The sequence below is a fragment of the Actinomadura flavalba DSM 45200 genome (assembly GCF_000374305.1).
Classification (GTDB): domain Bacteria; phylum Actinomycetota; class Actinomycetes; order Streptosporangiales; family Streptosporangiaceae; genus Spirillospora; species Spirillospora flavalba.
The window spans coordinates 287,919-343,313 of record NZ_KB894097.1; the positions used below are offsets into that span (position 1 = coordinate 287,919).

The 55,395-nt window shown below is 73.7% G+C and carries 56 protein-coding genes (2 of these 56 running past the window's edge); 33 read left to right on the top strand and 23 right to left on the bottom strand.

Translation table 11 applies throughout. The features are described from left to right. Both C229_RS31235 and C229_RS31240 read left to right on the top strand, forming a co-directional pair. A protein-coding gene (locus C229_RS31235) for an ArsR/SmtB family transcription factor (protein WP_018656887.1) crosses the window boundary here: on the top strand, positions 1–159 show its 3' end. Its footprint begins 540 nt before the window's first position; the window shows 159 of its 699 coding nt (coding positions 541–699); its start codon lies beyond the left edge, outside the window; the stop codon is at positions 157–159. Between the two features lie 46 nt (positions 160–205). Continuing rightward, complete coding sequence (locus C229_RS31240; protein WP_033424574.1) at positions 206–853, top strand: TetR/AcrR family transcriptional regulator; 648 nt, start codon at positions 206–208, stop codon at positions 851–853. Here the strand turns inward: C229_RS31240 and C229_RS0120035 are convergent. Continuing rightward, positions 801–1,352 carry a carboxymuconolactone decarboxylase family protein gene (locus C229_RS0120035; RefSeq protein ID WP_018656889.1) on the bottom strand — a complete coding sequence of 184 codons (552 nt, stop codon included), beginning with the start codon at positions 1,350–1,352 and terminating at the stop codon, positions 801–803. The genes C229_RS31240 and C229_RS0120035 overlap by 53 nt on opposite strands. Further along, a complete protein-coding gene (locus C229_RS0120040) occupies positions 1,349–2,242 on the bottom strand; it encodes an SDR family NAD(P)-dependent oxidoreductase (RefSeq protein ID WP_018656890.1) in 894 nt (297 codons plus the stop codon). The genes C229_RS0120035 and C229_RS0120040 overlap by 4 nt, the downstream gene beginning before the upstream one ends. A gap of 144 nt (positions 2,243–2,386) precedes the next feature. On the opposite strand from C229_RS0120040, the gene C229_RS0120045 reads away from it, so the two are divergent. Then, the gene (locus C229_RS0120045; RefSeq protein WP_026313969.1) at positions 2,387–2,929 is read left to right on the top strand and encodes an EF-hand domain-containing protein; all 543 of its coding nucleotides are present in this window, start codon (positions 2,387–2,389) and stop codon (positions 2,927–2,929) included. A 7-nt stretch (positions 2,930–2,936) separates the two neighbouring features. Here the strand turns inward: C229_RS0120045 and C229_RS0120050 are convergent, their stop codons facing one another. The 3 genes from C229_RS0120050 to C229_RS31250 form a co-directional block, all read right to left on the bottom strand. After that, positions 2,937–3,830: a PAC2 family protein gene (locus C229_RS0120050; protein ID WP_018656892.1), complete on the bottom strand. Its 894-nt coding sequence runs from the start codon at positions 3,828–3,830 to the stop codon at positions 2,937–2,939. 226 nt (positions 3,831–4,056) lie between these two features. After that, positions 4,057–4,224 carry a MerR family DNA-binding transcriptional regulator gene (locus C229_RS31245; protein WP_081639969.1) on the bottom strand — a complete coding sequence of 56 codons (168 nt, stop codon included), beginning with the start codon at positions 4,222–4,224 and terminating at the stop codon, positions 4,057–4,059. A 2-nt stretch (positions 4,225–4,226) separates the two neighbouring features. Beyond that, complete coding sequence (locus C229_RS31250) at positions 4,227–4,667, bottom strand: ATP-binding protein (RefSeq protein WP_018656894.1); 441 nt, start codon at positions 4,665–4,667, stop codon at positions 4,227–4,229. Positions 4,668–4,828: 161 nt separating this feature from the next. Here C229_RS31250 and C229_RS0120065 point away from each other — a divergent pair, with 161 nt between their 5' ends. The 5 genes from C229_RS0120065 (at position 4,829) to C229_RS0120075 (ending at position 7,453) form a co-directional block, all read left to right on the top strand. Beyond that, a complete protein-coding gene (locus tag C229_RS0120065) occupies positions 4,829–5,611 on the top strand; it encodes a helix-turn-helix domain-containing protein (RefSeq protein WP_155884944.1) in 783 nt (260 codons plus the stop codon). Further along, positions 5,602–5,787, top strand: a complete 186-nt coding sequence (locus C229_RS33765) for a DUF397 domain-containing protein (RefSeq protein ID WP_081639958.1) — start codon at positions 5,602–5,604, stop codon at positions 5,785–5,787. The genes C229_RS0120065 and C229_RS33765 overlap by 10 nt, the downstream gene beginning before the upstream one ends. Positions 5,788–5,843: 56 nt before the next feature. After that, positions 5,844–6,029, top strand: coding sequence for a DUF397 domain-containing protein (locus C229_RS33770; RefSeq protein ID WP_081639959.1), 186 nt, complete (start codon positions 5,844–5,846; stop codon positions 6,027–6,029). A gap of 154 nt (positions 6,030–6,183) precedes the next feature. Then, positions 6,184–6,825 carry a 3'-5' exonuclease gene (locus C229_RS0120070; protein WP_018656896.1) on the top strand — a complete coding sequence of 214 codons (642 nt, stop codon included), beginning with the start codon at positions 6,184–6,186 and terminating at the stop codon, positions 6,823–6,825. Beyond that, entirely contained in the window at positions 6,812–7,453 is a 642-nt protein-coding gene (locus C229_RS0120075) for an HIT family protein (protein ID WP_018656897.1), read from the top strand. Before C229_RS0120070 ends, C229_RS0120075 begins: the two co-directional genes overlap by 14 nt. 81 nt (positions 7,454–7,534) lie before the next feature. Here C229_RS0120075 and cbbX read toward each other — a convergent pair whose 3' ends face one another. Genes cbbX through C229_RS0120090 form a run of 3 tightly spaced genes read right to left on the bottom strand, consistent with a single transcriptional unit; the run spans position 7,535 to position 10,337 of the window. Next, a complete protein-coding gene (cbbX, locus tag C229_RS0120080; RefSeq protein ID WP_018656898.1) occupies positions 7,535–8,485 on the bottom strand; it encodes a CbbX protein in 951 nt (316 codons plus the stop codon). Further along, positions 8,482–8,904, bottom strand: a complete 423-nt coding sequence (locus tag C229_RS0120085; protein WP_018656899.1) for a ribulose bisphosphate carboxylase small subunit — start codon at positions 8,902–8,904, stop codon at positions 8,482–8,484. The genes cbbX and C229_RS0120085 overlap by 4 nt, the downstream gene beginning before the upstream one ends. Then, the gene (locus C229_RS0120090) at positions 8,904–10,337 is read right to left on the bottom strand and encodes a form I ribulose bisphosphate carboxylase large subunit (RefSeq protein ID WP_026313972.1); all 1,434 of its coding nucleotides are present in this window, start codon (positions 10,335–10,337) and stop codon (positions 8,904–8,906) included. Before C229_RS0120090 ends, C229_RS0120085 begins: the two co-directional genes overlap by 1 nt. A 209-nt stretch (positions 10,338–10,546) precedes the next feature. On the opposite strand from C229_RS0120090, the gene C229_RS0120095 reads away from it, so the two are divergent. Further along, entirely contained in the window at positions 10,547–11,413 is an 867-nt protein-coding gene (locus C229_RS0120095) for a LysR substrate-binding domain-containing protein (protein ID WP_018656901.1), read from the top strand. A gap of 67 nt (positions 11,414–11,480) precedes the next feature. After that, entirely contained in the window at positions 11,481–12,659 is a 1,179-nt protein-coding gene (locus tag C229_RS0120100; protein WP_018656902.1) for a saccharopine dehydrogenase family protein, read from the top strand. On the opposite strand, the gene C229_RS0120105 is transcribed toward C229_RS0120100, so the two are convergent. Both C229_RS0120105 and C229_RS0120110 read right to left on the bottom strand, forming a co-directional pair. Continuing rightward, positions 12,631–13,746, bottom strand: coding sequence for a GAF domain-containing sensor histidine kinase (locus C229_RS0120105; protein WP_018656903.1), 1,116 nt, complete (start codon positions 13,744–13,746; stop codon positions 12,631–12,633). The genes C229_RS0120100 and C229_RS0120105 overlap by 29 nt on opposite strands. Then, the gene (locus C229_RS0120110) at positions 13,743–14,399 is read right to left on the bottom strand and encodes a response regulator (protein WP_026313973.1); all 657 of its coding nucleotides are present in this window, start codon (positions 14,397–14,399) and stop codon (positions 13,743–13,745) included. The genes C229_RS0120105 and C229_RS0120110 overlap by 4 nt, the downstream gene beginning before the upstream one ends. Positions 14,400–14,558: 159 nt before the next feature. On the opposite strand from C229_RS0120110, the gene C229_RS0120115 reads away from it, so the two are divergent. Further along, positions 14,559–15,530, top strand: a complete 972-nt coding sequence (locus tag C229_RS0120115; RefSeq protein ID WP_026313974.1) for a phosphoribulokinase — start codon at positions 14,559–14,561, stop codon at positions 15,528–15,530. A 156-nt stretch (positions 15,531–15,686) separates the two neighbouring features. On the opposite strand, the gene C229_RS0120120 is transcribed toward C229_RS0120115, so the two are convergent. From C229_RS0120120 to C229_RS0120130, 3 genes are all read right to left on the bottom strand, one after another. Next, positions 15,687–16,130 (bottom strand): peroxiredoxin, encoded by a 444-nt coding sequence (locus C229_RS0120120; RefSeq protein WP_018656906.1) that lies wholly within the window; start codon positions 16,128–16,130, stop codon positions 15,687–15,689. Between the two features lie 175 nt (positions 16,131–16,305). After that, positions 16,306–16,734: a DUF3052 domain-containing protein gene (locus C229_RS0120125; protein WP_018656907.1), complete on the bottom strand. Its 429-nt coding sequence runs from the start codon at positions 16,732–16,734 to the stop codon at positions 16,306–16,308. A gap of 185 nt (positions 16,735–16,919) precedes the next feature. Next, positions 16,920–17,327, bottom strand: coding sequence for a secondary thiamine-phosphate synthase enzyme YjbQ (locus C229_RS0120130; RefSeq protein WP_026313976.1), 408 nt, complete (start codon positions 17,325–17,327; stop codon positions 16,920–16,922). A gap of 247 nt (positions 17,328–17,574) precedes the next feature. Here C229_RS0120130 and aceE point away from each other — a divergent pair, with 247 nt between their 5' ends. Next, positions 17,575–20,352, top strand: a complete 2,778-nt coding sequence (gene aceE / locus C229_RS0120135) for a pyruvate dehydrogenase (acetyl-transferring), homodimeric type (RefSeq protein WP_018656909.1) — start codon at positions 17,575–17,577, stop codon at positions 20,350–20,352. A 114-nt stretch (positions 20,353–20,466) separates the two neighbouring features. Here the strand turns inward: aceE and C229_RS0120140 are convergent, their stop codons facing one another. From C229_RS0120140 to C229_RS0120155, 4 genes are all read right to left on the bottom strand, one after another. Continuing rightward, the gene (locus tag C229_RS0120140; protein WP_018656910.1) at positions 20,467–20,835 is read right to left on the bottom strand and encodes a VOC family protein; all 369 of its coding nucleotides are present in this window, start codon (positions 20,833–20,835) and stop codon (positions 20,467–20,469) included. A 79-nt stretch (positions 20,836–20,914) separates the two neighbouring features. After that, positions 20,915–21,619 carry a helix-turn-helix transcriptional regulator gene (locus tag C229_RS0120145; RefSeq protein WP_033424575.1) on the bottom strand — a complete coding sequence of 235 codons (705 nt, stop codon included), beginning with the start codon at positions 21,617–21,619 and terminating at the stop codon, positions 20,915–20,917. Positions 21,620–21,656: 37 nt separating this feature from the next. Beyond that, complete coding sequence (locus C229_RS0120150; RefSeq protein WP_018656912.1) at positions 21,657–22,616, bottom strand: alpha/beta fold hydrolase; 960 nt, start codon at positions 22,614–22,616, stop codon at positions 21,657–21,659. Between the two features lie 288 nt (positions 22,617–22,904). Next, positions 22,905–23,930 carry a PHP domain-containing protein gene (locus tag C229_RS0120155; RefSeq protein WP_018656913.1) on the bottom strand — a complete coding sequence of 342 codons (1,026 nt, stop codon included), beginning with the start codon at positions 23,928–23,930 and terminating at the stop codon, positions 22,905–22,907. Between the two features lie 82 nt (positions 23,931–24,012). On the opposite strand from C229_RS0120155, the gene C229_RS0120160 reads away from it, so the two are divergent. The 12 genes from C229_RS0120160 (at position 24,013) to C229_RS0120230 (ending at position 38,383) form a co-directional block, all read left to right on the top strand. Next, entirely contained in the window at positions 24,013–25,278 is a 1,266-nt protein-coding gene (locus tag C229_RS0120160; RefSeq protein WP_026313977.1) for a sensor histidine kinase, read from the top strand. Further along, on the top strand, positions 25,275–25,931 hold the full coding sequence (locus C229_RS0120165; protein ID WP_018656915.1) for a response regulator: 657 nt from the start codon (positions 25,275–25,277) through the stop codon (positions 25,929–25,931). The genes C229_RS0120160 and C229_RS0120165 overlap by 4 nt, the downstream gene beginning before the upstream one ends. An 839-nt stretch (positions 25,932–26,770) precedes the next feature. Continuing rightward, positions 26,771–28,282 (top strand): alpha/beta hydrolase, encoded by a 1,512-nt coding sequence (locus C229_RS35835; RefSeq protein WP_276203312.1) that lies wholly within the window; start codon positions 26,771–26,773, stop codon positions 28,280–28,282. Between the two features lie 679 nt (positions 28,283–28,961). Further along, on the top strand, positions 28,962–30,014 hold the full coding sequence (locus C229_RS34725; protein ID WP_169513853.1) for an acyltransferase family protein: 1,053 nt from the start codon (positions 28,962–28,964) through the stop codon (positions 30,012–30,014). A gap of 281 nt (positions 30,015–30,295) precedes the next feature. Beyond that, complete coding sequence (locus tag C229_RS0120195; RefSeq protein ID WP_205624521.1) at positions 30,296–31,309, top strand: alpha/beta hydrolase; 1,014 nt, start codon at positions 30,296–30,298, stop codon at positions 31,307–31,309. 211 nt (positions 31,310–31,520) lie between these two features. Continuing rightward, positions 31,521–32,702, top strand: coding sequence for a PucR family transcriptional regulator (locus C229_RS0120200; protein WP_018656921.1), 1,182 nt, complete (start codon positions 31,521–31,523; stop codon positions 32,700–32,702). Between the two features lie 130 nt (positions 32,703–32,832). Further along, positions 32,833–33,777 (top strand): ACP S-malonyltransferase, encoded by a 945-nt coding sequence (locus tag C229_RS0120205; RefSeq protein WP_018656922.1) that lies wholly within the window; start codon positions 32,833–32,835, stop codon positions 33,775–33,777. After that, positions 33,774–34,745, top strand: coding sequence for a beta-ketoacyl-ACP synthase III (locus C229_RS0120210; RefSeq protein WP_018656923.1), 972 nt, complete (start codon positions 33,774–33,776; stop codon positions 34,743–34,745). Before C229_RS0120205 ends, C229_RS0120210 begins: the two co-directional genes overlap by 4 nt. A 60-nt stretch (positions 34,746–34,805) precedes the next feature. Next, positions 34,806–35,072: an acyl carrier protein gene (locus tag C229_RS0120215; RefSeq protein WP_018656924.1), complete on the top strand. Its 267-nt coding sequence runs from the start codon at positions 34,806–34,808 to the stop codon at positions 35,070–35,072. Between the two features lie 75 nt (positions 35,073–35,147). Further along, positions 35,148–36,449 (top strand): beta-ketoacyl-[acyl-carrier-protein] synthase family protein, encoded by a 1,302-nt coding sequence (locus C229_RS0120220; RefSeq protein WP_018656925.1) that lies wholly within the window; start codon positions 35,148–35,150, stop codon positions 36,447–36,449. 42 nt (positions 36,450–36,491) lie between these two features. Beyond that, positions 36,492–37,940 (top strand): acyl-CoA carboxylase subunit beta, encoded by a 1,449-nt coding sequence (locus tag C229_RS0120225; protein ID WP_018656926.1) that lies wholly within the window; start codon positions 36,492–36,494, stop codon positions 37,938–37,940. Positions 37,941–38,203: 263 nt separating this feature from the next. After that, complete coding sequence (locus tag C229_RS0120230) at positions 38,204–38,383, top strand: hypothetical protein (RefSeq protein ID WP_026313980.1); 180 nt, start codon at positions 38,204–38,206, stop codon at positions 38,381–38,383. Between the two features lie 63 nt (positions 38,384–38,446). Here the strand turns inward: C229_RS0120230 and C229_RS0120235 are convergent, their stop codons facing one another. After that, positions 38,447–38,941, bottom strand: a complete 495-nt coding sequence (locus C229_RS0120235; RefSeq protein ID WP_018656928.1) for a DUF3145 domain-containing protein — start codon at positions 38,939–38,941, stop codon at positions 38,447–38,449. A 389-nt stretch (positions 38,942–39,330) separates the two neighbouring features. On the opposite strand from C229_RS0120235, the gene C229_RS0120240 reads away from it, so the two are divergent. The 3 genes from C229_RS0120240 to C229_RS0120250 are packed head-to-tail and all read left to right on the top strand — an operon-like array spanning position 39,331 to position 42,591. Continuing rightward, positions 39,331–39,858, top strand: a complete 528-nt coding sequence (locus tag C229_RS0120240; protein ID WP_018656929.1) for an RNA polymerase sigma factor — start codon at positions 39,331–39,333, stop codon at positions 39,856–39,858. After that, positions 39,855–40,280, top strand: coding sequence for a carboxypeptidase-like regulatory domain-containing protein (locus tag C229_RS0120245; protein WP_018656930.1), 426 nt, complete (start codon positions 39,855–39,857; stop codon positions 40,278–40,280). The genes C229_RS0120240 and C229_RS0120245 overlap by 4 nt, the downstream gene beginning before the upstream one ends. Then, complete coding sequence (locus C229_RS0120250; RefSeq protein ID WP_240487349.1) at positions 40,273–42,591, top strand: CHAT domain-containing protein; 2,319 nt, start codon at positions 40,273–40,275, stop codon at positions 42,589–42,591. Before C229_RS0120245 ends, C229_RS0120250 begins: the two co-directional genes overlap by 8 nt. A 6-nt stretch (positions 42,592–42,597) precedes the next feature. On the opposite strand, the gene C229_RS0120255 is transcribed toward C229_RS0120250, so the two are convergent. The 3 genes from C229_RS0120255 to C229_RS0120265 form a co-directional block, all read right to left on the bottom strand. Beyond that, positions 42,598–43,422, bottom strand: a complete 825-nt coding sequence (locus tag C229_RS0120255) for a sulfurtransferase (protein ID WP_018656932.1) — start codon at positions 43,420–43,422, stop codon at positions 42,598–42,600. 90 nt (positions 43,423–43,512) lie between these two features. Continuing rightward, the gene (locus tag C229_RS0120260) at positions 43,513–44,631 is read right to left on the bottom strand and encodes an alkaline phosphatase family protein (protein WP_018656933.1); all 1,119 of its coding nucleotides are present in this window, start codon (positions 44,629–44,631) and stop codon (positions 43,513–43,515) included. Next, entirely contained in the window at positions 44,628–45,215 is a 588-nt protein-coding gene (locus tag C229_RS0120265) for a DUF5998 family protein (protein ID WP_033424578.1), read from the bottom strand. The genes C229_RS0120260 and C229_RS0120265 overlap by 4 nt, the downstream gene beginning before the upstream one ends. 89 nt (positions 45,216–45,304) lie before the next feature. On the opposite strand from C229_RS0120265, the gene C229_RS0120270 reads away from it, so the two are divergent. Next, entirely contained in the window at positions 45,305–45,529 is a 225-nt protein-coding gene (locus C229_RS0120270) for a hypothetical protein (protein ID WP_018656935.1), read from the top strand. 4 nt (positions 45,530–45,533) lie between these two features. Here C229_RS0120270 and C229_RS0120275 read toward each other — a convergent pair whose 3' ends face one another. Further along, the gene (locus C229_RS0120275) at positions 45,534–48,044 is read right to left on the bottom strand and encodes a bifunctional acetate--CoA ligase family protein/GNAT family N-acetyltransferase (RefSeq protein WP_018656936.1); all 2,511 of its coding nucleotides are present in this window, start codon (positions 48,042–48,044) and stop codon (positions 45,534–45,536) included. 167 nt (positions 48,045–48,211) lie between these two features. On the opposite strand from C229_RS0120275, the gene C229_RS0120280 reads away from it, so the two are divergent. After that, a complete protein-coding gene (locus C229_RS0120280) occupies positions 48,212–49,138 on the top strand; it encodes a carbohydrate kinase family protein (protein WP_018656937.1) in 927 nt (308 codons plus the stop codon). Positions 49,139–49,145: 7 nt separating this feature from the next. On the opposite strand, the gene C229_RS0120285 is transcribed toward C229_RS0120280, so the two are convergent. Further along, positions 49,146–51,251, bottom strand: coding sequence for a RecQ family ATP-dependent DNA helicase (locus C229_RS0120285; protein ID WP_018656938.1), 2,106 nt, complete (start codon positions 51,249–51,251; stop codon positions 49,146–49,148). A gap of 145 nt (positions 51,252–51,396) precedes the next feature. On the opposite strand from C229_RS0120285, the gene C229_RS0120290 reads away from it, so the two are divergent. The 4 genes from C229_RS0120290 to C229_RS31270 all read left to right on the top strand — a co-directional run. Then, positions 51,397–52,770, top strand: coding sequence for a threonine/serine exporter family protein (locus tag C229_RS0120290; RefSeq protein WP_033424579.1), 1,374 nt, complete (start codon positions 51,397–51,399; stop codon positions 52,768–52,770). Positions 52,771–52,812: 42 nt separating this feature from the next. Next, positions 52,813–53,139: a hypothetical protein gene (locus tag C229_RS0120295; RefSeq protein WP_018656940.1), complete on the top strand. Its 327-nt coding sequence runs from the start codon at positions 52,813–52,815 to the stop codon at positions 53,137–53,139. Then, positions 53,139–54,209, top strand: a complete 1,071-nt coding sequence (locus tag C229_RS0120300; protein WP_018656941.1) for a DUF6745 domain-containing protein — start codon at positions 53,139–53,141, stop codon at positions 54,207–54,209. The genes C229_RS0120295 and C229_RS0120300 overlap by 1 nt, the downstream gene beginning before the upstream one ends. A 118-nt stretch (positions 54,210–54,327) precedes the next feature. Then, a protein-coding gene (locus tag C229_RS31270; protein WP_018656942.1) for an AI-2E family transporter crosses the window boundary here: on the top strand, positions 54,328–55,395 show its 5' portion. 90 nt of this gene lie beyond the right edge of the window; 1,068 of the gene's 1,158 nt are visible here — the first part of the coding sequence; the start codon lies at positions 54,328–54,330; its stop codon lies beyond the right edge, outside the window.

The following is a 55,395-nucleotide window of genomic DNA, read 5'->3' on the forward strand; positions in this document are numbered from 1 at the left end:
GGCCAGGCCGTGCTGCGGTACCTGACCGGCCGCGCGTGGCTCGTCCCGGTCGGCGCCACGCGCGCCCTGCGCCTCACGCCCGAGGGCGGCGACGGCGTCCGGGAGGTCTTCGGCCTCACGTTCCCCGAACCCCTCTCCACGGCCGGGGGCCGTCCCTGACCTCCGGCCCAGGGGCACGCGCCCCCGGGCGCGTTAGGGTTGGGGCGTGGACGATGCGGGGCGGCGGTTGCCGAGGGGGAGGCACGCGCTGCCGCCCGAGCAGGTGGCGCGGGCACAGCGGGAACGTCTGCTCGCCGCCGTGGCCGAGGCGATGAAGACCAAGGGGTACGCCGCGACGTCCGTCGGGGACGTGCTCAAGGGCGCCGGGGTGTCACGGCAGACGTTCTACGAGCTGTTCTCGTCCAAGCTCGACTGCTTCATGGCCGCGTTCGACGCCGTCACCGGGCTCTTGGAGGAGCGGCTGACCGAGGCGGCGCACGGCGACGGGACGCCGCTGGAACGGTTCGAGCGGGCCATGCGCGCCTACGTCGGGACGCTCGCCCTCGAACCCGGGTACGCGCGGCTGTTCGTCGTGGAGGTGCACGCGGCCGGTCCGGAGGCGATCCGGCGCCGGGCCGCCTTCCAGGGGCGGCTGGGCGAGCTGGTCGGCGCGTTGCTGGAGGCGCGGGACGAGCAGCAGCGGTTCGCGTGCCGGGCCGTCGTCGCGGCGGTCGCGTCGCTGGTGACGCTGCCGCTGGTCGACGGCGACGCCGCCGCGCTGGACGCCGTCGCCGCCGACATCGTCGCGCACGTGCGGCTGCTCACGGAGCGGGGTGTCCTCGCGGGCGGTCGAGTGGAATCCGCAGCGCCGTGATCACGGTGGCGAGCATCTCGTAGTGCCCGGCGAGCATGCACAGCTCGACGCACTCCGGCTCGGTCAGGTGGCGGCGCAGCCCGGCCCACGCGGTCTCGTCGAGGTCCTGGTCGAAGTGCAGCCGGTCCACGGCCGTCAGCAGCGCCTGTTCGCGCGGCGTCCAGCCGGGCGCGGCCGGGCCCTCGATGAGCCGTTCGACGTCGGCGGTGCCGATCCCGGCGCGGCGGCCGAGCCGCAGGTGGTGGTCGAACTCGTAGCGGCAGGCGCGCAGGTGCGCGACGCGCAGGATGACGAGTTCGGTGTCGCGGCGGGGCAGCTTGCCGCGCGGCATCATCGACCCGGCGAACAGCAGCCAGCCGTGGAAGAGGCGCGGGCGGCGGGCGAGCGTCAGGAACAGGTTCGGCGGCGCGGTCCCGGCGACCCGGCCGGAGATCCGGGCGAACAGCCAGGAGAACAGCCCGATCTCGGCGAACCGGCCGGGGCGGACGCGGGCCGTCACCGCGGGGGCTGCCCGGTGGTGAGGGGCGCGTCCTCGACGCGGGCGATCTCCAGGGCCTCGGTGAGCTTGCCCTGGACGAGCCGGTCCATGACGGGCTGGGCGAGCATCCGCAGCGGCAGCGCGTTCGCGACCCACCAGGGGGCGACGATCCGCCGCGACCGCCAGGCGATGCCGTGCTCCAGCGCGTCGATGCCGGTCTTGAGCGGGGTGACGCCCGACAGCGCCGAGGCGGTGCTGCGGCCGTCCATCAGCGCGGCGGCGGCCTCGGTGCCGAAGCCGCGGCTGGTCATGTCGGTGTCGAGTTCGGCGAAGTAGGCGACGCCCGCCTTGGCGCCGGACGGGCGCAGCTCGGCCCGCAGCGTGTTGCCGAGCGCTTCGACGGCGGCCTTGGACGCGCTGTAGGCGCCGAGCAGCGGCAGGTGGATCGCGGCGGCGGCGGACGCGACCGCGAGCGCGTAACCGCGCGGGTGCGCGATGTGCGGACCGGCGGCGCGCAGTGTGTTGTAGGTGCCGGTGGCGTTGACGCGCAGCGTGGTGTCCCAGACGGCGGGGTCGCCGCCGAGGACGGGGAGCTGCGCGGCGACACCGGCGTTGGCGACGACGACGTCGAGGCCGCCGAGCGCGGTGACGGCGGCGGTGACGGCCTCACCGACCTGGTCGCGGTCCGCGACGTCGCAGGTGCTCCAGGGGGCTCCGCCGCAGCGGGCGGCGACGTCGGCGAGGAGTTCGGGTTCGAGCCCGGCGAGGGCGACGCGGGCGCCGCGCTCGTGCAGGCGTTCCGCGAGGGCGGCGCCGATGCCGCGCGCCGCGCCGGTGATCAGGACGCGTCGTCCCGCGAGGGGTGGCGTGCGCTGCTTCCGTCGACCGAGAAGCCCACCAGAAACGTTCATGAAGCGGACGCTACCACGCATGAACAACCTTGTTCTTTGGACAGTTCCCGTGACCGAACGTCACGGTATTCTCACCCAACGGCGCGGGCAATGGCGCGCGGCGGCCAGTGCGGCGTCCGGGACACGCGGGACAGCATGGACGCCATGGCCACCGATTTCCAGCGGAGCAAGATCGTCACGGTGTTCGACGCGATGGACGCCGACCGCGACGGGCTGCTGCGCGCCGCCGACTTCACCGCGCTCGCGTCCCGCTGGACGACCCTGCGCGGCGCCGCCCCCGGCTCCCGCGAGCACCGGCGCCTCACCGAGGTCATGACCGGCTGGTGGGCCGAGCTGAGCGCGGCCGCCGCGTCCGACGCGGTGACGGCCGACGACGTGCTGCGCGTCGTCGACCTCCTGCCCGGCATGGTGAACGCCGTCGCGGAGACGGCCGAGGCGATGTTCACCGCCATCGACGCCGACGGCGACGGCCGCATCTCCCCCGCCGAGTACCGGCAGCTCATCGAGGCGTGGAACGGCCGTCCCACCGACACCTCGGAGATCTTCCCCCGGCTGGACGCCAACGGCGACGGCCACCTGTCGCGCACCGAGTTCACCGAACTGTGGATCGAGTTCTGGGCCGGTGACGACCCGTCCCACCCCGGCACGTGGATCTTCGGGGCGCCCGCGGCGCCCGCCGCGACCTGACCGGGGGCTACTCCTCCTGCTCGGCCAGGAACCGCTCGAACTGCGCGGCGATCTCGTCGGCCGTGGGCATGTCGCGCTCGTCGGCCAGCAGGTTCTCCCGGTCGGCGGCACCGGCGAACGCGTCGTACTGCTGCTCCAGCGCGTGCACGACCTTCTCGACCTCGGCGTTGCCGGTGACCTGCTCGGCGATCTCGCTGTCGGTGCGGGCCGCCGCCTCGCGCAGCGCGTCCGCCGGCAGGACGAGCCCGGTGGCCGCGATGACGGCCTCCAGGGCCGCGACCGCCGCCGCCGGGTAGGCGGCCTGCGCCAGGTAGTGCGGCACGTGGATCGCGAAGCCGAGCGCGTCGTGCCCGGCCTCCCCGAGCCGCAGTTCCAGCAGCCCGGACGCGCTGCCGGGCACCTGCACCTTGTCGAACCAGGTGGACGGACCGACCAGGTCGGGCCGGGTCGCGTGCGAGGTCATGCCGACGGGCCGCGTGTGCGGCACGCCCATCGGGATGCCGTGGAAGCCGACGACGAGCCCCGCGCCGGTCCGCTCGACCAGCGACCGGACGGCGCCGGTGAACCCCTCCCACAGCCGGTCGGGCTCCGGGCCGGTCAGCAGCAGGAAGGACGTGCCGACCTCGTCCTGCGCGAGCCGCAGCACCAGTTCGGGCGCGTCGTAGGACGCCCAGTGGTCGCGGTCGTAGGTCATCATCGGGCGCCGGGCCCGGTAGTCGATGAGCGAGTCCACGTCGAACCGGGCGATCACCCGGTGTTCGAGGGTCTCCAGCAGGTGCTCCCGGACGAGCTGCCCGGTGGACCCGGCGTCCACGAAGCCGTCGAGGCTGTGCAGCAGCACCGCGCCCTCCAGCTCGGGCAGGTCGCCGTCCAGCTCGTACAGGTCTTCAGGGTTGCCCACCGTACTCCCCCATGTCGTCCAGTCGATCCTCTCAACACTAGGACATCCCGGAGTACTCCCCCGCGACCGATATTCGCCGGAGAAAGACGACCATGGCCGCGCCGGGAGGTACCGCCACCGTCGCCGGACGAGGCGGACCCCCGGCGCCCTCCCCTCCGAAATCGGGCGCCGGGGGTCGTTCAGGGAACACGGGCGCACGGAGAAGGTGCGCCCGCCTTCAGACAGGTCATGTGTCCTCGCCGTTCGCTCCCCGGTAGAGGTCCATGACCTGCGCGCGGTCGAACCGCAGATGCCCGGACGGGGTGGTCCCGGGCGTCAGGAGCCCCCTCCGGCTCCAGCGCACCACCGTGTAGGGGGTGACGCCGAACAACCGCGCGACTTCTCTCGTCTTCATCGTCATGTGCATGTGATCACGACCCACGTCGCCTTTCCCTTGTCGTCCGCGAGGCACTGCCAGCCCCACATGCCGCCGGTCAGGCTGTCCACGATGAACAGCCCCCGGCCGGTCTCCGCCACGAAATCCGGTTCCCCGAGCACGGGTGGGTTCCCCGCGTCGGCGTCCCAGACCTCCACGCACACACCCGCGCGACCGCCCGGAAGCTCGACGGGATAGACCAGTACGGCGAACCCCGCCGCACCGGCCACGTAACGCAGGCTGTTCGTGGCCAGCTCGGTGACGATCAGCGCCACGTTGTCGATCACCTCGGCGCTGTAATTCTCACTGCGCGCCCATTCCTCGGCGGTGGCGCGAGCCCGCCCCACCGTCGAGAGAGCACCGCCCGGATAGGGGCAGAAGATCCCCGGGGCGATCCTCGTGGGCTTGTCCATCGTGATCATTACCGAGCCTCCGTGCCTGACCGCTCCCGCGCTCGCTGGGTGGTGATTGGCTGTTTCGCGACCCAAAATGGCATGACCGGCTGTAACGTTCACCACATGTCGAGCAACGCTCGGGCCAGGCACATGGCGTAGCACGATGCTGCACGCACGGAGGTGGATAGATGGCACAACGGCAACCAAAGCCCCATTTCGAGCGATTTGGGGGAGTTGTTCGCACCTTCCGCAGACGTTCGCCCTACACGGCGGCGGCGCTGTCACGCGCTCTGAACATGTCGAACGGCTGGGTGAGCCAGTTGGAACGCGGCCTGTTCGGGTGCTACTACAGCGAGGCGAGGTCACTCGACACGCTCCTGGAGGCCGAGGGCAAGATCCTCAGGGCGTGGGACCGCTTCGTCGCGGAGGACGGAGACCCGTTCGCTGAATACCTGGAACACGAACCGCGGGCCGTGTCGGTCGCGACATACGCGAGCACCTACATCCCTGGACTTCTCCAGACGCCCGCTTACGCAGGGGTGCTCCAGGGCTCGTCCCCCAAGACCCTGAAGCGGCGCCTCGACCGCCAGCGGGTGCTCGACCGCGCCAAACCGCCGACGCTCAATGTCCTGCTGCATGAGAGCGTCCTGTATGAGGCCGTGGGCGACAAGGACGTTATGCGGGAGGTGCTTGAGCACATTCTGACGATGTCGGAACGCGAGAACATCACCATTCAGATCGTGCGGTTCTCCGCTGGCACGCGTCCGCCGTCCAGTTCTTTCGCCCTCGCCACACTCGGTGACCGATCCCAGATCGCGTGGGCCGACACGATCACCGGCGGGAGCACGATCCAGGACGCCGGGACACTGACCTACCTCGCTCAGACGTGCGCTAGGCTCCAAGCACAGGCGCTCAACGCCGAAGACACGCGCGCGTTGATCAGAAAGGTGATCGAGGAGCTATGGACCTGAGAAATTCCGCATGGCGCAAGTCCTCTCACAGCGGTCCGGAGAACAACGACTGCGTCGAAGTCGCTAACGTCCCCGGCACGGTCGCCATCCGCGACACAAAGAACCGCGACGGCGGCACCCTCCTCGTAGGCCGTTCAGACTTCCGCCGCTTCACGAACACGCTCCGCGATCTTTAAACCTGCCCAAACGCGAGGAACACGCGAGCGCTGATCAGAAAGGCGACCGAGCGGCCATGAACCCAAAAACCCCCGCATGGCGCAAATCGTCGCACAGCGGTCCAGAGGGCAACCACTGCGTAGAGCTGGCCAACACCCCCGGCAAAGTCGCCATCCGCGACACAAAAAACCCCACCGGCGCCACCCTCCTAGTAGACCGCACATCCTTCCACCGCCTCACCAACAAACTCCGCACCCTCTAACCCACCCGAACCACACAACCGGGCACAAAAAGGGGCGGGGACCTCCCTCGTCAAAGAGGTCCCCGCCTCCCGTCGCAGGGTGCGCCGCCCGGTGCCCGTAGGGCCGTGTAGGCGTCCTTCTGCAACACGCTCCCGGCTTCTCCAGGTTCACGACATGCGCCACCCGCACCGTGAACGTCGGCATGACCGTGCCGACATCGGCTGGAAGGGCGAGAAGCGCATGACTGACTGGACGAGCCTGAGCTTCGTGGTCGTGGACGTCGAGGGCAACGGCGGGCAGCCGCCCGACCTGGTGGAGCTGGCCGCCGTGCCGGTGATCGGCGGAGTCATCGGGAAGCCGCTGAGCTGGCTGGTCAAGCCGGACGCACCGATCACGCACTTCGCCACCCGAATCCACGGCCTGACCAACGAGGCCGTAGCCGACTGCCCGTCGTTCGAGGCCGTCACCCGCAACGTGCTCGCGGCCCTGAACGCCGACGCCCTCGTGGCCCACAACGCCCACGTCGACCTCGGCGTGCTGACCCGCAAGCTCCCCGACTGGACGCCGCCCGAGGTCTTCGACACGCTGAAACTCGCACGCCGACTGGTCCCGGGCCTCGACAGCTACCGGCTCGAAAGCTTGACCAAGGCATTCAGCCTGTCCGAAGAACTGCCCAACGACCTCACTCCCCACCGAGCAACGTATGACGCCCTGGTCACCGCGCGCCTGCTCACGCAACTCGCCACAAAGGCCCCGAACTTGAAAGAACTGCGCGGCCAACCTCCCAGGGAGGCCGACGAAGATGCGCTCTTCTAGCGCGAACCGCACCGGCTTCGGCTCGAAGCACATCGACACCGCCGACGCCTACGGGCGGCCCCGGTCTAAGGCGATAACCGACCTCACCTCGGCGTCCACTGCGAACGACAGGAGATCAGAAGCCTTGATGGCCGATGACAGCCCGCAGGAAACTCTTTCTGATCGCGGTGACGTGGAGGTCGTATCCGAACGCGGCGCGGACGCTGGATCGGTCGCCTGTGTGTTCTGTAAGATCATCCGTGGTGAGATCAGGGCGACCGTTGTGGATGAGACCGACGACTTGATTTCCTTTCTTGACCATCGGCCGTTGTTCCACGGGCACACGCTGCTCGTTCCGAAGCTTCACGTTCAGGTCATGAGCGAGCTGCCGGCCGATCGCGTCCTGGACTTCTTCACCCAGGCGCAGCGGCTCGAACGAGCCGTCGAGACCGGCCTCGGCGCCGACGGGTCGATGATCCTCATCAACAACGTCGTCAGCCAGTCCGTGCCCCACCTGCACCTCCACGTCATTCCCCGGCGTAAGAAGGACGGCCTGCGCTTCTGGCTCGGTCCCCGTCATCCCTACACCGCGCAGCATCCCGCCGAAGAATTCGCGGAGAGAATCCGGACCGCATTGAAAGACGCATGACCACTCGCACTCCCACGATCCCCGTGCCTCATTCGCGGACGCCGTGGCCGCACCGGAGGGGTTTCCGGTGCGGCCGCGGGGTCAGGGGGTGAAGACTCGGGAGGAGAGGAAGTCGTCGGCGTGCAGCGTGGTCAACGCGGTGCGGTCGACGGGGGCGCCGGTGGCCAGGAGGCGGTTGGCGTGGCGGAGGCGGGCGCGTTCGATCGCGTTGCGGACCGAGCGGGCGTTGGCGAAGCGCGGCTGGACGCGGCGCCGTTCCAGATAGTCGCGGAAGACGGGTTCGGCGTCGTCGGACAGCCGGTAGCCCTCGCGTTCCATCATCAGCCGGCCGATGGCCTCCAGCTCGACCGGCTCGTAGTCGGGAAAGTCGATGTGGTGCGCGATCCGCGAACTCATCCCCGGGTTGGAGGAGAAGAACGAGTCCATCCGGTCCTTGTATCCGGCGAGCACCACCACGAGATCGTCGCGCTGGTTCTCCATCACTTGGAGCAAGATCTCGATGGCCTCCTGGCCGTAGTCGCGCTCGTTCTCCGCCCGGTACAGGTAGTACGCCTCGTCGATGAACAGCACGCCGCCCATCGCCCGTTTGAGCACTTCCTTGGTCTTGGGGGCGGTGTGCCCGACGTACTGGCCGACGAGGTCGTCCCGCGTCACCGACACCAGGTGCCCGCGCCGGATGTAGCCGAGCCGGTGCAGCAGTTCCGCCAGCCGGACCGCGACGGTCGTCTTGCCGGTGCCGGGACTGCCGGTGAAGGACATGTGCAGGTTGGGACGCCCGGAGTCGATGCCGAACCGGGCCCGGACCCGGTCGATCAGCAGCAGCGCCGCGATCTCCCGGATCCGGGTCTTGACCGGCGCGAGCCCGACCAGCTCGGTGTCGAGCGCGTCCAGGACGTCGTCCACCTGGGACTCCGCGCGTTCGCGGGCCAGGTCGACCGACGCGTCCGGCGGCAGCGGCGGCGGCGCCTGCGGCTCGTCCTCGGCGGCGCCGTTGGCCTCCGGGCGCATCCCGAATCCCAGGCGGTCGGTCATCGCGCGTACCGCTCGCCCTGCGGCCGGTCCAGCGCGTACGGGTGCGTCCGGTACTGGACGCGCCGGTCCGCGACCTCGGTCCGGTCGAGGCGGAACCCGGGCTCCTCGGCGGGCCGCTGCACGATGAACGACAGCGCGGTCGTCTGCCGTCCGTACCGGGCGTCGTAGGCGTTCAGCCGGATGTAGTGCCCGGGGTAGGTCTTGCGGCACTCGTTGATCTCCAGCAGGACTCCGGCGGGGTCCTTGAGGTCGAACATCGGCAGGCCCCACATCTCCCAGTAGGAGTTGCGCGGGTGCGGGTCGTCGGTGAACTCGATCGAGCAGGGCCAGCCGCGGTCCAGCACGTAGGCGACCTGCTTGGTGATGTCCTCGTCGGTCAGGTCGGGCAGGTAGGAGAAGGTGCCTTGGGTGATGCGCATCAGATGCTCACAGGGGTCTCGACGACGTCCGGCGTGTCGGTGGACTCGTAGGTGAAGGTGATGTCGCCCCAGGTGGACAGGGCGACGTCGAGTTCGCGGCTGTGCTTGGCGGCGGCGCGCAGGATGTCCGAGCCCTCGGCGAGGAAGTCGCGGCCCTCGTTGCGGGCCTTGATCATCGCCTCCAGCGCGACGCGGTTGGCCGCGGCGCCGGCCGCGATGCCCATCGGGTGCCCGATCGTGCCGCCGCCGAACTGGAGCACGACGTCCTCGTCCAGGTAGTGCAGGAGCTGGTGCATCTGCCCGGCGTGGATGCCGCCGGACGCGACCGGCATGACGCCCGGCATCGACGCCCACTCCTGGTCGAAGTACAGGCCCTTCACCGGGTCGGCGGCGACCCTGTCCAGCCGCAGCGTGTCGTAGAACCCGGCGACGCTGTTGGGGTCGCCCTCCAGCTTGCCGACGACGGTCCCGGCGTGGATGTGGTCGACGCCCGCCAGCCGCATCCACTTGGCGATCACGCGGAAGCTGACGCCGTGCGACTTCTGCCGCGTGTACGTCGAGTGCCCGGCGCGGTGCAGGTGCAGGATGACGCCGTTGGCGCGCGCCCAGTTGGCCATCGACTGGATCGCGGTGTAGCCGATCGTCAGGTCGATCATGACGATGACGCTGCCGAGGTCCTTGGCGAACTCGGCGCGCTCGTACATCGCCTCCATCGTCCCGGCGGTGACGTTGAGGTAGTGCCCCTTGATCTCGCCGCTGGCGGCCTGCGCCTTGTTGACGCCCTCCATGCAGTACAGGAACCGGTCGCGCCAGCGCATGAACGGCTGGGAGTTGATGTTCTCGTCGTCCTTGGTGAAGTCCAGGCCGCCGCGCAGGGCCTCGTAGACGACGCGCCCGTAGTTGCGGGCGGACAGGCCGAGCTTGGGCTTGACGGTCGCGCCGAGGATCGGGCGGCCGAACTTGCCGAGGTACTCGCGCTCCATGACGATCCCGTGGGCGGGGCCCTGGAACGTCTTCACGTAGTGCGTGGGGATGCGCATGTCCTCCAGGCGCAGGGCCTTGAGGGCCTTGAACCCGAACACGTTCCCGATGATCGAGGAGGTGAGGTTCGCGATCGACCCCTCCTCGAACAGGTCGAGGTCGTAGGCGATGTAGGCGATGAACTCGCCCTCCTTGCCCGGGACCGGCTCGACCTTGTAGCACTTGGCCTGGTAGTTCTCGTAGCTGGTCAGCCGGTCGGTCCAGACGACCGTCCAGGTCGCGGTGGACGACTCGCCCGCCACGGCCGCGCCGGCCTCCTCCGGCGGCACGCCCTGCTGCGGCGTGATGCGGAAGGCGGCGAGGATGTCGCTGTCCTTCGGTTCGTAGTCGGGACGCCAGTAGCCCATCTCCGCGTACGGGATCACACCCGCCGACCATCGGCCCGCGCTCATCTCGCTCTCCTTCTCCGCCGTCGGCGGTGCCCGGCCGGTACGCGGCGCGCCTCCCGAGAAGGACGGCAGGCCCAGGGGATGTCAGGGGGTGCGCCGCGTCCGGCCACGGTGTCCGTGGACGGGATGAGCTTGACCGGACGAGACTTGTACTGTCCATCAAGTGTTGCGGGATGATTCTCAAGTGATCGGTTGAACCAGGAGGCGGGCGCATGACCGAGGCGCGGTTGCGGACGTTCGTCACGCTCGCCGAGACGGGGTCGGTGCGGGAGGCGGCGCGGCGGCTGTACGTGACGGAGTCGGCGGTGTCGGCGGCGGTCGCGTCGCTGGCGCGCGAGCTGGGGGTGCCGCTGGTGCGCCGGGCCGGACGCGGCCTGGCGCTGACGCCGTCCGGCACGGTCTACGCCGGGTACGCGCGGCAGGTGCTCGGCCTGCTGGAGCAGGGGAGGGCGGCGGCGCGCGGCGCGGCCGACCCGGGCCGGGGGCCGCTGCGGCTCGCGGCGGTGACGACGGCCGCCGACCAGCTCGTCCCCGACCTGCTCGCGGGCTTCCGCGCCCGCTGGCCGGACGTGGAGCTGACGCTGGAGGTCGGGCCGCGCCGCGAGGTGTGGGGCGCGCTGGCCGCGCACGCCGCCGACCTCGTGCTGGCCGGGCGCCCGCCCGCCGAGCTGGAGGCGACGGTGCTGGCGACGCACCCGAACGAGCTGGTCGTCGTCGGGTCGCCCGCCCTGGCCGCGTCGTTCTCGCTGGACACGACGCCGTGGGTGATGCGCGAGCCCGGGTCGGGGACGGGCGCGACGGCCGAGGCGTACCTCGCGGAACGGGACGTCGCGCCGCCCCGGCTCGTCCTCGGCTCCAACGGCGCCGTGATCGCCGGGGCGGCGGCGGGGCTCGGGGTGGCGCTCGTCTCGCGGGACGCGGTCGGCGCGCGGCTCGCGGACGGGCGGCTCACCGTGGTCGACGCGCCGGGAACCCCGCTGGACCGGCCCTGGCACGCGGTCGCGGGCGCCGACCCGACGGCGACGACGCGGCTGTTCGTCCGGCACCTGCTCGACGCGCCGGGCTGGTCGGCGCCCTGACCCCGTTCTCCTGTGGGCTGCGTCACAGAGCGGCCCATCGTTGTCATGGTTCGACAGAATCGGACCCATGAGTGCCGACCGCCAATACGACATCGTCCTGTTCGGGGCCACCGGCTTCACCGGCGGCCTCACCGCCGAGTACCTCGCCGAGCACGCCGGGCCCGACGTCCGGTGGGCGCTCGCCGGGCGCAACCGGCAGAAGCTGGAGGCCGTCCGCGACCGGCTCGCCGCCCGCCGCCCCGAGCTGACCGCGCTCGCGCTGCTGCACGCCGACACCGGGGACGCCGCGTCCATCGAGGCCGTCGCCGCCGCCGCGCGCGTCGTCATCACGACCGTCGGGCCGTACGTGAAGCACGGCGAGCCGCTGGTCGCGGCGTGCGCCCGCGCGGGCACCGACTACGTCGACCTGACCGGCGAGCCCACGTTCGTGGACGAGATGTACGTCCGCCACCACGAGCAGGCCCGCCGCAGCGGCGCCCGCATCGTGCACGCGTGCGGGTTCGACTCGATCCCGCACGACCTCGGCGCGTACTTCACCGTCCAGCAGCTCCCCGAGGGCGTCCCGCTGCACGTCGAGGGGTTCGTCCGGGCGAACGGCGACTTCTCCGGCGGCACGCTGCACTCCGCGATCGGCATCTTCTCCGATCTCCCCGGCCTGTACCGCGCCGAACGCGACCGCCGCACCGTCGAGGAGCGCCCGGCCGGACGCCGCGCCCGCATCTCCCGCAGCCCGCTCCCCCGCGCCCGGATCGGGGACGGCTGGACGCTGCCGATGCCCACCGTCGATCCCGCGATCGTCACCCGGTCGGCGCTCGCCCTCGACCGCTACGGCCCCGACTTCACCTACGGCCACTACGTCGCCGTCCGCCGCCTCGCCACCGCCGCCGCGATGGCCACCGGCGCGGGCGCGCTCATCGCCGCCGCCGCGCTCCCGCCGACCCGGGCGCTGCTGCTGAAGCTGCGCGGCGCGGGCGACGGGCCGTCCGCCGAGCGCCGCGCGAAGCACTGGTTCAGCGTCACGTTCGTCGGTGAGGGCGGCGGGAAGCGCGTCGTCACCGAGGTCGCGGGCGGCGACCCCGGCTACGACGAGACGGCCAAGATGCTCGCGGAGTCCGCGCTGTGCCTGCTCCAGGACGACCTGCCCGACACCTCCGGCCAGGTCACCACGGCCGCCGCGATGGGCGACGCGCTCATCACCCGGCTCGTCAAGGCCGGGATCACGTTCCGGGTGGTGCGAACCGGCTAGCGGGCACCGGCACGACCGCCTCCACGGTCGTGCCGACGCCCGGGCGGCTCGTCACCGACACCCGTCCGCCGAGCAGTTCGGCGCGCTCGGCCATGCCGCGCAGCCCGTAGGAGTCCAGGGCGCGGGGCTGCTGCACCGAGAAGCCCCGGCCGTCGTCGGCGACGCGCAGCCGCACCCGGTCGCGCTCGTTGTCCAGCAGCAGGTCCACGCAGGTCGCCGCCGCGTGCCGCAGCGCGTTCGCGACGGCCTCTTGCGCGATCCGGTACAGGGCCGTCTGGACGTGGTCGGGCAGCTCGGCGTCCAGCTCGCCGGTGACGGTCACGGTGACGTCCAGGGACGCCCCGGTGTCGCGGGCCAGGCCCGCCAGGGCGGCGGGCAGTCCGAGGTCGTCCAGGACGGGCGGGCGCAGGCCGCCGATCGCCGCGCGCGTCTCGGCGCCCGCCAGGTCGCACTGGTGCCGGGCCAGCTTGAGCTGCTCGCGGGCGTCGGGATGGTGCTCGGGCAGCGCGGCCTCGGCCGCCGACAGGTGGAAGCCGACGCTGGCCAGCCGCTGCGCGATGCCGTCGTGGATGTCGCGGCTGAGCCGCGTCCGCTCGGCCTCCTGCGCCTCGACGGCCCGTTCCGCGAACCGTTCGGCGGCGTGCTCGCGGTCCTGCGCGGTGCGCAGCCTGCGGCACGAGCACAGGACGGGCCCGAACAGCTCGCCCAGCGCCTCCACCAGCATGACGTCGGCGGGCGCGACCCGCCGCGCCGACCGGACGTCCAGCACCGCGATCGTCGCGTTGCCCCGATGCACCGGGATCGCCAGCCCGCGTCCGTCGGCGTGCGGGCGGGGACGGCCGTGCGCGGCGACCCAGCCGACGTCGCCGGTGCCGAGCGGCACGGGCGGGCCGCCGCTCTCCAGCCGCCGCCCCTCGTCGTCCAGCACGTACACGTCGCAGAACGTCACCGATTCCGCCGACCGGACGACGAGCCCGGCGATCTCCTGCGCCATCTCGGGCAGCGTCCGGTCCGAGCAGGCGACGGCGATGACGCGGACGAGCAGGTCGCTGCCCCGGTCCGCGAGCAGGCCGAGCGCGGCCGTCACCGGAACAGCCCCTCGCGCAGCGCGACCGCGATGGCGGCGGACCGGTCCGCGACCTCCAGCTTGCGGTACAGGGCGCGCAGATGGCTCTTCACGGTCTCCTCGCTGAGCACCAGACGCGCCGCGATGGCCTTGTTGGACAGGCCGCCGACCAGCAGCGACAGCACCTCGCTCTCGCGCTGGGTGAGGCCCCGGTTGGCGCCGGGCCAGAACTCGCCGCGCGTCAGGCGGGCGGCGGTGACGGCCATCCGCCCGGCGAGCGTCGGGTCGACGACGGTCTCGCCCTGGGCGACCTCCTCCAGGCGGCGGACGAGTTCGGGCCCGTCCACCCGTTTCAGCAGGTATCCGCCCGCACCGGCGCGCAGCGCCTCGAAGACGTACTGCTCGTCGTCGTAGACCGACAGGAACACCACGCGGGAGTCGGGAGCGCGGCCGGTCAGCGCGCGGCACAGGTCCAGGCCGCTCTCCGGGCCGAGCCGGACGTCGAGCAGGACCACGTCCGGCCGCAGCGAGGTGACGAGGCGGATGGCCTCCTCCGAGGCACCCGCCTGCCCCACCACCCGCACGCGGCCCGCGTATCCGGCGAGCATCGCCTGGAGGCCGGCGAGGATCATCTCGTGGTCGTCCACCAGGACGACGCGTACGGGGGCAGCCATTCCGGCACGATAACAACCGGAAGCTACTCGCCAGTATCCCCCGGGACACAAGGCTTTCCGTCCGGTTCACCCCCGTCTTCACCCGTTCGGGGGACGATGCGCCTCGGCGTCCCCTCCTACCGTTCTCGATGTCACGTTCACCGGCATGGAGGAGGCCAGGTGCCCCACCGCATCGTGCATATGCTCCGGGCGCGCGGTTCCGGCCGCCGCCCCGTCATGCTCGCCATCGCCGGAGACAGCGCGGCGGGCAAGACGACGCTCACCAAGGGGCTCGTGCAGTGTCTGGGGGAAGACCGCATGACGGCGGTCTGCGTGGACGACTACCACCGCTACGACCGGCAGGAACGCAAGGGCAAGCCCTTCACGGCGCTGCACCCCGACTGCAACCACGTCGACATCATGGAGCAGCACCTCCAGCTCCTGTCCATGGGCGAACCGATCCTCAAGCCCGTGTACGACCACTCCACCGGCGAACTCGTCCGGCCGGAGCTGGTCACCCCCAAGGACTTCGTGATCGTCGAGGGGCTGCTGCCGCTGCACACGCGGCTCGCGCGCGCCTGCTTCGACATCACCGTCTACCTCGACCCGCCCGAGCCGCTGCGCCACAACTGGAAGGTGCAGCGCGACTGCGGCAAGCGCGGCTACACGCCCGAGCAGGTCTCGGCCGAGCTGGAGCGGCGCGAGCCGGAGAGCGCGGCGTTCATCCGGCCGCAGCGCAAGTGGGCCGACATCGTCGTGCGGTTCGCGCCCGTCGAGGGACGCGTCGACCCGCCCGGCACGCCCCTGTCGGCCGAACTGCTGCTGCGGCCCACCATCGACCACCCCGACCTGGGCTCGGTGCTGGAGGAGTCCGTGCCCGCCGCCGGTGAGACGGCCATGCACCTGCGGCTGCACCGCGACACCGACGGACGTCCGACCGACGCGCTGCACGTCCACGGATACGTGCAGCCGAACGAGTCCGAGATCGTCAAGAAGGCCATCTGGGACCGGCTCGGGCCGCGCGCCGGGAACGGCGACCTGAACCCCGACGCGCTCGGCCGCTTCGGCGAGGGCACCAGCGACCCCCTCGCGATCACCCAGCTCCTGCTGCTCTACCACCTGCTCGACGCCGAACACCGGCAGACCGCCTGAGACGAGGCGTGCCCTTCCACCCCAGGGCACGCCGACGGGCCGCGGACCGCGCGGGGAGGCCCCGGATTCCCGGGCCGCGCGGAACCGCCCCCGGGGCCGGGTGGGTTCCAGGACGGGCGCTCTGGACCCCCACCCGGCCCTACCCATGACCGCGCCTCAGAGGGCGGCGAGGGCTTCGCGGTAGGCGTTCACGTCGCGGGGTTCGGAGATCGGGGTCTCGACGCGGCGCCGGACGATCCCCTCGGCGTCGATGAGGAACGTGGCGCGGCGGGCGACGCCCCGGTTCGCGTCGAAGGCGTCGTATGCCTGCGCCGTGGCCCCGTGCGGCCAGAAGTCCGAGAGCAGGGAGAACGGGAAGTCCTCCCGGTCGGACCAGGCGCGCAGGGCGAAGATCGAGTCGACCGAGACCGTCAGAATCCGGACGTCGCCGAGCGCGGGCACCGCGTCGGCCAGGGCGCGCAGCTCACCCGAGCAGACGCCGCTGAACGCCAGCGGATAGAAGACGAGCAGCACCGGAGCGCCGCGCAGGCCCGAGAGCGTGACGGGGGCGCCGTGCTGGTCGTCCAGCGTGAAATCCGGCGCGCGATCACCGGCCTGCACTCCCACGGCCCCTCCGGTGGGTGAGATCCGCCCGTGCGGACGGCACGGCGCGGACGACGGGCGCGTCCCGAGCCGGGAGCCGCGCGCACGCCAGTCTGCCACCGCACCCTCGACGGTCACGTCGGGGGGCGGCGGACGGGGCCGCACCGCCGGCGTCACGGCCGGCGGCGCGGAACTACTTGCGGACCTTCGGTGCGACCAGCCGGGTGCCGGACCACTCCGCCGCCGCGCTGATGCTGCTGGTCTGGGACAGGCCGGCGGTCTGCGCCGCCTCGCCGATGTCGCTCGGTTCGACGTGTCCGTCGCGGCCCGCCTTGGGCGTCAGCAGCCAGATCTGGCCGCCGCCGTCCAGGCCGATCATCGCGTCGGTGAGGCCCTCGAACAGGTCGCCGTCCTCCTCGCGCCACCACAGCAGCACGACGTCGACGACGTCCTCGTAGTCCTCGTCGGCCAGCTCGTTGCCGGTGACGGCCTCGACGGAGCCGCGAAGCTCCTCGTCGACGTCGTCGTCGAAGCCGATCTCCTGCACCACCTGACCCGGCTTGAGGCCGAGCCGTTCGGCCAGGCTGCGCTCAGACTGCGCCTGACCCGCGGTCGCGCTCACGAAAGTCCTCCCCTTTGTCGATAGTCCGCGCCGGTTCCGTCCCGATGCGGGGCGGTGGCCGGTGCGGCGTTTGCGGGACAGTCCACACAAGTGGAGGGCTGTCGCGCAAGTGTCTTCCCGGCATTTGCTGGGCGCATCGCCGGGATCATCGTCACGTTGCTCCCACCGAGCGTAACAACTGGCGCCTAACCCGCGAGGAAGGACAACCGGACCTGGCGTTCGCGGTTGTCGACGTTGAGGTCGACCAGGGCGATCGACTGCCAGGTGCCGAGCTGCATCCGCCCCTCGACGACGGGCACCGACGCGTACGGCGGGATCAGCGCCGGCATGACGTGCGAGCGGCCGTGGCCGCGCGAGCCGTGGGCGTGCCGCCACCGGTCGTCGGCGGGCAGCAGGTCGCCCAGGGCCGCGAGCAGGTCGTCGTCGCTGCCCGCGCCCAGCTCCAGGATGGCGACGCCCGCGGTCGCGTGCGGGACGAAGACGTGCAGCAGCCCGTCCCCGCCCGCGCCGGAGACGAACCGGACGCACGCGTCGGTGAGGTCGTGGACGGTCTCGTGGCCGCCCGTGGTCACCTCGATCACTTTGCTCTCCACGTCCTCCTGCCTACCCGGTCGCGCGGTGTTCATGAGGCGGAGAAGGGGCTGCGTAGCAAACCGGGGCATGACGGGTGCAATCGGGCACTGAGCGGGGAGAATGGTTACCAGCAAGTAGAGATGCGTTAGGCGCCGCGAACAGCGACGATGGATCACGAACCATGGGCGGCCACCAGCCGCCCCGGAGCGCGCACCCCCCACGAGGGCGCGGGCTCCACCAGCAGAAACGGTAAGCAGAGGGGAACCCGTGGCTTCCGGACGTCACCGCTTTTCGATCATCAGCGACGGCCTGCCGAGCCAGCTGCCCGACATCAACCCGGACGAGACCCGGGAGTGGCTGGAATCGCTGGACACGGTCATCAAGACCGAGGGTCGCGGCAGGGCCCGCTACGTCATGCTCCGCCTCCTGGAGCGCGCGCGGGAGCAGCAGGTCGGCGTGCCCGGCCTGCGCAGCACCGACTTCATCAACACCATCCCGCCGGAGAAGGAGCCCTGGTTCCCCGGCGACGAGCACGTCGAACGCCGCATCCGGGCCTACATCCGGTGGAACGCGGCGATCATGGTGTCCCGGGCCAACCGCCCGAACCTGGGCGTCGGCGGGCACATCGCGTCGTACGCCTCGGCCGCCTCGCTGTACGAGGTCGGCTTCAACCACTTCTTCCGCGGCAAGGACCACGGCGAGTCCGGCGACCAGGTGTTCATCCAGGGGCACGCCGCGCCGGGCGTCTACGCCCGCGCCTACCTGGAGGGCCGCCTCCCGCAGGAGCGCCTGGACGGGTTCCGGCAGGAGATGTCGCACCCGGGCGGCGGGCTGTCGTCCTACCCGCACCCGCGCCTGATGCCGGACTTCTGGGAGTTCCCCACGGTGTCGATGGGGCTCACCGCGATCGACTCGGTCTACCAGGCGCGGTTCAACCGCTACCTGTACAACCGCAAGATCAAGGACACGTCCCGGTCGCACGTGTGGGCGTTCCTGGGCGACGGCGAGATGGGCGAGCCCGAGTCGCTCGGCGCCATCGGCCTCGCCGCCCGCGAAGAGCTGGACAACCTCACCTTCGTCGTGAACTGCAACCTCCAGCAGCTCGACGGCCCGGTGCGCGGCAACGGCAAGATCATCCAGGAGCTGGAGTCGTTCTTCCGAGGCGCCGGGTGGAACGTCATCAAGGTCGTCTGGGGCCGCGACTGGGACCCGCTGCTCGCCCAGGACTCCGACGGCGTGCTCGTCAACCAGATGAACACCACGCCCGACGGCCAGTTCCAGACGTTCACCGTCGAGTCCGGCGCCTACATCCGGGACAAGTTCTTCGGCGACGACCCGCGGCTGCGCAAGATCGTCCAGCACCTCTCCGACGACGACCTGCGGCGGCTGTCGCGCGGCGGCCACGACTACCGCAAGGTCTTCGCGGCGTTCAAGGCCGCGCGCGAGCACGTCGGCCAGCCGACCGTCATCCTCGCCCACACCATCAAGGGCTGGACGCTCGGCACCGACTTCGAGGCGCGCAACGCCACCCACCAGATGAAGAAGCTCACCAAGGCCGAGCTGAAGGAGTTCCGGGACCGTCTCTACCTGGACATCCCCGACTCCGCGCTGGAGGGCGAGCTGCCGCCGTACTACCACCCCGGCGAGAACTCCGACGAGATCCAGTACATGCAGGAGCGCCGCGCCGCGCTCGGCGGGTTCCTGCCGCGCCGCGTCGTGCGCGCCAAGCCGGTCAAGCTGCCCGGCGACGCGGTGTACGCGGAGCTGAAGAAGGGGTCGGGCAAGCAGAACATCGCGACCACGATGGCGTTCGTCCGGCTGCTGAAGGACCTCATCAAGGACAAGGAGATCGGCGCCCGGTTCGTCCCGATCGCTCCGGACGAGTACCGGACGTTCGGCATGGACTCGCTGTTCCCCACGTCGAAGATCTACTCGCCGCACGGCCAGACCTACGACGCGGTCGACCGCAAGCTGCTGCTCTCCTACAAGGAGTCCGAGCAGGGGCAGATGCTGCACGAGGGCATCAGCGAGGCCGGCTCGATGGCCTCGACGATCGCCGCGGGCACCGCGTACGCCACGCACGGCGAGCACATGATCCCGGTGTACATCTTCTACTCGATGTTCGGGTTCCAGCGCACCGGCGACCAGATGTGGGCCTTCGGCGACCAGATGGGCCGCGGGTTCCTGCTCGGCGCGACGGCGGGCCGCACCACCCTCACCGGCGAGGGCCTCCAGCACGCCGACGGGCACTCGCCGCTGCTGGCGGCGACGAACCCGGCGTGCGTCCACTACGACCCGACGTGGGCGTTCGAGCTGGCCCACATCACGCAGGACGCGCTGCGGCGCATGTACGGGTCGTCGGAGCAGCACCCGCACGGCGAGGACGTCTTCTACTACCTCACCGTGTACAACGAGCCCTACCAGCAGCCCGCCGAGCCGGACGACCTCGACGTCGCGGGCCTGCTCAAGGGCCTGTACCTGTTCAAGGCCGGCGAGGCGCGCGAGGGCGCGCCGCGCGCGCAGATCCTCGCGTCCGGCGTCGGCGGCCGGTGGGCGCTGGAGGCGCAGCGGCTGCTTGCCGAGGACTGGGGCGTCACGGCCGACGTGTGGTCGGCGACGTCGTGGAACGAGCTGGCCCGCGAGGCGCAGGCGTGCGACGAGTACAACCTGCTCCACCCCGACACCGAGCAGCGCACGCCGTACGTGGCGCAGCGGCTCGGCGACGCGGCGGGCCCGATCGTCGCCGTGTCCGACTACATGCGCGCCGTCCCGGACCAGATCGCCCCGTGGGTTCCGGGTGACTACTCGTCCCTCGGCACCGACGGGTTCGGGTTCTCCGACACGCGCGCGGCGGCCCGGCGCGCCTTCCACGTCGACGCCGCGTCGATCGTCCTGGCGGTCCTGAGCCGCCTCGCCCGCGCGGGCGAGGTCAAGCACGAGACCCTCCAGCGCGCCATCGAGAAGTACCGCCTCGACGCCCCGGTCTCCGAGGTCTTCGCGGGCGGCGTCGGCTCCGCCGAGAGCAACACCGGCGGCGAGGCATGATCCGGGCGGGCGCGGCGGTGTAGGCCGCGCCCACCCCGAGGCCGGGACGCGTAAAAGCGTCCCGGCCTCGTCGTTTCCGGGTTCGCGGGCGCGTCCGGCCGCCCACGGCGCCCGTCAGACGGCGGGCGGGGAGAAGACGCCGAAGTGGTGGCCGGTGGGGTCGTGGAGCTGGGCGAAGGTGAGGCCGCGGTCGGTGGTCCGGGGCGGGACGAGGATCTTGGCCCCCAGCGACTCGGCGCGCGTGACGGTCTCCTGGACGTCGCGGACGACGACGTAGAAGATCGCGTAGTCGGGGAAGGCGCCGCCGGACGAGAAGACGCCACCGGACGGGGCGTCGGCGCCGGGCGCGGTGACCTCGCGGTAGTCGGCGTCGGCGGGGCCGAACGTCCAGTCGAACAGGTCGGCGTAGAAGCTCTGGACGTCGTCGGGACGGCCGGTGCCGATCTCGAACCAGGCCACCGAGTTGAAGGCCGGGGCAGTCATCGCGGGTCACTCCTAGCGGTCGGGGAAAGCGGTGACCGCAGTCTGCGGGGCGGACGCGACAACCCCCTGTCGGTGTTTCTCAGCCGAATTCGAGGGCGCGGGAGATGGCGGCGCGGGGGTCGAGGGGGAGTTCGTCGAAACGGCGGTCGGGCGCGGTCTCCTCCAGCAGGGCCGCGCCGCGCACGCGGTCGATGCGGAAGACGCGGGCGGCGTCGCGCAGGCGGCACCAGCCGATGAGGTACCAGGTGCGCGCGGACGCGGTGAACGCGACGGGCTCGACGTCGCGGGCGGTGCGGGTGCCGGCGACGTCCTCGTACTGCATCCGGACGACGCGCCGCGCCGTCATCGCCTCCTCCAGCACCGCCGGGACCGACGCCGGGACGGGCTCGTCCGGCGGGACGAGGAAGCGGATGCGGTCGGCCAGCTCGCGGGCGGCGTCGCCGTCGCCGTCCGACATCGCGGTGACGATCTTCTGGAGGGCCGTCCGCGCCGCCTTGGAGTACGGCGACCCGTCCGCCCGCGCGAGCGTGATCGCCACCGCGACCGCCTCGGACGGCGTGAAGTTCAGCGGCGGCAGCGTCCGGCTCCGGTCGAGGGTGTACCCGCCGCCGCGCCCGACGTCGGCGTAGATCGGCACGCCCGCCTGCTGGAGCGCCCCGATGTCGCGCTCGATCGTCCGGGCGCTGACCTCGAAACGGGCGGCCAGCTCCCGCGAGGTGAGCCGCCGCGGCGCGCAGGCGCGCAACTCCTCCACAAGCGCGTACAACCGGTCAGTACGGTTCACCCGGGGCACGCTACGCCTCCCCTCCGACAGAACAGGGTCAGTCGAGGTCGTGGAGGAAGGCGAGCAGCGCCGCGTCGACCTCCGCCGGGCGCTCCTGCTGGGTCCAGTGGCCGGCGCCGGAGATCCAGACGGGGGCGCGGAGGTTCGGGACGAGGTCGCCCATGCGGCCGATCGCCTCGGGGGCGCCCGGCGCGGTGGCGACGAAGTCGCGGTCACCGGCGATGAACAGGGCGGGCGGGGTGATCGGCGCGCGGTGCCAGGCGGCGGTGAGATCCCAGTTGCGGTCGAGGTTGCGGTACCAGTTCAGCGGCCCGGTGAAGCCGCTGTGCGCGAACTCGCGGACGTAGACGGCGACGTCGTCCTCGGTGAACCAGCCCGGCAGCGCGGACGGGGCCGCGCAGACGTCCAGGAACCCGCCGCCCTCGGGCACGATCGGGACGAACGGCGGCGCGTCCCCCGACACCGCCCACAGCATCCGCCGGAACGTCTCGGCGGGGTCGGCGCCCAGCTCCGCCTCGGGCACGTCCGGCCGCTGGAAGTGCACCATGTAGAACCCGTCGCCGAGCAGGCGCCGCAGCGACTCCACCGGCGGGCGGGCCGAGCGCGGCCGGTGCGGCACCGACAGCGCCGCGACGCCGCGCACCCGGTCGGGCCGGAGCTGCGCGGCGCCCCACGCGACCGGCGCGCCCCAGTCGTGCCCGACGACCACGGCGGGCTCGGCGCCGTACGCGTCGATGAGCCCGACGGCGTCGCCCACCAGGTGCAGCAGCGTGTACTGGGCGGCGTCGGCCGGGCCGCCGGTGCGGGCGTAGCCGCGCTGGTCGGGCGCGACCGCGCGGTACCCGGCGTCGGCGAGCGCCGTGAGCTGGTGCCGCCACGAGTACCAGCACTCGGGGAAGCCGTGCAGCAGCAGGACGAGCGGCCCCTCCCCCGCCTCGGCGACGTGCATCTTCAACCCGCTCGCGGACCGGACGGTACGGTGCGTGATCTCGGTCATCCCGGGAGCCTCCCTCTACGGCGCGCGCCTCACGCTAACGACCGCGCCGCGGCCGCGTACGGGCGGGTGCGCCCCGGGCTCGGCGCGGCGCTCGACACCGGCGACGCGCAGCGACGACCGCGTCGCGCGCCGCGTGCGCCCGCCCGTCGGCAGGACCAGCGGGTCACCCGCCGCGTCGAGCGGGCGGTCGTCGCGGCGATCCGGGCTAGCCGGGCCGGGTCCAGGCGAGCAGGTCGTCGAAGCGGGTCACCCGCCGCGTCGAGCGGGCGGTCGTCGCGGCGATCCGGGCTAGCCGGGGCGGGTCCAGGCGAGCAGGTCGTCGAGCGGCAGCGCGTTGACGAGGTGGTCGGCGGTGACGCCCGAGCGGGCGGCGCGTTCGCAGCCGAGCACCTGCCAGTCGAGCTGTCCGGGGGCGTGCGCGTCGGAGTCGATCGAGAACCGGCAGCCCGCCTCCAGCGCGAGCCGGATCAGCCGTTTGGGCGGGTCCTGCCGGTCGGGGCGGGAGTTGATCTCCACGGCGGTGTCGTAGGCCGCGCACGCCGCGAACACCAGCTCGGCGTCGAACTGCGACTCGGGCCGCTTCCCGCCGCGCCGCCCGCCCGCCTGGACGACGCGTCCGGTGCAGTGGCCGAGGACGTTGACGCGCGGGTTCCGCACCGCCTCGACCATGCGCTCGGTCATCGGCACCCGGTCCATCCGGAGCTTGGAGTGGACGCTGGCGACGACGACGTCCAGCCGGTCCAGCAGGTCGGCGTCCTGGTCGAGCGAGCCGTCGTCCAGAATGTCCACCTCGATCCCCGTGAGGACGCGGAACGGCGCCAACTCCTCGTTGAGCGCCGCGACGACGTCGAGCTGGCGGCGCAGCCGGTCGGCCGAAAGGCCGTTCGCGACCGTCAGCCGGGGTGAATGGTCGGTCAGCGCCCAGTACTCGTGGCCGAGGTCGCGGGCGGCGCGGGCCATCTCCTCGATCGGGGCGCCGCCGTCCGACCAGTCGCTGTGGGCGTGCAGATCTCCGCGCAGGGCCGCGCGCAGCTCCGCCGTCGCGGCGTCGATGGGCCGACCCGCCGTGTCCTCCAGGCGGCGCAGGTAGTTGGGCGTCTCGCCGCGCAGCGCCTCCTCGATGACGAGCGCCGTCACCTTCCCCACGTCCGGGAGCGAGGCGAGCGTGCCGTCGGCGGCGTGCCGGGCCAGCTCGCCGGGCGGCAGTTCCCGCACGCGGTCGCGGGCGCGCCGGAACGCCCGCACGCGGTACGTCGGCTCGCCCGCGCGTTCGAGCAGGAACGCGATGCGCCGCAGCGCCTCATCCGGGTCCACGTCCGTGACCTACCCAGGTATGACGCCGGCATCGCACCCAGGGGTCATTCGCCGTCGGCGCCCGGCTCTCTAGCCTGGGCCCATGACCCAAGCCGACCCCCGCGTGCGGGACATGCTGCTCGGCGGCCTGGCCGCCGCCGCGGCGACCGGGCGGGCCGATCCCGCGCCGCTCGACCGGCCCTGGCCGTCCTGGCTGCGCTGGACGCGGCGTGTCGGCGTCGGACGGCTGCCGTTCGGCCTCGTCGTCACCGCCGTCGCCGCCCTCATCGCCGTCGGCGCCACGGCGGGCACGTTCTCGCTGCTCCGCACCGAGATCCCCGGCGCCGGGCCGAGGACGCTGCTGCTCATCTCCGTCGTCAGCGCCGCGCCGCTCGTGCTCGTCGAGCGGCATCCGCTCGGGGCGTGGCGGTGCGTCTTCGCCGGCATGGCGTTCGTGACCGTCGGGGACCGGCTGACCGTGCCGTTCGTGCCCGCCGCGTCCCTCGTCGCGGTCACCGCGCTGTTCGCCGTCGCGCTGCGCTGCCGCCTCGACATCACGGTCGGCGCCACGCTGATCTCGATCGCCGGGGCATGGGTCAAGGGCGCGCCGGTCCTCGGGGCCGCGCTGCTCGTCCTGCTGCCCGTGCTCGCCGGGGCCGTGCTGCGCGTCCGGCGGACGTCCGGCGCCCGCCTCGCCGCCCAGGAGCGCCGCCACCAGGAGGCCGAGGCCGTCCTGACCGAGCGGCAGCGGATCGCCCGCGAGCTGCACGACGTCGTCGCCCACCACATGTCCATGATCGCAATCCAGGCGGAGGCGGCGCCCTACAAGGTCACCGGCCTGCCCGCCGAGACGCGCGGCGACCTCGCCGAGATCCGCGCCACCGCGCTCGACGCCCTGGTCGAGATGCGCCGCGTCCTCGGCGTGCTGCGCTCGGAGGACGGCGCCCAGACCGCGCCGCAGCCCGGCCTCGACCGGCTCGGCGACCTCGTCGAGGGCGCGCGCGGGACGGGCCTCACCGTCCGCGCCGAGACCTCCGGCGACCTGGCGTCCCTGCCGCCCGGCATCGGCCTCACCGCCTACCGGATCACGCAGGAGGCGCTCAGCAACGTCATGCGGCACGCCCCCGGCGCGCTGGTCGACCTGCGCGCCGAGCACCGCGCCGGGACGCTGACGCTCAGCGTCGTCAACGGGCCCGCCGAGACCGGCCGCGCCCGCACGCCCTCGCCGCCCGGCGCCGGGCACGGGCTCGTCGGCATGCGCGAGCGCGCGTCGATGCTCGGGGGCACCCTCACCGCCGCCGCCACCGACGCGGGAGGATTCGGCGTGACCGCGACATTGCCCGTGCCCGGACCAGGAGAAACCGCGTGATCCGCGTCCTCATCGCCGACGACCAGGGCATGGTCCGCACCGGGTTCGGCGTGCTGCTCAACGCCCAGCCCGACATCGAGGTCGTCGGCGACGCCGCCGACGGCGCGGACGCGCTGCGGCGCGTCGCCGAACTCGCGCCCGACGTCGTCCTGATGGACGTCCGCATGCCCGTCATGGACGGCCTGGAGGCCACCCGGCGGCTGCTGGCCGGCGGTTCCGGGCCGAAGGTCCTCATGCTCACCACGTTCGACCTCGACGACTACGTCTACGAGGCGCTGCGCGCCGGGGCCAGCGGCTTCCTGCTCAAGGACGCCTCGGCCGCCGAACTCGCCGACGCCGTCCGGGTCGTCGCGGCCGGGGACGCGCTGCTGTCCCCGTCCGTCACGCGCCGCCTCATCGCCGAGTTCGCCCGGCTCGGCGGGCCCCGCGCCCCGTCCCGCGCCCGTCTGGACGAGCTGACCGAGCGCGAGACCGAGGTCCTCGGCCACGTCGCCCGGGGCCTGTCGAACACCGAGATCGCGACGACGCTGGTGGTGGCCGAGCAGACCGTGAAGACGCACTTCGGCCGGATTCTGATGAAACTCGACCTGCGCGACCGACCCCAGGCGATCGTGTACGCCTACGAAGTGGGCCTCGTCCGCCCCGGCGACTGACCGACCGCTCCGTACGCCGCGCCACCGTCGTCGGCACCCACCGCCTTCACCTCCAGCGGCTCCTCGCCGCGGCGGATCGCCGTCGGCGCCCGGCACGAGCACGCCGCCCGTTCCCCCGCCTGCACCAAGAGCGGGAACCGCGCGACCACCTGCGCCGAGCGCGAGCCCGCCTGCGCTAAGAGCGGGAACCATGCGGCCGCCTGCACCGAGAGCAAGACCGGCTGCGCCGAGCGCGGGAGCCATGCGACCGCCTGCGCCGAGCGCGAGCCCGGCTGCGCCGAGCGCGGGAGCCATGCGACCGCCTGCGCCGAGCGCGAGCCCGGCTGTGCCGAGCGCGGGAGCCATGCGACCGCCGAGCACGAGCCCGCCTGCGCCGAGAGCGGGAACCATGCGGCCGCCTGCACCGAGCGCGAGCCCGGCTGCACCAAGAGCGGGAACCGCGCGACCGGCTGCGCCGAGCGCGAGCCCGCCTGCGCTAAGAGCGGGAGCCATGCGGCCGCCTGCGCCGAGCGCGAGCCCGGCTGTGCCGAGCGCGGGAGCCATGCGGCAGGCTGCGCCGAAAGCAAGATCGCCTGCGCCAAGAGCGGGAACCGTGCGGCCACCTGCGCCGGGAGCGAGCCCGGCTGTGTCAAGAGCGGGAACGTGCGACCGGCTGCGCCGGGAGCGAGAGCGAGAGCCGTGGCGTGCGGCCAGTCCGGTAGGCGTCATACCCGGGTCCTATGGCCGAAGGCGGCTCCCTGGGTTGATGTCCGCCATGTGCCGATCTTTCTACCGTCCTGGTACCGGCAACCGCCTGACCAGGAAGGACACCCACGATGCGCAGGTTCGCAGCGACGGCGATGCTCACGGCCACCGCCGTCGGCACCGCGCTCGCCCCCGCCCCCGCGCCGTATGCGGCGCCCACCGTCACCGCCGCCTCCGGCCTGACGTCCGCCGCTCTCCCCGCCCGCTACGCGGCGGTCCGCGCCGACATCGCCGCCGCGCACGCGACGGCGGTACGCCTCGGCGACGACGACCGCGCCGCCGCCCTCGCCCGCCTGCTCACCCCGGGCCGCACCTTCCTCGCCTTCGACGCCCGCCGCACCGGCCGGGCCGTCGAAGTCCACGGCGACCTGACCCGAGCCCGCCGCATCGCCGTCCTCGTCCCCGGCGCCGACAGCACCCTCACCAACTTCGACGCCCCCAAATGGCCCGGCGCCGCCGCCCGAACCCTCACCCAAGCCCTCAAAGCACCCCCAAGCCACACCGACACCCACACCCCGGCCCCCACGACGCCGCCCCTCCCGACCACACCACCCACCGACACCCAACCCCCCAATCCGATCGCCTCCCCCACCCCACGACACACCCCGACGCAGAAGCCGCCCAACCGAACGCGCGAGCCCACCAGAAGCCCAGCCACACACCCGACACACGAACTCGGGCAATCTCCCACCAGCGAACCGACCACACGCACGACGCACGAACCGAGCCCGACGCGCGAATTCAGGCGGTCTGCCCCCAGGGAAGCGGCCACACGCACGGCACACGGACCGAGCGTTACCCGACGGCTCGGGCAATCTGCCATCACGGAACCGGCAACGCGCACGGCACGCGGACCGAGCCCTACGCGCCAAATCGGGCGATCTGCCGCCAGGGAACCGGCCGTGCGCATGGCGCATGGGTCGAGCCCTACGCGCGGGCTCGGGCGATCTGTCGGCGGGAGACCGGTCGTGCGCGCGGCGCATGGATCGAGTGCTGTGCGTGGGGTCGGGCGGTCTGGCTTCAGGGGTCCGGTTGCGCGCACGGTTCGTGGAGTGGGTCCTGCGTCTGGGCTCGGGGGGTCTTCGGGTGTGGCGGTGATCGCGTGGCTCGGGTATGACTCGCCCTCGACGCTCGGGGCGGGGGTGCTGACCACCGGACGCGCCGACGACGGCGCGCGGGCGCTGCGCGGGCTGCTGGACGGGCTGCGGACGGTGAACCCCCGCGCCACCGTCGCGTTGCTGTGCCACAGCTACGGGACGGTCGTGTGCGCGCGGACCCGTCCGGGACCGGCCGTCACCGACATCGCGTTGTACGGCAGCCCCGGCGTCCCCGCCGCCCACGCGTCCGACGTGAGCGCGACCGCGCGCGTCTGGGCCGGTCGGGCGCGCGGCGACTGGACCGCCTACGTCCCCAAGGTCCGCGTCGCCGGTATCGGTCTCGGCGGCGACCCGGGCCGTCCCGCCTTCGGCGCCCTGCCGCTGGCCCTCGGCGGCGGAACGCACAGCGGCTACCTCCTGCCCGGCTCCGCCGCCCTCCCGGCGTTGCTCCAGGTCACCGTCGGCGCCGTGAACAGCGTCCGAACGGCGAACACGCCGTCCCCGCACTGACCGAAACGCCCCCGAACGCCCGTCTTCCGAACGGAGATCAGCCGTGGCTCACCCCTCCGGCCGAGCAAGCGACCGGCCGACCACCGCGCCGCCGCTCAGCGCCGTACGCGACCGTCCCCCGATCGACCAGCCCGCCACGGACTCCGGCACCAGACGCGCCCACCGGCCGCACGCCGATCGGCAACCCGTGCACAGCGAACCCGCAGCCCCACCCGGCGCCGTCCTCGCGGGCCCGGCCCACCCCGGCCGGACACCCGCCGGAAGCAAACCCACGGCGACACCCGGCGTCATCCGGCGGCTGCGCGGTGAGCGGCTGCCCCGCAGATCCACCGGAGAGCTCGTCCAGCGGGCGCGCGGTGAACGGCTGCCCCGCAGATCCGCCGGAGGGCTCATCCGGCGGCTGCGCCGTGGGGGTCTCGGCGGAGGGCTCATCCGGCGGGTACGCGGTGATCGGCGGCCCGACAGATCCACCGGGGGATTCGTCCAGCGGGTACGCGGTGATCGGCGGCCCGACAGATCCACCGGAGGGCTCATCCAGCGCGTGCGCGGTGATCGGCGGCCCGACAGATCCACCGGAGGGCTCATCCAGCGGGCACGCGGTGAGCGGCTGCCCGGCAGATCCGCCGGGGGGTTCGTCAGGCGGGTGGGGGACGCGACGCCCGACGGGCGGGAGCGGTCCGTGGATGCGTTGCGGTTCTTCGCGATCCTCGGCGTCGTGCTCGGGCACTGGTGCGTCACCGCGCTCACGACCGTGGACGGCACGCTGCGCAGCGCCGGTCCGCTCGCGGCGATGCCGCACCTCGCGCCGCTCACCTGGGTGTTCCAGACCCTCGCGGTCTTCTTCCTGGCGGGCGGTTACGGCGCCGCGCGCGGATACCGGCCCGGGACGCCCTGGCGGGAGTTCGCGTCCGCGCGGCTGGCGCGGCTCGCGCGTCCCGTTCCCGCGCTCCTCCTCGCGTGGACGCCCGCGCTGCTCGTCCTGGCGTGGGCCGGGCAGCCGTACGGATCGCTGCGGACGATCGCCAAACTCGTCGTGAGCCCGCTGTGGTTCCTCGCCGTCTACGCCGTTCTGGTGGCGCTGACGCCGCTCGTCGTGCGCGCCTGGCGACGGTTCGGGCTCTGGACGGTCGCCGCGTGCGTCGCCGCTACCGCCGTCCTCGACGTCGCCGCCCCGAGCCAGGCGAGCTGGGGCACGCTGCTGACCGGCTGGCTCGTCCCGTTCACGCTCGGCGTCGCCTGGGCCTGCGGTGGCCTCGACGGGCGCCGTGTTCCGGCGGTGCTGCTCGTCGGCGGCACCGTCGCCACCGCCGCGCTGCTGATCACCGGCGCCTATCCCGCGAGCATGGTCGGCGTCCCGGGCGAGGCCGTCTCCAACCTCAACCCGCCGACGCTGGCCGCCGTCACGTTCGGCCTCGCCCAGACCGGCCTCGCGCTGCTGCTGCGCGGCCCGCTCACCCGCTGGACCCGCCGCCCCCGCGTCTGGGCGACCGTCGCCCTGGCCAACCTCACCGCCATCACGATCTTCCTCTGGCACCAGACGGCCCTCTTGACCGTCACCCTGCTGACCCTCCCGATCTTCGGCCCCCTCCCCGGCCTCCACACCCCTCCCACCGACGCCACCTGGATCACCGCCCGCGCCCTCTGCCTCCCCGCCTTCGCCCTGACCCTCCTGCTGTTCCTCACCACGTCGCACCACGCCACCAACCGAACCAACAAGGCCCAAGCGAACTAACCACCATCCCCAACCGACACCGGCGAGAGCGCAAACCGTCCATGGCACACCCAGCACGCGACCACACCACAGGACAGACGCGCGGCCCGAGCACACCCGGCGCGCAAGCGCACGCGCCGACAGACGGCGTGCGGCATGCATGACGTGCGGACGCACGGCTGGTCCACGTGGCCCGCTCGCGTGCGGCCGGGCACGTGGCGCGTGTGGGGGTGAGGGGCGGACACACGCGGTGGTGTGCGGGTGCTCGGTCAGGTCGGTGTGTGCTGCTAGACAGTCGGAGCATGCCTTCGATGCCTGTGACGCCGCCGTCGCGTCGCCGGGTGCGCCGGGGGCTGGCCTGCGGGCTCACGATCGCCGGTGTGCTCGTCACCACGGCGGGGACGAGCCGCGCCGAGCCCTACGCCGCGCCCGGCCCGTTGCCCGCGATCACCGCCGGCACGTTGCCCGCCCGCTACGCCGCCGAGCACCGCGCCATCGCGGCCGCGCGGGGCACGGCCCGCCGCGTCGGTGACCGCGCCCGCGCCGCCGCGCTCGACGCGTTCCTGCGCCCCGGCCGCCGGTTCCTGTCGTTCGACCCGCGCGGCGGCGGGCAGGCCGCCGAGACGCTCGGTGATCTCACCACGGCGCGGCGCGTCGCCGTCCTCGTGCCCGGGGCCGACACGACGCTCGGCGCCTTCGACGCGCGGCCGGGCCGTCCCTGGGCGACGCCCGGCGGCGGCGCCCGCGCCCTCTCCGCGCAGGCGGACCGCGACGGTTCGGGGCGCGGGCTCGCCGTCGTCGCCTGGCTCGGTTACGCGGCGCCGCGCATGCTCAGCGGCGGCGTCCTCACCGACGTCCGCGCCGGTCAGGGGGCCGTCGAGCTGCGCCGTTTCCTCGCCGCGCTGCACCGCGTCAACCCGGCCGCCGACGTGGCGCTGCTCTGCCACAGCTACGGCTCGGTCGTCTGCGGCCGCGCGGCACGCGGACCCGGCTTCGCCGCCGGGTCGCGCGTCTCCGATGTCGCCCTCTACGGCAGCCCCGGCACCACGGCCTGGTCGGCGGCGGCGTTCGGCCCCGCGCGCGTCTGGGCGGGCCGCGGCCGGACCGACTGGATGGAGGACGTCCCGCACGTCCGCTTCCTCGGCGTCGGCCTCGGCCGCGACCCCGTCTCCCCCGCCTTCGGCGCCCGCTCCTTCGCCGCGGGCCCCGGCGGCCACAGCGACTACCTCCGCCCGGGCTCCCCGTCCCTGCGCAACCTCACCGCCATCGCCACCGGCCACCCCATCGCCGTCACCCCCGCCTCCCGGCGCCATTGATCAACCCGCCCGGCACCGCTCCGAGGGCGTGTGTCTCTGCGTGGCCGGGTGCGCGGGTCCGGGGTTCTGCGCGGGTTGCCCATGGCGGGGTTCGGAGGGGGCCGTAGGGCGTGATCAGCGCTCCTAGCAGGGGTTGTGTGCGGGCATAAAGGTGACGCGGATGCGCGTGGGAGTGGTCCCGGCATGGTGAGGTTGGTGGCACTCTGTGCGGGTGGACAGTGCGAGTGAGGCCCGAATCCGCGAGCAGACGACCGAGCGCCTGGAGAAGGCGATGGGGAGTTTCGGCACGGCCGCGCTCGCCAGCATGGAGCAGCACCTGCCCTGGTTCCGGCGGATGCCGGCGGACCAGCGCTCCTGGATCGGGCTCGTCGCGCAGGCCGGGATCGCCGCCTTCGTCGAGTACTTCAAGACCGGCGAGCAGACGCGTCCCGCCATCGCCGGGGAGGTGTTCGGCACCGCCCCCCGCGAGCTGCTGCGGGCCATCAAGCTCCGGCACACCATCGACATGGTCCGCGTGATCATCGACGTGGTCGAGAACCGCCTGGCCGAGCTGGCCGCGCCCGGCGGCGAGGCCCAGCTCCGCGAGGCGATCCTGCGCTACACCCGCGACGTCGCGTTCGGCGCGGCGCAGGTCTACGCCCAGGCCGCCGAGACCCGCGCGGCATGGGACGCGCGGCTCGAAGCGCTCGTCGTCAACGCGGTGATGCGCGGCGAGGTCGACGACGGGATGCACTCCTGGGCGGCGGCGCTCGGCTGGACGTCCAAGCCGGTGACGGTCATCGCCGGGCACACCCCGCCCGACGAGGAGCCCGAGGTCACCATCGACCAGATGCAGCTCGCCGCCCGCCGCGCCCGCGTGGACGTGCTCGCCGGGGTGCAGGGCGACCGCGTCATCGTGATCGTCGGCGGCGCCGAGGACCCGATGGCCGCCGCGCGCCCCATCGCGGCCAAGTGCGGCCCCGGCCCGGTCGTCGTCGGGCCCTCGGTCGCCGACCTCTACGACTCCACGATCGCCGCGCGCGCCGCGATGGCGGGCCTGCGCGCCGCCGCCGCCTGGCCCGACGCGCCGCGCCCCGTGAACGCGCACGACCTGCTCCCCGAACGCGCCCTCGACGGCGACGACGCGGCCCGCGCCTACCTCGTGGACGAGGTCTACCACCCGATGCTCGCCGCCGGCGCCCCCCTCCTGGACACGCTCACCACCTACCTCGAACAGGGCTCCTCCCTGGAGGCGACCGCCCGCCTCCTGTTCGTGCACCCGAACACGGTGCGCTACCGGCTGCGCCGCGTCACCGAGCTGACCGGGCTGGCCCCGGCCGACGGACGCAACGCCTTCACGCTGCGCATCGCCCTGGCCCTGGGACGTTTCGCCGCTCGCCCGGCCCGGGGCTGACCCGCCCCGCGCCGCTCACCGCCGGTGAAGTCCGGATTCGCGGCTTGTAGGGGTCGTACAAAGCCCCGTGGCGAAACTTCGTGGCGATCGGTATCGGCACGGCGGGTCCGCGACGGGCAGGCTTGTCGCTGTGATCCTCCTCGCATCGCCCGGCCAGGGCGCCCAGACCCCCGGCTTCCTGCGGCCATGGCTCGACGTGCCCGGCGTCGCGGACCGGCTGGCCTGGTGGTCGGCGGTCAGCGGGCTCGACCTGGTGCGCTACGGCACCGAGGCCGAGGCCGAGGAGATCCGCGACACCGCCATCGCCCAGCCGCTCTTGGTGAGCGCGGCGCTGGCCGCCTACGAGGCCCTTTACTCGATCACCCCCGACGCCGCCGGTGCGCCGGGCGGCCCCCGGCCCGACGCGGTCGCCGGGCACAGCGTCGGTGAGCTGGCCGCCGCCGCCATCGCCGGTGTCGTCACTCCGGAGAGCGCCCTGGTGCTGGTCCGCGAGCGGGGCCGGGCCATGGCCGAGGCCGCCGCCGTCACCGAGACCGGCATGACGGCCGTACTCGGCGGCGACGCCGACGAGGTGCTCGCCGCCATCGACAAGCACGGCCTCACCCCCGCCAACGTCAACGGCGCCGGGCAGATCGTCGCCGCCGGTACCGTCGGGCGGCTCGCCGCGTTCGCGGCCGAACCGCCCGCCAAGGCCAGGCTGCGCGAGCTGTCGGTCGCGGGCGCGTTCCACACCGAGCACATGGCCCCGGCCGCGGAGACGCTGCGCCGGCTCTCGCCCGGTGTCACCGTCGCAGACCCGGCGATGCCGCTGCTGTCCAACCGGGACGGCGCCGTCGTCGGGTCCGGCCGCGAGTACCTGAACCGGCTCGCCGAGCAGGTGAGCGCGCCCGTCCGCTGGGACGCGTGCATGGAGACGATCCGCGAGCTGGGCGTCACCGCGATCATCGAGCTGCCGCCCGCCGGAACGCTCGTCGGCCTGGCGCGGCGCGAGCTGCGCGGCGTCGAGCTGCTCGCCCTCAAGACCCCCGACGACCTGGACAAGGCCCGCGCGCTCGTGAAAGAGCACAGTTCATGACCGGGGCCGCACTGCGCGTCAACGACGTCGCCACCGGTTCCCGCGTCCTGGCGTTCGGTGACTACCAGCCCGCCAAGGTCGTCACCAACGACGACCTCGCCCGCACGGTCGACACCAACGACGAGTGGATTCGCAGCCGCGTCGGCATCGTCGAGCGCCGGATCGCCGCGCCCGGCGAGACCATCGTCGACATGGCCGCGCAGGCCGGGGGCAAGGCCCTCGCCGGAAGCGGGCTCTCCCCCGCCGACATCGACCTCGTCATCGTGGCGACGTGCTCGGCCGAGACGCCGATGCCGAACCAGGCCGCCGCGGTCGCGCACCGCCTCGGCATCGAGGCCCCCGGCGCCTTCGACCTCAACGCCGCCTGCGCCGGGTTCTGCTACGGCCTGGCCGCCGCCGACGCCGCCGTCCGCACCGGCTCGGCCCGCAACGTGCTGGTGATCGGCGCCGAGAAGATGTCCCAGTGGATCGACTGGACGGACCGGTCGACCTGCATCATCTTCGCCGACGGAGCGGGTGCCGCCGTGGTCGGTGCCGCCGCCGAGCCGGGCATCGGCCCGGTGGCGTGGGGCAGCGCGGGCGCCCATGCCGACCGCATCGCGATCGCTGACCGCACCTCGTTCCTGCGGCAGGAGGGTCAGGCCGTCTTCCGCTGGGCGACGACCGCCGTCGCGCCCGTCGCGCTCGCCGCCTGCGAGCGCGCCGGAGTGGCGCCCGACGATCTCGCCGCCGTCGTGCCGCACCAGGCCAACCTGCGGATCGTGGAGGCCATCGCCCGCAAGGTGAAGGCCGCCAACGCGGTCGTCGCCGACGACATCAGGCGCTCGGGCAACACCTCGGGCGCCTCGATCCCCCTCGCCCTGTCCCACATGATCGAACGCGGCGACGTCCCGTCCGGAGCCCCGGCCCTGTTGATCGGGTTCGGTGCCGGATTGGCCTACGCTGCCCAAGTCATCCAGATCCCGTAGGCCCTCGAGCGCCTGCACCGGTCTTTCTGGACCAACCCACCGAAGGAGATTACGAGCACCATGGCAGTCGCCACCGAGCAGCAGATCCTGGACGGCCTCGCGGAGATCATCGACGAGATCGTCGGGATCGACAAGTCCGAGGTGACCCCGGAGAAGAACTTCATCGACGACCTCGACATCGACTCGCTGTCGATGGTAGAGATCGCGGTGGCCGCCCAGGAGCAGTTCGGCGTCGAGATCCCCGACGACGAGCTGCGCAACCTGAAGACGGTCCAGGACGTGATCAACTTCGTCCAGAACCTTCAGCAGAACGGCGCGAACGCCTGAGCCTCCGGGGCGGCGGGCCGCCGTTCCCGGCGGCCCGTCGCCACCCGCACCCCCCTTTTCCGAGGAGCACTCACCATGACCGACAAGACCACCGTCGTTGTGACCGGGCTCGGTGCGACCACCCCGCTCGGCGGCGACGTGCCGTCGACGTGGTCCGCGCTGCTCGCCGGCCGATCCGGGGTGCGCCCGCTGGAATGGGACGGCGTGGAGGAACTGCCGGTGCGGTTCGCGGCGCAACTCGCCGTCGATCCGGCCGAGTCGATCCCCCGCCCGCAACTCCGGCGGCTCGACCGCAGCCAGGCGATCGCGCTGATCGCCGCCCGTGAGGCATGGGGCCACGCGGGCTTCGCGCCACCGGTGAAGCGCAACCGCAAGGGTGAGATCGAGCAGCCCGCGCCCGACACGGGCTTCGTCGTGGACGGTGACCGCCTCGGCGTCGTGGTCTCCAGCGGGATCGGCGGCCTGCACACGGCGCTGAACAGCTACGACGTGTACAAGGAGAAGGGCTGGTCGCGGGTCTCGCCGTTCACCGTGCCGATGCTGATGCCGAACGGCGCCTCCGGGCACGTCGGCATCGAGTTCGGTGCGATGGCCGGTTCGCACGCCCTCGTCAGCGCCTGCGCCTCCAGCGGCGAGGCCGTCGGCTACGCGATCGACATGATCCGCGCGGGCCGCGCCGACGTGGTGATCTGCGGCGGCACCGAGTCGTGCATCCACCCGCTCCAGATGGCGTCGTTCGGCGCCATGCGGGCGATGTCCACCCGCAACGAGGAGCCACAGCGCGCCTCGCGCCCCTATGACAAGAACCGGGACGGCTTCGTCCTCGGTGAGGGCGCCGCCGTGATGATCCTGGAGTCGGAGGAGCACGCGCGGGCGCGCGGCGCCGAGATCCACGCGATCGCCGCCGGGTGCGGTTACTCCGGCGACGCCTACGACATCGTGCTGCCCGACCCCAGCGGCGGCGGCCAGGCCAAGGCCATGCGCCGCGCCCTGGAGGACGCCGGGCTCGGCGCGGACGACATCGTGCACGTCAACGCGCACGCCACCTCGACGCCCGCCGGTGACGTCGCCGAGCTCGCGTCCATCAAGGCCGCGCTCGGCCCGGCGGCCGAGCGGATCACCGTCACCGGTACCAAGTCGATGACCGGTCACCTGCTGGGTGGCGCGGGCGCGCTGGAATCGGTGATCACCATCCTGACCCTGCGGGAGGGAGTCGTCCCGCCCACCGCGAACCTGGAGGACCTGGACGACGAGGTCGATCTCGACATCGTGCGCGGCGAGCCGCGTCCGATGCCGGAAGGCCCCGCCGCGGCCCTCAACAACTCGTTCGGTTTCGGCGGCCACAACGTGTCGGTCGTCTTCCGTCGCGCCGTCTGACACGGGGTTTCGCTCCAGACGCGCAGTGACCAAAGGAGCATCGTGACCGTTCTCGACAACCGGCTCGCCGAGGTCGGCGCCCCCGGCACCGCATCCGCCGAGCCCGCCGACCCGCGACACCCGAGAGCACGTCTGTCCGCGCTGTTCGACACGGCGACGTTCCGGCCGTTCGGCGACGAGAGCGACGGCAGCGGGATGCTCGCGGGCGTCGGGCGCGTCGAGGGCCTGCCGGTGGTGGCGTTCGCCTCCGACCCGCGCGTGCAGGGCGGCGCGATGGGCATGGCGGGCTGCGACGCGATCGTCGCCGCCTACGACCACGCCGTCCGCGAGCGGCTGCCGATCATCGGGCTCTGGCACTCCGGCGGCGCGCGTCTCGCCGAGGGTGTCGAGTCGCTGCACGCGGTCGGCCAGGTGTTCGCGGCGATGACCCGGGCCTCCGGGATCGTCCCGCAGATCTCCGTCGTGCTCGGCGCCGCCGCCGGCGGCGCCGCGTACGGGCCGGCGCTGACCGACGTCGTCGTGCTGTCGCAGAGCGGCAAGATCTTCGTGACCGGGCCGGACGTCGTGCGGTCGGTGACCGGCGAGGACATCGACATGGCCTCGCTCGGCGGCCCCGAGCCGCACTCCCGCAAGTCGGGCGTGGTGCACGTGGTCGCCCGGGACGACACCGAGGCGATCGAGCGCGGGCGGCGGCTGGCGGTGCTGCTCGGGCACCAGGGACGCGTCCGCACCGACGACGTCGACGAGCGCGACTTCTCGGACGTGCTGCCCGAGAACGTCCGCCGGGCCTACAGCGTGCACCCGCTGGTGCGGGGCGTCGTCGACGACGCCGAGGGCGACTACGTCGAGCTGCACCCCAAGTGGGCGCCGAACATCGTGACCTCGCTCGGCCGCCTCGGCGGCCGGACCGTGGGCGTCATCGCCAACAACCCGCTGCGGCTCGGCGGCTGCCTGGACTCCACCTCCGCCGAGAAGGCCGCCCGCTTCGTGCGGATGTGCGACGCCTTCGGGGTGCCGCTGCTGGTGCTCGTGGACGTGCCGGGGTACCTGCCCGGCGTCGGGCAGGAGCACGAGGGCGTCGTGCGGCGGGGCGCCAAGCTGCTGCACGCGTTCGCCGCGGCGACCGTGCCGCGCGTCACCCTCGTCACGCGCAAGGCGTACGGCGGTGCCTACATCGCGATGAACTCGCGTTCGCTCGGCGCGACGCGCGTCTTCGCCTGGCCGACGGCGGAGCTCGCCGTGATGGGGGCCGTCGCGGCGATCCGCGTGCTGCACCGGCGCAAGCTGGCCGCGGTGCCGGAGGAGGAGCGCCCGGCTCTGGAGGCGGAGCTGGCGGCCGAGCACGAGAAGATCGCGGGCGGCCTGGAGCGCGCGCGCGACCTGGGAGTGGTGGACGAGGTGATCTCCCCCGCCACGACCCGGCAGGCTCTGGCGCGTGCGATCGCCGAGGCGATTCCGGCGCGTGGTGCGCATGGCAACATCCCTCTCTGACGCGGGTTCCGGCCGCCGCCTCACCTAGGCGCCGGCCACCTGCCGAGAGACTCGCGCACGAAAGCCACCTCCGCGCGACACTTCTTCTTCCTGTGGATAACCGCTGCCCGCTCGCCGGACCCGGGAAAGCGGCCGTTCCGCCTTCCCACGCGGCGTTTTGAGCCCGCACGCGCCGGTCGCGGCGTCCACCGCGACCGGCCGAAGGCCGCCTTCCGGCGGAGGAGCCGTAGTGGTCCGGGCGGGAATCGGCCATCATGAGCGGCATGAGCGATGACACACGCCCCTCCGCCGCCGAGGCGGACGGCGCGGGCCGCTGGACGAGCCTGCCGCCGCACACGCCGCTGAGCGAGCTGACCACCGGCCAGGAAGTGCCGCCTTCCCCGCAGGTCATCCGGGAGGGCGGCCCCACCGCCGTCGACGAGGCGACGCAGTCGGGCGGCTGACCCACCGCGACGTCGAGGGCCGGACGCCGCGGCGTCCGGCCCTCGAACCTGTCGCGGCCCGCCTCAGACGGCCGCGTGCAGCCAGCGGACGGGTGCGCCGTCACCCGCCCGGCGGAACGGCTCCAGCTCGTTGTCCCAGGGCGTGCCGAGCAGCCGGTCGAGCTCGATCTCCAGGGTCGTCTTCCCGAGGGCCGCGTTGGCCATCACGGTGCGCAGCCGGTCCTCGGGGATCATGATGTCGCCGTTGGCGCCGATCACCCCGGTGAAGACGCCGAGCGAGGGGGTGAAGCTGAACCGGACGCCGTCGCAGCCGGGGGTGGGGTCTTCGGTGCACTCGAAGCGGGCGAGCTTCCAGCTACGCAGCGCGGAGGTGATCCCGGCGGCCGTGCCGGGCTTGCCCTCCCAGTGCAGTTCGGCGCGCAGCGTCCCGGGCGCGGCGGGCTGGTCGGCCCACTCAAGGGACACGGGCACGCCGAGGACACCTGCGGCGGCCCACTCGATGTGCGGGCTCAGCGCAGGTGGCGCGGAGTGGACGTAGAAGACGCCACGTGCGGTCACCGGACCTCCTGGATCTGTACCGAGGCTCGTCTTCCCCTACGGCCTCGTACGCCCCAGAACGGCGTCCGCGCCCCTCATTCTGCATCATCGGCACGAGACGCACCACCGCCCGGGGCTTCTTCGTCGAAGGCTTGACCGCACGTCTTACCCCCTTCCACCGCTTTATGCCCAGGCCGCACCAGGGTTGACAGTGCGGGAGAAAGCTTCCGAAACGACGGCGAGGGTTCCGGGTTACCCAGCCCATCCGTTGATCACTCATCAGGATTTCGACACGGACCGGCGGCAGGTCGATAACCAAAGCGTGTACTTAGCGTCGCCATACGTGCACGTTCGGCAATCTGAGGCAGGCGTGACCCGTCGGATGGCACGCCTGCGTGGGAGGAACGGCGTTGGACCTGCTCGAACAGGCAGACCCCGGTGATCTGGTGCGCCGGGCCCGGCGCGACGACGAGGACGCGTGGAACGCGCTCGTCACTCGCTACAGCGAGCTGCTGTGGGCCGTGGCGCGGTCCTGCCGTCTCGGCGACGCCGACTGCGCGGACGTCGTGCAGATCACCTGGCTTCGCCTGATCGAGCGCCTCGACACCCTGCACACCCCCGAGCACGTCGGCGGCTGGCTGTGCACGACGGCGCGGCGCGAGAGCCTGCGCCTGGCCGCCGCGCGCGGGCTGCCGCCCATCCAGGACGTCCCGGCCGCGGCGGCCTCGCCGCACGACATCGTCGCCGCGCGCGAGAGCGTCTGCGCGGTCGCCACGGCGCTGCGCCGGCTGGGACGCCCCTGCCGCAACCTGCTGCGGGTCCTCGCGCTGACGTCCCGCTACAGCGAGGTCGCCGCCGCCCTCGGCATGCCCACCGGCAGCGTCGGCCCGAGCCGCGCCCGCTGCCTCGCCGCCCTGCGCCGGGAGCTGGCCGGATGAACGACGAAGCCCTCACCCGTGCGGCGGCCACCGCGTTCGCCGACATCGACCCCCTGCCCGGCGGCGTCCTGGACGCCGCGCGCGACGCGCTGCGCCACCGGCTCCCCGGTGCGGTGCTGGCCGAGCCGGGCGACCCGTCCGTCCTGCCGTGCGGCGTGCGCGGCGGCGACGGGCAGCGCGTCGCGTTCTCCGGAGGGGGCGCGAGCGTCGAGCTGTCCGTGCGCGGCGCCGAGCTGACGGGCCGGGTGCGGCCCGTCCCCGCGTCCCCGGTGACGCTGCGCCGCGCCACGGGGCCGTCCGCGCGGCAGGCCGCCGACGACGCCGGGCGGTTCGCGTTCTGTGACCTGCCGCCGGGTCCGGCCAGCATCGTGTTCGCCGGTCCGGACGGCGCCACCGTCGCGACGAGCTGGTTCCGTGTCTGACCCGGTGCAGGCGATCGACGACGCCGGGAACGCCTACGCGCGGGCGCTCGCCCGGCTCGCCCAGCTCGACGGCCTCACCGCGCGCGGCGACCTCGCGGCGGCGCTGGCCGAGGCGCGGCTCGCCCGGTCCGTCCTCACCGGCCGCGACGCCGACCGGCTCGACGCGGCCATGGCCCGCACGCTCGCCGGGGCGGGCCGCCTCCAGGAGTCGCTGGCACTCGCCGAGGACACGCTGCGGCGGCTGCGCCGGTCGGGCGACGTCGCCACCCGGATCGACCTGCTCGTCTCGCTCGGCCGCGCCCAGGCCGAGCGCGGCTCCACCGGCTGCGCGGTCACCGCGCTGACCGAGGCCGTCGGGCTGGCCGAGCGGGCGCGGCTCGGCAGGCGCGCGGCGTCGGCCGGGGCCGACCTGGCGCGCGCGGTGGCGCTCACCGGGAACCTGCCCCGCGCGCTGGCGCTGTTCGCCTCCGTCCAGCCCCGCCTGCACGGAGCGGCGTCCGTGCGGTGCCGCCTCGCGCACGCCGAGACGCTGCTGACGGCGGGGCTGCCCGGGGAGGCCCGCGCGCTGCTCGACGTCTCCGTCCTCGCCGCGCGCGAGGCGGGGCACGGCGCGCTGGCCGCCGACAGCCTGCTGCTCCTGGGGCACGCGGCCCTCGCGGAGGGCGACGCCGACGCCGCCACCGCGATCGCCGGGCGGGCGCTGACGGCGTTCGCCGAGCAGCATCGGCACGGCTACGTGCCCGTCGCCGAGCACCTGCTGGTCCGCGCGCGCTGGGCGGCCGGGGAGCGTTCCGCGCTGCTGCTCGGCACCGCGACGGCCGTCGCCGCCCGGCTCGACGGAGCGGGCTGGGTCTCGGCGGCGGCCGAGGCGCGGGTCGTGGCGGCCCGTGTCGCGCTGTGTCTGGGACGGCCCGACCCCGGCGGCCACCGGGCGCGGGGCCCGGTCGCGGTGCGGATAGCGTCGCTGCACGCCACCGCGCTCGACCGGTTCGCCCGCTCCGACCGGGACGGCGCGCTCAACGCCGTCCGGACCGGGCTGCGACTCCTGGAGGAACACGCCGACGCCCTCGGCGCCCACGAGCTGCGCGCGCACGCCACCGGGCTCGGCGCGGACCTCGCGGAGTTCGGCGCCAAGCTGGCGCGCACACCACGTGAACTCCTCGACGCCGAGGAACGGCGGCGGTCGATCGTCCGGCGTCTCGTGGCCGTCCGCCCGCCGCCCGACCGCGCCCGCGCGGAGACGCTGGCGACGCTGCGGTCGCTGAGCGCCGCCCAGACGACGGCGACCGCGCGCGGCGCCTTCTGCCCGGTGCTCGCCGAACGCCTGACCCGCCTGGAGGCCGGACTGCGCGCGACGGCGCTGCACCGGGACGCGCCGCCGACGCAGGGACCGCCGCCCCGCCTGAACGTGGAACGGCTGGCCGCCGCGCTCGGCGAACGCGTCCTGGTCGAACTCGTCCGCATCGGGGACGCCCTGCACGCCGTGACCGTCCGGGACGGGCACGTCCGCCGGCACACGCTCGGCGGCTACGGCGCGGCGCGGCAGGCCGCGCTGCTGCTGCGCTCCGCGCTCGACCGGGCGGCCGAGGGCGAGTTCGAGCGGCTGCCCGAGCTGCCCGTGCTCGAACCGCTGCGCGACGTGCTGGGCGACCGGGCCGTGGTCCTGGCGCCGACCGCCGCGCTGCACGGCGTGCCCTGGGCGGCCGCCGCGCCGCTGGCGGGACGCCCGTTCACCGTGGTGCCGTCGGCGGCCGCGTGGCTGCACGCGTTCGAGCGTCCCGCCGCGCCGGGCCCCGTGGTGCTGGCGGCGGGGCCGGGCCTCGGCCACACCGACCGGGAGCTGCGGAGCCTGGCGCGCGTGCATCCCGCGTCGGTCACGCTGACGGGTGAGGCGGCGACGGTACCGGCGGTCACCGCCGCCCTCGACGGGGCCGCGCTGGCGCACCTGGCCGCGCACGGCACCTTCCGCTCGGGCAATCCGCTGTTCTCGCACCTGCGCCTGCACGACGGCCCGCTGTGCGTGCACGATCTCGAAGACGTCCCGGTCCTGCCGCGCGTGCTCGTCCTGGCCGCCTGCGACGCGGGCCTGTCGGCCGCAGGCGACGCGGTGCTCGGGCTGCCCGGCGCGCTGCTCGCGCTGGGCGCGGCGACGGTCGTCGCGTCGGTGACGCGCGTGTCCGACGAGGCCGCGCCCGCGTTCATGGAGTCCCTGCACAGGGCCCTGGGCTCCGGCGTCGCACCCGCCGAGGCGCTGGCGCGCACCCCGCCGCATCCCGGCACCGCCGGGTTCATGTGCTTCGGGGCGGGCTGACCCGGTTCAGCCCGTCGCGACCGGGCGGGACGGATCGGTGATCCAGTCCGACCAGGAACCCACGTAGAGCGCCGCCGGAACGCCCGCGACGGTCAGGGCCAGCACCTCGTGCGCGGCGGTCACGCCCGAGCCGCAGTAGGCGCCGACCTCCTCGGCGTCCGTCGCGCCGAACGCGGCGAACCGCTCGCGCAGGACGTCCGGGGGCAGGAACCGTCCGTCGACGCCGACGTTGCCCTGGGTCGGGGCGTTGACGGCGCCGGGGACGTGCCCCGCGACCGGGTCGACCGGCTCGGTCTCGCCCCGGAAGCGTTCGGGGGCGCGCGCGTCGAGCAGGACGCCGTCCCGCGCGAGCGCCGCCGCTCCGTCGGCGTCCAGCAGCGGCAGGCCCCCGGGACGCGGGGTGAAGTCGCCGGACGCGGGCGCGGGCTCGTCGGTGGTGACGGGGCGGCCCGCGTCGTGCCAGGCGCGGTAGCCGCCGTCCAGGACGCGGACGCGTTCGTGCCCGAAGTAGCGCAGCGTCCACCACAGGCGGGCGGCGGCGGTGGAGTCGGCCTCGTCGTAGACGACGACGGACCGGGCCTCGGTCAGCCCGGCGCGCCGCATCACCCCGGCGAACGCGTCCGGGTCGGGCAGCGGATGCCGCCCGCCCGCGCCCGGTTCGCCCGCGACGTCGCGGTCGAGATCGACGAAGACCGCGCCCGGCAGATGACCGCGCCGGTACGCCTCGGCGCCGGGCGGGCCGGTCAGCGACCAGCGGACGTCCAGCAGCACCGGGGCGGGCGGTTCGCCGAGCAGGCGGTCCAGCGAGGGCACGTCGATGAGGGGATGCACGCCGCCAGTCTGACCGCCGCCTCCGGGTGCCGGGAAGGGTGTGTCCGCGTTCGTCACCCTCCGCAGCCTACTGTCCGGCGGCGGTGTCGCTCAGGTGGTGACCGTCAGCAGCGGGACGAGCTGTTCCGCCGGGACCAGCGAGCCGTGCATGCCGACCATGCGGTCGAGCCAGGGTTCGCGTTCGGAGGCGACGAGGGCGAGGTCGGCGTGGGGTACGGCGATGACGTCGCCGATCCGGTCCGCCAGGCGCGGCGTCACGGGGCCGAACCAGCCCGCCTCGATCGCCGCCGCGCGGTCGTAGACCCAGCAGTCGGCGCCGAGCCGGGCCTGCCACGTCGCCAGGACGTCGGCGTGCGCGCCGGGCTCGGTGTAGGCGTAGCGGGCGCGGGCGTCGCCGCCGAGCTGCGCCACGCCCGCCGCGAGGTCGGCGTCGGTGTCGAGGTCGACGCGGCGGGACGGGTCGACCATGCCGTGGTCGGCGGTGATGTGCAGGGCCGTTCCGGCGGGGAGCAGCGCGGCCAGGCGTTCGGCGAGCGTGTCGACGAAGCGGAGCTGGTAGCGCCACTCCACCGAGTCGACGCCGCGCCGGTGGCCGGTCGCGTCGAGGTCGGCGTGGTAGACGGTGACGTACGCGCGGTCGCCCGCGTGCAGGGCGCGTTCGGCGCGGGCGAGCAGTTCGCCGAGGCTGTCGGCCGCGCGGTAGCCGGCGCCGCGCGAGGTGGCCAGCGTCAGCGGGCTGTTCCGGAACGCGCCGGAGGCGACGTACGACGTGGCGATCCCGGCCGCCGCCGCGCGCTCGTACACCGTGGGCGCGGGCTGGAACTCCAGCGGGTCGGGGCCGTCCGGGCCCCAGAACAGCAGGTTCAGCATGGCGCCGGTGTGCGGCACGGCGACCTGGAGGCCGAGCAGGCCGTGTTCGCCGGGCGGCAGGCCGGTGCCGAGCGAGCCGAGGCTCGCGACCGTCGTGGACGGGAACCCGGCGGTGAGTTCGCGGCCGCCGAGCGACGTCAGGAACGGCGCGTCTTCCGGGTGGGCGCGCAGTTGCTCCCAGCCGAGGCCGTCGACCAGCAGCACGCAGGCGCGCGGCAGCTCGGGCAGCCCGAGGACGTTCACCGCCCCGGGCACGCCGAGCACGGCGAGGACGGACGCGGGCAGATCGGCGAGCGCGGACGCGCCGTACCGGGGCACGGGCGGCGCGGCCACCGTCATCTGCCGGTGGCCGTGGCGACCGAGAGCGCCTCGGCGAACGCCAGCACCTGCCCGACCGCCTCCGCGCCGTCGGCGGCCTCGCTGACGCGCAGGGAGAGGTCGTCGGCGGTGACGCTGCCGGTGTAGCCGTGGTCGGCCTCGCAGTTCTCGTCGCCGCAGGTGGCGGGTTCGAGGTCGATGTGGGCGATGGCGCCCCAGCCGATCGTCAGCACGGCCTCGGTGGGCTGCGTGCCGGGCGTGTAGGAGGCCGGGTCGGGGACGACGCGGGTGACCGCGACCGACTGCACGCGGTCGATCTTGACCGCCTCGGTCGTGGTGGAGGCGTGCGGCTGCGCCATGCCGTCGCCCGGAGGGTGCTCGTCGGTGTGGCAGACCAGCAGCCGCGTGGGTGACAGCACCAGCACCGTGACGTGCCTGCGCACCTCCATGGCCGGATCGAAGGTCGCCTCGTGGTGGATCACGTAGGCGAGCACCCGTTCGTCGCCGATGGCCGACTCGACCGCGTCAGCGACCAGGGCCGGGTAGTAACCGCTGCGCTCGATCGCCGTGCGCAACCCGTTTGCCGTCGCTCGCGTTTCCCTCATGGCCCCATCCTGCCCTGTTCGGAGGGGGAGCGCACATGCGGCGGGCGGCGTCCCGTTCCCCGCGCCGATCGGTGGGTAGAGGGACGCGTATGGACGATGTCACGGCCGATCGCGATCCGCTTCCGTCGCCGCCGCCCATCCCGCCGCCCGGCCCCGACCCGGCACCGCCGCCGCAGCCGCCGGTGCCGCCGAGCCCGGCGCCCGATCCCCCGGCGCCCGGCCCGCCGCAGCCGGTTCCGCCCGGCCCGTCGCCGGAACCGATCCCGCCGCTGCCGCCGACGCCCGAGCCCGCCCCGGCGCCGCCGCCGTCCTGACGGGCTAGCTCAGGCGGCGCGGGCCCAACTCCGGGCGGGGGCCCCGGGGACGTTCCAAATGGAGGGCGACGCTCTCCACCGAGGTGCCGTCCGGGGTCGCGTACACCGGGCTCAGTTCCAGCCGGGCGACCTCGGGCAGGTCGTCGGCGAGGCGGGAGACGCGCAGCAGCAGCGATTCCAGCGCGGCGAGGTCGACCGGCTCGGTGCCCCGGTGGCCGAGCAGCAGCGGCGCCGTCCGGACCGCCCGGATGAGGTCGGACGCCTCCACGTCGGTGAGCGGCGCGAGCCGGTAGGCGCGGTCGTCCAGCAGCGCCGCCGTCTCGCCCGCGAGGCCGAAGGAGATCACCGCGCCGAAGGAGGGGTCCTCGCGGGTGGTGACGCGGGTCGGCACGCCCCGTCCCCCGCCGGTGACCGTGCGCGGGTCGGCGGCGAGCACGACGTCCCCGTCGTCCTGGGAGCCCGCGCGTCCGCCGGGGGTGACGGTGACGCCGTAGCAGGCGAGGAGCTCGGCCGCCTGCCCGGCCGTCGCGGAGACGGCGTCGCCCTTGGCGAGCCAGTCCTCGACGAGGGCGCGGGCGCGGCGCCGGTCGGCGTCGACGATCTCCGGCAGCCGCCCCGGCGGGCGGCGGCGCCACCGCGCGTAGCGCACCACGTACGCCAGCGCGCGCACCGCGTCCTCCGGGGCCGGATAGGAGGGGACCGACCCGGCGACGGCGGCGCCGTCCGGGCCGGTGACGCGCAGGTCGGCGGGCATGCCCTTGGCGCCGAGGTAGGTCGCGACGATCGGCTTGTCGCTCCCGGCGGCCAGCCGCAGGATCTTCTCCGGCACCGACAGGTCGTAGCCGCCGATGGTCGGCGGGGTGAACAGCGCGACGACGGCGTCCACGGCCGGGTCGGCGAGCGCGGCGGCGAGCGCCCGTTCGTAGTCGGCGGCGACCGCGCGCGGCCCGAGGTTCACCGGGACGCCGACCTGGAGGCCCTGCGCGACGGCCGCGTCGTGCGCGAGCAACCCGAGCGAGTCGGAGTTGTCGATGATCGCGACGCGGTCGCCCGCCGGGAGCGGCTGGTAGGCGAGCAACTGCGCGACGTCGAACAGTTCGGACAGGTCCTCCACGCGGATGACCCCGGCCTGCGCGAACAGCGCGCTGACGGCGTGGTCGGGCAGGCTGAGGGCCGCGGCGGCGTGGCCGAGCGGGATGCCCTGCGTGCTGCGCCCGCTCTTGACCGCGACGATGGGCTTGCGGCGCCCGAGGCGGCGGGCCAGCCGGGTGAACTTGCGCGGGTTGCCCAGCGACTCCAGGTAGAGCAGGACGGCGTTGGTCGCCGGGTCCTCCTCCCAGTACTGCATGAGGTCGTTGCCGGAGACGTCCGCGCGGTTGCCCGCCGAGACGAACGAGGAGAGCCCGAGCCCGCGTTCGGCGGTGCGCTGGAGGATCGCGATGCCGAGCGCGCCCGACTGGGAGAAGAACCCGATCGGGCCCCGGCCCGGCATCGTCGGCGCGAGTGTGGCGTTCAGCCGCACCTCGGGGTCGGTGTTGGCGATGCCGAGGCAGTTCGGCCCGACGACGCGCATCCCGTAGGCGCGCGCCAGCCGCACGAGCCGGTCCTGCCGGGCGCGGCCATCCTCCCCCATCTCGCCGAACCCCGACGACACCACGATCAGGCCGTGCACGCCCTTGCTCGCACACTGCTCCACGACCTCGTGGACGGTCTCGGCGCGCACGGCGACGACGGCCAGATCGACGTCGTCGGGAATGTCCAGCACGGAGGGATAGGCCCGCACTCCGGCGACGGCCGTCGCGGTCGGATGCACCGGATAGACGGGCCCGGTGAAGTCCCCGGCGAGCAGGTTGCGCAGGACGGTCTGCCCGACGGTGTGCTCGGCCCGGCTCGCGCCGATCACCGCGACCGACGCGGGGAACAGCAGCCGCTGGATCGACCGCGACTCGGCGCGGTGCTCGCGCGCCGCCATGACCTCCACGGACGTCTCGGTGGGCTCCAGGTCGAGCACCAGCTCGATCACGCCGTCCTCGAACCGCTGCTCGGCGCGGTACCCCGCCTCGCGGAACACGCGCGTCATCCGCCGGTTGTCGGGCAGGACGCTCGCCACGAACCGGTCCACGCGCCGCTCGCGCGCCGCCGCCGCGATGTGCTCCAGCAGGACGGCGCCGAGCCCGCGGCCCTGGTGGGCGTCCTCCACCAGGAAGGCCACCTCGGCCGTGCCGGGGCGGCCGGACAGCCGGTCGTAGCGGACCACCGCGACCATCCGCCCGCCGATCGTGGCGATGAACGCGACGCGGTTCTCGTAGTCGACGGTGGTGAGGTGGGCGATCTCACGTTCGCTCAGCCGGGGGCGGGGCGAGAAGAAGCGGTAGTAGATCGTCTCGGGCGACAGGCGCGCGTAGAACTCGCGCAGCAGCTCGGCGTCCTCGCTCCGGATGGGACGCAGGTGCGCCGTCCCGCCATCGGTCAGCAGGACGTCGGCTTCCCAGCGATCCGGATACCCCTCGGTCACGTACCCGAGGGTAAGGCACGCGGCCCCACCTGCCGCACCCGGGAAAAACGCCGTGTTCTCGAAGTTCGCTGCGCGTTCGAGACCTATGAGCGGGTCAAGAGCTGTTACGGTCGAGCACACGCTCAGTACGCCGCTCACGCGGGCCGTTGATCGAGGTGATGACTCCCATGACGCGCGTGGTCGTGGTTGGCGACTTGATGACTGACACCGTGGCCCGTGCCGCGTTCCCTCTCGCCAAGGGCAGTGACACGCCCGCGGCGGTGACGTCCCACGGGGGCGGCTCGGGAGCCAACGTGGCCTCCTGGCTCGCGCTCGAAGGCGTCGACGTGGCGTTCGTCGGCCGCCGCGGCTCCGACATCGCGGGCCGCAACCGCGACATGGAGCTGATGGGCTACGGCGTGGACGCCCGGCTCGTGCTGGACGGCGAGCGCCCCACCGGAACCTGCGTCGTCCTCGTCACCCACAAGGGCGACCGCACGATGCTCTCCGACCCGGGCGCCAACGCGACGCTGCTCGTGGAGGACATCGAGCGCTGCCGCGACCTGTTCAACCAGGCGACCCACCTGCACATGTCCGGGTACTCGCTGGTCAACGAAGGTTCCCGGGTGGCGGCCACGCACGCGCTCGACCTGGCGCGCAAGGCGCAGATGTCGTTCTCGGTGGACGGCGGCTCGTCCTCGCCGCTCAAGCGCGTCGGCGCCGAACCGTTCCTGGAGTGGACGCAGGGCGCCCGGCTGCTGATCATCAACGCGGCCGAGGCCGAGGTGCTGACCGGCCGCGACTCGCCCGACCAGGCGGCCAAGGTGCTGACCGCCTGGTACCCGCAGGTCGTGATCAAGAGCGGCGCCGACGGCGCGCTCTGGTACACCAACGGCCGCCGCGAGCCGGTGACGGTCCCCGCCGAGCCCATCGACAAGATCGTCGACGGCACCGGCGCGGGCGACGCCTTCATCGCCGGTTTCCTGCCGCCGTGGCTCGACGGCAAGCCCCCGGCGGACGCGCTGACCGCGGGCTGCCGCCTCGCCGTCCAGGCCATGCAGCACCTCGGCGCCCGCCCGTCCCTCGACGTGATGGACAACCCCATCAAGAACTGACCGGCGCCTAGTTGACGACGGCCAGCACCAGCGGGAGGACGGCGGGGGCGCCCGCCTCGCGGAGTGTCCTGGTGGCCACGGTCATGGTCCAGCCGGTGTCGATGTGGTCGTCCACGAGCAGGACGGGGCCGGGGCTCGCGGCCACGGCCGCCGTCGTCTCCGGCGGCAGCGACAGCGACGACCAGACCGAGCGGAGCCGCTGCGCGCTGTTGTGACGGCGCGGGACCGGGTCGCCTAGGGGGACGAACTCGCCGAGGAACGGCAGCCGGCCGATCTCGCTCAGCCGGCGGGCCAGGCCGCCGACCAGGCGGGGCCGTGAACGGGAACCCATCGAGACGACGCCCGCGGGGCGCTCGGCCCACTCCCAGGCCGCGAGCACCTGGATAACCGCGTCGAGCATGTCCGGCGGGACGTCGGTGTCGGGGACGCCGGGAGCGAGCAGTTCGCGCAGCCGGTTGCCCCAGCCGATGTCGGTGAGGCGGCCCAGCGCGCGGCCCGGCTCGGCCTGCACGCCCGCCGCGATCCGGCCGCCGACGCCGAGGTCGTCCTTGACGCCCGTGGGCCACATGCGGCGGGGCGCCACGTCGACGCCGGGGCGGCGCAGCCGGTCGCGGGCCTGGACGGCGCCCGCCTCGCTGACCGTCGCCGGGCGGTGCACGCCCGTGCAGTTGTCGCACCGGCCGCACGGGCGGGCGGCCGGGTCGTCCAGGCGGCGGCGCAGGTACTCCTCGCGGCAGCCGTCCGTCGCGATGTACTCCAGCATGGCCCGCTGTTCGCGTTCGCGTTCGGCGGTGACGCGGGCGTAGCGCTCGCGGTCGTAGGACCAGGGCTCGCCCGTGGCCGTCCAGCCGCCCTTGACGCGCCGGACGGCGCCGTCGACGTCGAGGACCTTCAGCATCATCTCCAGCCGCGACCGGCCGAGATCGACGAGCGGTTCCAGCGCGCCCGTGGACAGCGGCCGGTCGGCGGCGGAGAGCACGTCGAGCGTGGTGCGCACCAGCGGCTCGGGCGGGAACGCGAGGCTCGCGAAGTACGCCCAGATCTGCCGGTCCTCGGTGCCGGGCAGCAGGATGACCTCGGCGCGGTCGACGCCGCGTCCCGCGCGGCCGATCTGCTGGTAGTACGCCACCGGCGACTGCGGCGCCCCCACGTGCGCGATGAAGCCGAGGTCGGGTTTGTCGAAGCCCATGCCGAGCGCGCTGGTGGCGACGAGGGCCTTGAGCCGGTTGCCCTGGAGGTCGCGTTCGGCCTGGAGGCGTTCGGCGGGCTCGGTCTGCCCGGAGTAGGCCGCGACCTCGAAGCCGCGGTCGCGCAGATAGCCGGTGATCTCGTGCGCCGCCGCGACGGTGAGCGTGTAGATGATGCCCGATCCGGGCAGCTTGTCGAGGTTCTCGCCCAGCCAGGCGACGCGCTGCTCGGCCAGCGGCAGCCGCACCACCGACAAATGCAGCGAGTCGCGTTCGAGCGCGCCGCGCAGGACGAGCGTGTTCTCCTCGGCGAGCTGCTCGGCGACGTCGGCGGTGACGCGGGCGTTGGCCGTCGCGGTGGTGGCCAGGACGGGGATGCCCGGCGGCAGGTCGGACAGCAGGGTGCGCAACCGGCGGTAGTCGGGGCGGAAGTCGTGCCCCCAGTCGGAGATGCAGTGCGCCTCGTCCACGACGACCAGGCCCGCCCCGGCGGCGAGCTTGGGCAGCACCAGGTCGCGGAAGTCGGGGTTGTTGAGCCGCTCGGGGCTGACGAGCAGCACGTCGACGGCTCCGGCCTCGACCTCGGCGAAGACCGTCTCCCAGTCGTCGGTGTTGGCGGAGTTGATCGTGCGGGCCTGGATGCCCGCGCGCTCGGCGGCCTCGATCTGGTTGCGCATGAGCGCCAGCAGCGGCGAGACGATGACGGTGGGTCCGGCGCCGCGGTCGCGCAGCAGCCGGGTCGCGACGAAGTAGACGGCGGACTTGCCCCAGCCGGTGCGCTGCACGACGAGCGCGCGGCGGCGTTCGACGACGAGGGCGCGGATCGCGGTCCACTGGTCGTCGCGCAGGCGGGCGCCGGTGCCCGCGAGGGCCTCCAGGCAGCGTTCGGCCTCGGCGCGCAGGGCGGTCTCGTCGGGCGTCGTCATGGCTCCTTGCTACCAGTCCCCCGGACCGCCTCGCACCACGAACGTCCGGCTGTGGAAAAGGTCGCCCCTTTAACGGGAAAAGGACGGGTCCTGGGCGGGTAGCCTGCCCTGCGGAACGATCATCGAACGAAGGACACGTCGGCGTATGGGGCGGGCGAGCGAGCGCTTGCGGCGTAGCTGGCACGTACTGATGGACGGCAGCGCGCCCGAGCCTCCCGAGGACGAACCCGGCGAGAGCGTCGATCCCCGCGCGATCGACCTCGTCCTGCGCGTCGGCGACCTGCTGCTGGCGTCCGGGGAGTCCACCGAACGGGTCAACGAGGCGATGCTGAGCCTCGCCGTCGCCTACGAGATCCCGCGCTGCGAGGTCCAGGTGACGTTCACGAGCCTGCTCGTGTCCGCGCACCCGGGCAACGGGGCGCACCCCGTCACCGGGTCGCGCGCGATCCGCCGCCGCACCCCGGCGTACTGGCGGCTGACGGCCCTGCACGCGCTGGTGCAGGAGGCGTCGATCGGCATGCTCGGCCTGGACGACGCGCACGCCGAGCTGGCCAAGATCAAGCGCGGGCGCGCGCCGTATCCGCCGTGGCTGATGGTGCTGAGCTTCGGGCTCATCGCCGCGTCGGCGGGCGTCCTCGGCGGCGGCGGGCTCATCGTCGCCGGGACGGCGTTCGTCGCGACGGTCTTCGGCGACCGCTGCGCCGCCGCGCTCGCCCGGCGCGGCATCGCGGAGTTCTTCCAGCTCGCCGTCGCGGCCGGGTTCGGCGCGACCGCCGCCGTGATCGTGGTGGCGCTCGGCAGTCCCGGGCGGGCCTCGACGATCGTCACCGGGTCCATCCTCGCGTTGCTGCCCGGTCGTCCGCTCGTCGCCAGCATCCAGGACGGCATCACCGGCGACCTCGTCAGCGCGGGGGCGCGGCTGCTGGAGGTCTTCTTCATCATCACCGCGATCGTGGCGGGGGTCGGCGCGGTCGTCTACGGGGCCGTCTACCTGGGCGTGAACGTCGAGCTGGGCGACCTGCCGTCCGCCCCGGCGCTGCTCCAGCCGCTGCGCATCCTGGCGGCGGCCGGGGTCGCGGTGGCGTTCGCGCTGTCGCTGGCGGTGCCGCGCGCCGTGCTGCTCCCGGCGGCGATCGGCGGCGCGGTGATCTGGATGATCTACGTGTCGCTCCTCAACCTGCGCGTCGCGCCGGTGCTGGCGGCGGCGCTGTCGGCGATCGTGATCGGCGTCATCGGGCACCTGTACGCGCGGCGCAGGCAGGCGCCGACGCTGCCGTTCATCGTGCCCGCGATCTCCCCGCTGCTGCCGGGGATGCTGCTGTACCGGGGCATGGTCGAGCTGAACACCGGCGAGGCCGCGACGGGCGCGCTCAGCCTGGTGGGGGCGCTGTCGGTGGCGCTGGCGCTCGGCGCGGGCGTCAACCTGGGCGGCGAGCTGGTGCGGGCGTTCCAGAGCGTGGGGCTGAGCGCGTCCGGGCGCGGGGCGCGCCCGGCGGCGCGGCGGACGCGGGGCTTCTGACACCGCCCCGGAAATGTCGGAGGCGCGGGCTACGTTCGCCTCATGTACCGACAGGGAGACATCCTCATCGTGCCGGTGGCCGACGACGCCGTCCCGGCGTCCGCGCTCGCGCTGCCCGAGGCGCCCCGCGACGGCCGGGGCCGCATCGTCCTCGCGCTCGGGGAGGTGACGGGGCACGCGCACGCCCTCTCGGGGCCCGGAGCGCTGCGCCGCGACCCCTCGCCGCTCGCGCCGGACTACCTGCACCTGCCCTCGGGCGGGCGGCTCGTGCACGAGGAGCACGCCGCGATCGCGCTGCCCAAGGGCTGGTTCCGGATCGTGCGGCAGCGCGAGTACACGCCGCGTTCCGTCCGGGTGGTGGCCGACTGATGGACGCCATCGACCAGGCGGGTCTGCTGATGAGCTGGCAGGCGGCGGCCTACACCACCGGCCCGTCCGACCGTGCGCGCGCCGAGGCGGGCGTCCGGGCGGCCTACGCGGCGGCCGGGCTGGACGCCCCGGCGCACGTGATCTGGGTCGACTCCCCCGCCGCGGGCGCGGTCGCGGCGGCGACGCTCGCCGGTCACGGCGGGGCGCTGGCGGGGGCGGGGCTCGCGGTCCCGGCCCTTCCCGACCCTGGGCCGTCCGTCCGCGACCGGGTGCGCACGCGCCCGTGGGAGCGGGTCCGCGCCGAGGCCGCCGCCGCGCTCGGGCCGCGCGGCTGGGCGACCGCCTGGTCCGACACCGGCGCGATCCTGTGGGAGCCGGTGAACGCGCTGGTCGCGCGCATCCGGCAGTCCGTGGGCGAACTCGCGGAGGAGTCGGTCACCGCGCCGCTGCGCGCGGCCACGCTCGACGCCGTCCTCGGCCAGCACGACGCCGCGTGGCTCGCCGTCTTCGACACGCTGGGGCGGCTCGATCCGCTCGCGGGTCTGGCCGAGGCCGCCCGCGCGACGGGCTGGTGGTGGCCCTACCGCGACCTGGTGATCATGGCCGAGCGTCCCGTCGAGCTGCACCGCGACGAGCCCGGCCGGCTGCACCGGGGCGACGGCCCGGCGATCTCCTGGCCGGACGGCTTCGGCCTGCACGCCTGGCGCGGCATGCCGATCCCCGCCGACTTCGTCGCGTCCCTCGCCGACGTCGACGTCGGGCGCATCGCGCGCGAGGAGAACGCCGAGCTGCGCCGCGTCATGCTGGAGATCTACGGCTTCGACCGCTACCTGAAGGAGTCGGGCGCCGAACCCCTGCACCGGGACGAGACCGGCGTGCTGTGGCGCATCGACCTGCCCGGTGACGAACCGGTCGTCATGGTCGAGGTCGTCAACTCCACCCCCGAACCCGACGGCACCTACCGCACGTACCACCTGCGCGTCCCCCCGGCGACCCGCACGGCCCGCGAGGGCGTCGCCTGGACGTTCGGCGTCACCGAATCCGACTACCAGCCCCAGCGCGAGACCTGAACCGTCGGCACGCGGACGGCCTCCGGGGAACGGTGCCGGGGCCGCGAGGTGGGCGCGGGTTATCGGCGTCGATCAAGGGTAGCCCGTCGATGTGACGGAGCCGGAGAAGGTCGGTGGAGTGCCCCGGGGGCTGAAGAACGCCGCCCTCGCCATGGCGTGCGTGCTCGTCATCGGGGCCGGTGCCGGGCTGGTGCTCTGGCTGCTGGTGTTCCTGGCGCCGGTGACGCTGGCGCTGGTCGCGATGCTGCTGATGGCCGCGCTGATCTCGCCGGTGACGCGATGGTTGCGGCGGTTGCGGTTCCCGGCGTGGGCGGCGGCGCTGGGCGGCGTGCTGACGCTGCTCGCCGCCGTCATCCTGCCGCTGATCCTGATCGGCAACCAGACGTTCCGCCAGTGGCCCGAGTTGCAGAAGGGCCTGACCGGCGGCGTCGACCGCATCCGGGAACTGCTGCTCAACGGGCCGCTGCCGCTGAACGAGGAACGGCTCGACCGGCTCACCGACTCCATGACCAGGGCCGCGCAGGCCGCCGCGCCCGACCTCAGCGCCAGCGCGACCGCCGCCACGCAGACGCTCACCGCCATCCTGCTGGCGCTCGTGCTGTTGTTCTTCGTGCTGAAGGACGGCCCGTCGATGTGGCGGTGGGTGCTGCGGATGCTGCCGGTCCGGGCGCGCGAACCCGCCGACCGCGCGGCGCACGCGGGCTGGTCCACCCTGGTCGCGTACGTGCACGGCACCGTGTTCGTCGCCGCGGTCGACGCGATCGGCATCGGCGTCGCGCTGCTCGTCATCGGCGTGCCGCTGGCACTGCCGCTGGCGCTGCTGACGTTCATCGCGGCGTTCATCCCGATCGTCGGCGCGACCGTCGCGGGCGCGGCGGCGGTGCTGATCGCGCTGGTCAGCAACGGCGTCACCGACGCGCTCATCGTCCTGGCCGCCGTCATCGCGGTGCAGCAGGCCGAGGGGAACCTGCTGCAACCACTGATCATGGGCCGGGCGCTGAAGCTGCACCCGGCCGTCATCCTCGTCGCCGTGACCGCGGGGACGTTGCTGGCGGGCATCGCCGGAGCGGTCGTGGCGGTGCCCGTCGTCGCCGTCGCCTACCGCGTGGTGACGACGCTGCGCACGCCGGTGCCCCTGGCCGACGAGGCGCCGCCCGAGGGGCCGCCCGGCCCCGTGCCCGACGCG

Coding starts and splice junctions, on each gene's coding strand:
- C229_RS33770 (WP_081639959.1), top strand. CDS start 5,844: ATGAACCCAAAAACCCCCGCATGGCGCAAATCGTCGCACAGCGGTCCA.
- C229_RS0120075 (WP_018656897.1), top strand. CDS start 6,812: ATGCGCTCTTCTAGCGCGAACCGCACCGGCTTCGGCTCGAAGCACATC.
- C229_RS0120210 (WP_018656923.1), top strand. CDS start 33,774: ATGACCGGGGCCGCACTGCGCGTCAACGACGTCGCCACCGGTTCCCGC.
- C229_RS0120040 (WP_018656890.1), bottom strand. CDS start 2,242: ATGAACGTTTCTGGTGGGCTTCTCGGTCGACGGAAGCAGCGCACGCCA.
- cbbX (WP_018656898.1), bottom strand. CDS start 8,485: ATGACCGACCGCCTGGGATTCGGGATGCGCCCGGAGGCCAACGGCGCC.
- C229_RS0120290 (WP_033424579.1), top strand. CDS start 51,397: ATGGGGCGGGCGAGCGAGCGCTTGCGGCGTAGCTGGCACGTACTGATG.
- C229_RS0120265 (WP_033424578.1), bottom strand. CDS start 45,215: ATGAGGGAAACGCGAGCGACGGCAAACGGGTTGCGCACGGCGATCGAG.
- C229_RS0120295 (WP_018656940.1), top strand. CDS start 52,813: ATGTACCGACAGGGAGACATCCTCATCGTGCCGGTGGCCGACGACGCC.
- C229_RS0120230 (WP_026313980.1), top strand. CDS start 38,204: ATGAGCGATGACACACGCCCCTCCGCCGCCGAGGCGGACGGCGCGGGC.
- C229_RS0120220 (WP_018656925.1), top strand. CDS start 35,148: ATGACCGACAAGACCACCGTCGTTGTGACCGGGCTCGGTGCGACCACC.
- C229_RS0120100 (WP_018656902.1), top strand. CDS start 11,481: ATGAGTGCCGACCGCCAATACGACATCGTCCTGTTCGGGGCCACCGGC.
- C229_RS0120160 (WP_026313977.1), top strand. CDS start 24,013: ATGACCCAAGCCGACCCCCGCGTGCGGGACATGCTGCTCGGCGGCCTG.
- C229_RS0120110 (WP_026313973.1), bottom strand. CDS start 14,399: ATGGCTGCCCCCGTACGCGTCGTCCTGGTGGACGACCACGAGATGATC.
- C229_RS35835 (WP_276203312.1), top strand. CDS start 26,771: ATGCTCACGGCCACCGCCGTCGGCACCGCGCTCGCCCCCGCCCCCGCG.
- C229_RS31245 (WP_081639969.1), bottom strand. CDS start 4,224: ATGAAGACGAGAGAAGTCGCGCGGTTGTTCGGCGTCACCCCCTACACG.
- C229_RS0120195 (WP_205624521.1), top strand. CDS start 30,296: ATGCCTTCGATGCCTGTGACGCCGCCGTCGCGTCGCCGGGTGCGCCGG.
- C229_RS0120090 (WP_026313972.1), bottom strand. CDS start 10,337: ATGAGCGCGGGCCGATGGTCGGCGGGTGTGATCCCGTACGCGGAGATG.
- C229_RS33765 (WP_081639958.1), top strand. CDS start 5,602: ATGGACCTGAGAAATTCCGCATGGCGCAAGTCCTCTCACAGCGGTCCG.
- C229_RS0120150 (WP_018656912.1), bottom strand. CDS start 22,616: ATGACCGAGATCACGCACCGTACCGTCCGGTCCGCGAGCGGGTTGAAG.
- C229_RS0120300 (WP_018656941.1), top strand. CDS start 53,139: ATGGACGCCATCGACCAGGCGGGTCTGCTGATGAGCTGGCAGGCGGCG.
- C229_RS0120280 (WP_018656937.1), top strand. CDS start 48,212: ATGACGCGCGTGGTCGTGGTTGGCGACTTGATGACTGACACCGTGGCC.
- C229_RS0120260 (WP_018656933.1), bottom strand. CDS start 44,631: ATGACGGTGGCCGCGCCGCCCGTGCCCCGGTACGGCGCGTCCGCGCTC.
- C229_RS31250 (WP_018656894.1), bottom strand. CDS start 4,667: ATGATCACGATGGACAAGCCCACGAGGATCGCCCCGGGGATCTTCTGC.
- C229_RS0120140 (WP_018656910.1), bottom strand. CDS start 20,835: ATGACTGCCCCGGCCTTCAACTCGGTGGCCTGGTTCGAGATCGGCACC.
- C229_RS0120095 (WP_018656901.1), top strand. CDS start 10,547: ATGACCGAGGCGCGGTTGCGGACGTTCGTCACGCTCGCCGAGACGGGG.
- C229_RS0120045 (WP_026313969.1), top strand. CDS start 2,387: ATGGCCACCGATTTCCAGCGGAGCAAGATCGTCACGGTGTTCGACGCG.
- C229_RS0120245 (WP_018656930.1), top strand. CDS start 39,855: ATGAACGACGAAGCCCTCACCCGTGCGGCGGCCACCGCGTTCGCCGAC.
- C229_RS0120070 (WP_018656896.1), top strand. CDS start 6,184: ATGCGCCACCCGCACCGTGAACGTCGGCATGACCGTGCCGACATCGGC.
- C229_RS0120285 (WP_018656938.1), bottom strand. CDS start 51,251: ATGACGACGCCCGACGAGACCGCCCTGCGCGCCGAGGCCGAACGCTGC.
- C229_RS0120065 (WP_155884944.1), top strand. CDS start 4,829: ATGGCACAACGGCAACCAAAGCCCCATTTCGAGCGATTTGGGGGAGTT.
- C229_RS0120270 (WP_018656935.1), top strand. CDS start 45,305: ATGGACGATGTCACGGCCGATCGCGATCCGCTTCCGTCGCCGCCGCCC.
- C229_RS0120215 (WP_018656924.1), top strand. CDS start 34,806: ATGGCAGTCGCCACCGAGCAGCAGATCCTGGACGGCCTCGCGGAGATC.
- C229_RS0120085 (WP_018656899.1), bottom strand. CDS start 8,904: ATGCGCATCACCCAAGGCACCTTCTCCTACCTGCCCGACCTGACCGAC.